General features: G+C 70.4%; 48 protein-coding genes and 1 rRNA gene (1 of these 49 running past the window's edge). 32 read left to right on the top strand and 17 right to left on the bottom strand.

What is annotated here, in order from left to right; all coding sequences use genetic code 11:
- The 8 genes in view from NRP21_RS12555 to NRP21_RS12520 are tightly spaced (at most 26 nt apart) and all read left to right on the top strand, a layout consistent with a single transcriptional unit that may run on beyond the window.
- Nucleotides 1–1209, top strand: the 3' portion of a protein-coding gene (locus tag NRP21_RS12555; protein WP_257716546.1) for an NAD(P)/FAD-dependent oxidoreductase. The gene continues 129 nt to the left of window position 1, outside the view; 1209 of the gene's 1338 nt are visible here — the last part of the coding sequence; its start codon lies beyond the left edge, outside the window; the stop codon is at nt 1207–1209.
- Nucleotides 1209–2345 (top strand): M24 family metallopeptidase, encoded by a 1137-nt coding sequence (locus NRP21_RS12550; protein ID WP_257716545.1) that lies wholly within the window; start codon nt 1209–1211, stop codon nt 2343–2345. The genes NRP21_RS12555 and NRP21_RS12550 overlap by 1 nt, the downstream gene beginning before the upstream one ends.
- Nucleotides 2346–2356: 11 nt before the next feature.
- A complete protein-coding gene (locus NRP21_RS12545) occupies nt 2357–2734 on the top strand; it encodes a RidA family protein (RefSeq protein WP_257716544.1) in 378 nt (125 codons plus the stop codon).
- Nucleotides 2734–3978 carry an NAD(P)/FAD-dependent oxidoreductase gene (locus tag NRP21_RS12540; RefSeq protein ID WP_257716543.1) on the top strand — a complete coding sequence of 415 codons (1245 nt, stop codon included), beginning with the start codon at nt 2734–2736 and terminating at the stop codon, nt 3976–3978. Before NRP21_RS12545 ends, NRP21_RS12540 begins: the two co-directional genes overlap by 1 nt.
- Nucleotides 3979–4004: 26 nt before the next feature.
- Nucleotides 4005–5057: an ABC transporter substrate-binding protein gene (locus NRP21_RS12535; protein WP_257716542.1), complete on the top strand. Its 1053-nt coding sequence runs from the start codon at nt 4005–4007 to the stop codon at nt 5055–5057.
- Nucleotides 5054–6115 carry an ABC transporter ATP-binding protein gene (locus NRP21_RS12530; RefSeq protein ID WP_257716541.1) on the top strand — a complete coding sequence of 354 codons (1062 nt, stop codon included), beginning with the start codon at nt 5054–5056 and terminating at the stop codon, nt 6113–6115. The genes NRP21_RS12535 and NRP21_RS12530 overlap by 4 nt, the downstream gene beginning before the upstream one ends.
- A gap of 4 nt (nt 6116–6119) precedes the next feature.
- A complete protein-coding gene (locus NRP21_RS12525) occupies nt 6120–6956 on the top strand; it encodes an ABC transporter permease (protein ID WP_257716540.1) in 837 nt (278 codons plus the stop codon).
- Nucleotides 6953–7759, top strand: coding sequence for an ABC transporter permease (locus NRP21_RS12520; RefSeq protein WP_257716539.1), 807 nt, complete (start codon nt 6953–6955; stop codon nt 7757–7759). The genes NRP21_RS12525 and NRP21_RS12520 overlap by 4 nt, the downstream gene beginning before the upstream one ends.
- Here the strand turns inward: NRP21_RS12520 and NRP21_RS12515 are convergent.
- Genes NRP21_RS12515 through NRP21_RS12495 form a run of 5 tightly spaced genes read right to left on the bottom strand, consistent with a single transcriptional unit; the run spans nt 7745 to nt 13401 of the window.
- Complete coding sequence (locus NRP21_RS12515) at nt 7745–9493, bottom strand: hypothetical protein (RefSeq protein ID WP_257716538.1); 1749 nt, start codon at nt 9491–9493, stop codon at nt 7745–7747. The two genes, NRP21_RS12520 and NRP21_RS12515, sit on opposite strands and share 15 nt — an antisense overlap.
- 41 nt (nt 9494–9534) lie before the next feature.
- Entirely contained in the window at nt 9535–10632 is a 1098-nt protein-coding gene (locus tag NRP21_RS12510) for a CgeB family protein (RefSeq protein WP_257716537.1), read from the bottom strand.
- A complete protein-coding gene (locus tag NRP21_RS12505) occupies nt 10629–11717 on the bottom strand; it encodes a CgeB family protein (RefSeq protein ID WP_257716536.1) in 1089 nt (362 codons plus the stop codon). The genes NRP21_RS12510 and NRP21_RS12505 overlap by 4 nt, the downstream gene beginning before the upstream one ends.
- Entirely contained in the window at nt 11714–12313 is a 600-nt protein-coding gene (locus NRP21_RS12500) for a histidine phosphatase family protein (protein ID WP_257716535.1), read from the bottom strand. The genes NRP21_RS12505 and NRP21_RS12500 overlap by 4 nt, the downstream gene beginning before the upstream one ends.
- A gap of 8 nt (nt 12314–12321) precedes the next feature.
- Nucleotides 12322–13401, bottom strand: a complete 1080-nt coding sequence (locus tag NRP21_RS12495) for an inositol-3-phosphate synthase (RefSeq protein WP_257716534.1) — start codon at nt 13399–13401, stop codon at nt 12322–12324.
- 333 nt (nt 13402–13734) lie between these two features.
- Between NRP21_RS12495 and NRP21_RS12490 the strand changes: the two genes are divergently transcribed.
- The 8 genes from NRP21_RS12490 (at nt 13735) to NRP21_RS12455 (ending at nt 21885) form a co-directional block, all read left to right on the top strand.
- Complete coding sequence (locus NRP21_RS12490; RefSeq protein ID WP_257716533.1) at nt 13735–14847, top strand: NAD-dependent epimerase/dehydratase family protein; 1113 nt, start codon at nt 13735–13737, stop codon at nt 14845–14847.
- Entirely contained in the window at nt 14844–15926 is a 1083-nt protein-coding gene (locus tag NRP21_RS12485) for an SDR family NAD(P)-dependent oxidoreductase (RefSeq protein WP_257716532.1), read from the top strand. The genes NRP21_RS12490 and NRP21_RS12485 overlap by 4 nt, the downstream gene beginning before the upstream one ends.
- Nucleotides 15927–15931: 5 nt before the next feature.
- Nucleotides 15932–17035: a glycosyltransferase family 4 protein gene (locus NRP21_RS12480; protein WP_257716723.1), complete on the top strand. Its 1104-nt coding sequence runs from the start codon at nt 15932–15934 to the stop codon at nt 17033–17035.
- Nucleotides 17032–18162 (top strand): CgeB family protein, encoded by a 1131-nt coding sequence (locus NRP21_RS12475; protein ID WP_257716531.1) that lies wholly within the window; start codon nt 17032–17034, stop codon nt 18160–18162. The genes NRP21_RS12480 and NRP21_RS12475 overlap by 4 nt, the downstream gene beginning before the upstream one ends.
- A complete protein-coding gene (locus NRP21_RS12470) occupies nt 18159–18929 on the top strand; it encodes a TIGR04290 family methyltransferase (RefSeq protein WP_257716530.1) in 771 nt (256 codons plus the stop codon). Before NRP21_RS12475 ends, NRP21_RS12470 begins: the two co-directional genes overlap by 4 nt.
- Nucleotides 18926–19834 (top strand): glycosyl hydrolase, encoded by a 909-nt coding sequence (locus NRP21_RS12465; RefSeq protein WP_257716529.1) that lies wholly within the window; start codon nt 18926–18928, stop codon nt 19832–19834. Before NRP21_RS12470 ends, NRP21_RS12465 begins: the two co-directional genes overlap by 4 nt.
- 99 nt (nt 19835–19933) lie before the next feature.
- Nucleotides 19934–20902, top strand: coding sequence for an MDR/zinc-dependent alcohol dehydrogenase-like family protein (locus NRP21_RS12460; protein ID WP_257716528.1), 969 nt, complete (start codon nt 19934–19936; stop codon nt 20900–20902).
- Nucleotides 20899–21885 (top strand): Gfo/Idh/MocA family protein, encoded by a 987-nt coding sequence (locus NRP21_RS12455; protein WP_257716527.1) that lies wholly within the window; start codon nt 20899–20901, stop codon nt 21883–21885. Before NRP21_RS12460 ends, NRP21_RS12455 begins: the two co-directional genes overlap by 4 nt.
- Nucleotides 21886–21984: 99 nt before the next feature.
- On the opposite strand, the gene NRP21_RS12450 is transcribed toward NRP21_RS12455, so the two are convergent.
- The 4 genes from NRP21_RS12450 to NRP21_RS12435 form a co-directional block, all read right to left on the bottom strand.
- Nucleotides 21985–23115, bottom strand: coding sequence for an extracellular catalytic domain type 1 short-chain-length polyhydroxyalkanoate depolymerase (locus tag NRP21_RS12450; protein ID WP_257716526.1), 1131 nt, complete (start codon nt 23113–23115; stop codon nt 21985–21987).
- Between the two features lie 120 nt (nt 23116–23235).
- On the bottom strand, nt 23236–23427 hold the full coding sequence (locus NRP21_RS12445; protein ID WP_257716525.1) for a hypothetical protein: 192 nt from the start codon (nt 23425–23427) through the stop codon (nt 23236–23238).
- A gap of 182 nt (nt 23428–23609) precedes the next feature.
- Nucleotides 23610–24098 (bottom strand): nucleoside deaminase, encoded by a 489-nt coding sequence (locus NRP21_RS12440; RefSeq protein ID WP_257716524.1) that lies wholly within the window; start codon nt 24096–24098, stop codon nt 23610–23612.
- Nucleotides 24099–24136: 38 nt separating this feature from the next.
- The gene (locus NRP21_RS12435; protein WP_257716523.1) at nt 24137–24952 is read right to left on the bottom strand and encodes an IclR family transcriptional regulator; all 816 of its coding nucleotides are present in this window, start codon (nt 24950–24952) and stop codon (nt 24137–24139) included.
- A gap of 177 nt (nt 24953–25129) precedes the next feature.
- On the opposite strand from NRP21_RS12435, the gene NRP21_RS12430 reads away from it, so the two are divergent.
- From NRP21_RS12430 to NRP21_RS12405, 6 genes are all read left to right on the top strand, one after another.
- Nucleotides 25130–26779, top strand: a complete 1650-nt coding sequence (locus NRP21_RS12430; protein WP_257716522.1) for an AMP-binding protein — start codon at nt 25130–25132, stop codon at nt 26777–26779.
- A complete protein-coding gene (locus NRP21_RS12425; RefSeq protein ID WP_257716521.1) occupies nt 26776–27954 on the top strand; it encodes an acetyl-CoA C-acyltransferase in 1179 nt (392 codons plus the stop codon). Before NRP21_RS12430 ends, NRP21_RS12425 begins: the two co-directional genes overlap by 4 nt.
- 11 nt (nt 27955–27965) lie before the next feature.
- Complete coding sequence (locus NRP21_RS12420) at nt 27966–29168, top strand: acyl-CoA dehydrogenase family protein (RefSeq protein ID WP_257716520.1); 1203 nt, start codon at nt 27966–27968, stop codon at nt 29166–29168.
- A gap of 12 nt (nt 29169–29180) precedes the next feature.
- The gene (locus NRP21_RS12415; RefSeq protein WP_257716519.1) at nt 29181–30311 is read left to right on the top strand and encodes an acyl-CoA dehydrogenase family protein; all 1131 of its coding nucleotides are present in this window, start codon (nt 29181–29183) and stop codon (nt 30309–30311) included.
- A gap of 64 nt (nt 30312–30375) precedes the next feature.
- Nucleotides 30376–31359, top strand: a complete 984-nt coding sequence (locus NRP21_RS12410) for a tripartite tricarboxylate transporter substrate binding protein (protein WP_257716518.1) — start codon at nt 30376–30378, stop codon at nt 31357–31359.
- 98 nt (nt 31360–31457) lie between these two features.
- Nucleotides 31458–32966: an argininosuccinate lyase gene (locus NRP21_RS12405; protein ID WP_257716517.1), complete on the top strand. Its 1509-nt coding sequence runs from the start codon at nt 31458–31460 to the stop codon at nt 32964–32966.
- 33 nt (nt 32967–32999) lie between these two features.
- Here NRP21_RS12405 and NRP21_RS12400 read toward each other — a convergent pair whose 3' ends face one another.
- Nucleotides 33000–33992 (bottom strand): Bug family tripartite tricarboxylate transporter substrate binding protein, encoded by a 993-nt coding sequence (locus tag NRP21_RS12400; protein ID WP_257716516.1) that lies wholly within the window; start codon nt 33990–33992, stop codon nt 33000–33002.
- Nucleotides 33993–34202: 210 nt separating this feature from the next.
- On the opposite strand from NRP21_RS12400, the gene NRP21_RS12395 reads away from it, so the two are divergent.
- Genes NRP21_RS12395 through NRP21_RS12380 form a run of 4 tightly spaced genes read left to right on the top strand, consistent with a single transcriptional unit; the run spans nt 34203 to nt 37235 of the window.
- Nucleotides 34203–34712 carry a VOC family protein gene (locus NRP21_RS12395; protein WP_257716515.1) on the top strand — a complete coding sequence of 170 codons (510 nt, stop codon included), beginning with the start codon at nt 34203–34205 and terminating at the stop codon, nt 34710–34712.
- 11 nt (nt 34713–34723) lie between these two features.
- The gene (locus NRP21_RS12390) at nt 34724–35686 is read left to right on the top strand and encodes an ABC transporter substrate-binding protein (RefSeq protein ID WP_257716514.1); all 963 of its coding nucleotides are present in this window, start codon (nt 34724–34726) and stop codon (nt 35684–35686) included.
- 11 nt (nt 35687–35697) lie between these two features.
- Nucleotides 35698–36486, top strand: coding sequence for an ABC transporter ATP-binding protein (locus tag NRP21_RS12385; protein WP_257716513.1), 789 nt, complete (start codon nt 35698–35700; stop codon nt 36484–36486).
- The gene (locus NRP21_RS12380; RefSeq protein WP_257716512.1) at nt 36486–37235 is read left to right on the top strand and encodes an ABC transporter permease; all 750 of its coding nucleotides are present in this window, start codon (nt 36486–36488) and stop codon (nt 37233–37235) included. The genes NRP21_RS12385 and NRP21_RS12380 overlap by 1 nt, the downstream gene beginning before the upstream one ends.
- 20 nt (nt 37236–37255) lie before the next feature.
- Here the strand turns inward: NRP21_RS12380 and NRP21_RS12375 are convergent, their stop codons facing one another.
- From NRP21_RS12375 to NRP21_RS12365, 3 genes are all read right to left on the bottom strand, one after another.
- Complete coding sequence (locus NRP21_RS12375) at nt 37256–38353, bottom strand: hypothetical protein (RefSeq protein ID WP_257716511.1); 1098 nt, start codon at nt 38351–38353, stop codon at nt 37256–37258.
- A 111-nt stretch (nt 38354–38464) separates the two neighbouring features.
- A complete protein-coding gene (gene secA / locus NRP21_RS12370; RefSeq protein ID WP_257716510.1) occupies nt 38465–41197 on the bottom strand; it encodes a preprotein translocase subunit SecA in 2733 nt (910 codons plus the stop codon).
- Nucleotides 41198–41352: 155 nt separating this feature from the next.
- A complete protein-coding gene (locus NRP21_RS12365) occupies nt 41353–41895 on the bottom strand; it encodes an NAD(P)H-dependent oxidoreductase (protein WP_257716509.1) in 543 nt (180 codons plus the stop codon).
- Between the two features lie 182 nt (nt 41896–42077).
- Here NRP21_RS12365 and NRP21_RS12360 point away from each other — a divergent pair, with 182 nt between their 5' ends.
- Nucleotides 42078–43124, top strand: coding sequence for a peptidylprolyl isomerase (locus NRP21_RS12360; protein WP_257716508.1), 1047 nt, complete (start codon nt 42078–42080; stop codon nt 43122–43124).
- Between the two features lie 13 nt (nt 43125–43137).
- Complete coding sequence (argJ, locus tag NRP21_RS12355; RefSeq protein ID WP_257716507.1) at nt 43138–44373, top strand: bifunctional glutamate N-acetyltransferase/amino-acid acetyltransferase ArgJ; 1236 nt, start codon at nt 43138–43140, stop codon at nt 44371–44373.
- Nucleotides 44374–44936: 563 nt separating this feature from the next.
- Here the strand turns inward: argJ and NRP21_RS12350 are convergent.
- The 4 genes from NRP21_RS12350 to NRP21_RS12335 all read right to left on the bottom strand — a co-directional run bounded on the left by NRP21_RS12350 (nt 44937) and on the right by NRP21_RS12335 (nt 51499).
- Nucleotides 44937–45182, bottom strand: a complete 246-nt coding sequence (locus NRP21_RS12350; RefSeq protein WP_257716506.1) for a hypothetical protein — start codon at nt 45180–45182, stop codon at nt 44937–44939.
- A gap of 234 nt (nt 45183–45416) precedes the next feature.
- The gene (locus NRP21_RS12345; RefSeq protein WP_308219890.1) at nt 45417–46949 is read right to left on the bottom strand and encodes an efflux transporter outer membrane subunit; all 1533 of its coding nucleotides are present in this window, start codon (nt 46947–46949) and stop codon (nt 45417–45419) included.
- Between the two features lie 17 nt (nt 46950–46966).
- A complete protein-coding gene (locus NRP21_RS12340) occupies nt 46967–50146 on the bottom strand; it encodes an efflux RND transporter permease subunit (protein WP_257716505.1) in 3180 nt (1059 codons plus the stop codon).
- A 9-nt stretch (nt 50147–50155) separates the two neighbouring features.
- Nucleotides 50156–51499: an efflux RND transporter periplasmic adaptor subunit gene (locus NRP21_RS12335; protein ID WP_308219889.1), complete on the bottom strand. Its 1344-nt coding sequence runs from the start codon at nt 51497–51499 to the stop codon at nt 50156–50158.
- Between the two features lie 137 nt (nt 51500–51636).
- On the opposite strand from NRP21_RS12335, the gene NRP21_RS12330 reads away from it, so the two are divergent.
- The 4 genes from NRP21_RS12330 to NRP21_RS12315 all read left to right on the top strand — a co-directional run.
- Nucleotides 51637–52266, top strand: a complete 630-nt coding sequence (locus NRP21_RS12330) for a TetR/AcrR family transcriptional regulator (protein ID WP_257716504.1) — start codon at nt 51637–51639, stop codon at nt 52264–52266.
- Between the two features lie 96 nt (nt 52267–52362).
- Complete coding sequence (locus tag NRP21_RS12325; RefSeq protein WP_257716503.1) at nt 52363–53478, top strand: tripartite tricarboxylate transporter substrate binding protein; 1116 nt, start codon at nt 52363–52365, stop codon at nt 53476–53478.
- A 120-nt stretch (nt 53479–53598) separates the two neighbouring features.
- Entirely contained in the window at nt 53599–56004 is a 2406-nt protein-coding gene (locus NRP21_RS12320; RefSeq protein ID WP_257716502.1) for a helicase-related protein, read from the top strand.
- A gap of 550 nt (nt 56005–56554) precedes the next feature.
- Nucleotides 56555–56678, top strand: a 16S ribosomal RNA gene (locus tag NRP21_RS12315); the annotation flags it as partial.

The raw sequence follows: 56678 nt of genomic DNA, 5'->3' as shown, positions 1-56678 counted from the left end.
GCCGGGCTCTCCGCCGCGATCGAGCTGGGGCGGAACGGGGTGAAGGCCCTGGTGATTGATCGCGAGGCGATCGGCTGGGGTGCCTCCTCCCGCAACGGAGGCGCGCTGAGCGGGGCGGGGAGCCTCGGCAAGGTGCGCTCCGACCTCGCGGAGGCCTTCGGCAAGGAATACGTCTCCGAGCTGATGGAGGAGGGCGAGAGGGCCTTCGAGGACTTCGAATCCTTCGTCGCGCGCGAGGGGCTGGACTGCGACTACGTGCGCAGCGGCCGTTTCGTCGGCGCCCATGCGCCCAAGGCGCTGGAGACGCTGAAGCGGCGAATCGAACTCATCAACAGCGCGGGCACCGAGGAAGCCTTCTTCGTGCCGCGGGAGCGCGTGGCGGAGGAGGTGGCGACGGACCGCTTCTTCGGCGGGATGATGCTGCGCCGCGCGGGATCGCTGCACCCCGCGAAATACGTGCGCGCCCTGGCCGGCGCCGCGGCGCGCCACGGCGCGACGCTGGCGGGCGGGGTGGAGATGCGGGGCTACGCGCGCGATGCGGGCGGTGGCTTCGTGGTGGAGACGAGCCGCGGCCGCATCCGCGCCCGCAGGCTGATGATCGCGACGAACGGCTACACCGGCGGCGCCGCGCCCTGGTTCCGCCGCCGGCTGATCCCGGTGGCGAGCTACATGATCGCGACGGAGGAGATCGGGGAGGAGCGCGTCCGCAAGGCCTTGCCGACGCTGCGCGTCTATGGCGACACGAAGAAGGTGCTCTACTACTTCCGGCCCTCGCCGGATCATAAGCGCATCCTGTTCGGCGGCCGCGCCAGCTTCGTGAACGCCGACACGCGCGCTTCCGGCGCCACGCTGCACCGCTTCCTGGTGGACCTGATCCCGGACCTGGCGGATGTGCGAATCACGCATTCCTGGAAGGGAAACGTGGCCTTTGCCTTCGACATGATGCCGCATCTGGGCGAGCACGAGGGCGTGCACTACGCCATGGCCTGCAACGGCAGCGGCGTGGTGACGATGACGCATCTCGGCACCGCCGTAGCCGCTTCGATGCTGGGCGGGGCGAACAAGCCCTCCGCCTTTGCGCGCCTCGCCTTCCCGACGAAGCCGCTCTACACCGGGCATCCCTGGTTCCTGCCCTTCGTCGGCCTCTCCTACCAGCTGCGGGACCGGCTGGACGGCTGGCGCGTGGCGCCGCGCAAGGATGCTGCCTGATGGGCGCGCATCCCTACTTCACGGCCGAGGAGTTCGCCGCCCGCGTGGAGCGGGTGAAGGCGAGGCTGCGCGCGGCGGGGGTCGATGCCGCGCTGTTCGACGAGATCGAGGCGATGACCTGGGTCTCGGGCTTCGGGAGTTCGGCCAACCGCTGGCGCTGCGTGCTGCTGCCGGTGGAGGCAGATCCCTTCTTCCTGATCCGCGCGCTGGATGCTGGCGTATGCGAGCAGCGGACCTGGATTGCGGACATCCCGACCTACCGCGATTGGGAGGACCCGATCCCGGTCCTGGCGGATGCGCTGCGCGCGCGGGGGCTGGAGACGGCGACGATCGGGCTGGACTTCGAGAGCTACGGCACCTCCATCGCGCGGCTCGAGGCGATGCGGAAGGCGCTACCGAAGGCCCGCTTCGTGGATATCGGCGCGGTGGTGGCGGAGCTTCGCCTCATCAAGTCGCCCGCCGAGATCGAGCTGCTGCGGCGCGCGGCCGCCATCGCGGACGAGGCGACGCGCCGCGCGGCCGCCGTATGCGTGCCCGGCGGAACGCAGCGCGACGCGGCGCGAGTGGCGCAATCCACCTTCGTGGAGATGGGCGGCGATCCCTACCGCCCCGGGCCGATCACGGCGGGGCGGGGCTGGGACTTCCTGCACGGGCACCTGGGCGACGACCTGCTGGTGCAGGGCGACGTGGTCCACATCGAGTTGACGCCGCGCATCTACGGCTACTCCTCCCGCATCATGCGCTGCGTGGTGCTGGGCGAACCGGAGCCGGACCGGCTGCGGGCGACGGAGATCCTGCGGGAGCTGCAGGACGCGCAGATCACCGCGATGAAGCCGGGCGCGGTGGCGGAGGAGGTGGACGCCATCCTGCGGGAGGGCGTGATCCGTTCCGGGCTGCGGAGCAGCTACGACAACATCACCGCCTATACGCTGGGCCTCTACGGCGATGCCGGGCCGCGCACGAGCGACTTCACCCGCATCTTCCATCCCGGCGCGAAGTGGGTTCTGGAAGCGGGCATGGTGATGCATGTGTATGCGTCCGCGGGTGGGGCGGCGCTCAGCGAATCGGTTCTGGTCACGGAGACCGGACCGGAGCTGCTGACGCACCTGCCGCGCACGCTGCTGGTCAACCGCTGAGGGGAACGCGCATGTTCGAGGCCGTCGAGACGGGCATTATCAAGTCCAAGGGGCCGATCAGCGGCACGGTGAAGAAGGGCGGCACCATCATCACCGCGCAGATCCCGAAGGATCCGCAGACCGGCGCCATCGTAGAGGGCGACATCGCCACCCAGACCCGGCGCACGCTGGAGAACCTGCGGATGGCGGTGGAAGCCGCGGGCGGCACGATGGCGGACGTGATGCTCTGCCAGATCTACCTGATCGAGCCCTCCGACGCCGCCGGGATGAACGCGGTGTACCGCGAGTTCTTCGCCGAGCCCTATCCCTGCCGCGCGACGGTGGTGGTGAAGGAGCTGCTGGCGCCGGGCATGCGGATCGAGCTGATCGCGACGGCGCAGCTCGGCTGATGGCGGGCGGGCGGGTCATCGTTCTCGGCGCGGGCGTCGCCGGGCTCTCCACGGCGCTGCCCCTGCGGCGCGCGGGGCGGGACGTGACGGTGATCGACCCGCTGGGGCCCGCGGGCGGCGCCTCCTTCGGCAATGCCGGGCTGATCAGCGCGGAGACGGTGGTGCCGATCGCGCTGCCGGGGATGCTGCGGAAGGTGCCGTCCTGGCTCGGCGATCCGCTGGGGCCGCTGGCGGTGCGCCCGGCCTATCTGCCGAAGGCGGCGCCCTGGCTGGCGCGCTGGATCAGGGCGGGGAGGATGGACCGTGTCCTCGCCGTGTCGGACGCCATGCGCGCGCTGCACGCACCGGCCTTTGATGATTGGCGCGGCTTGCTGGGGGCCGAGCTCTATTCCGAGCTGTTCCGCCGCAACGGCCAGGTGCAGATCTGGGACGAGGCGGAGGAGACGCCGGGCGCCGCGCTGGAGCGCGGGCTGCGGGAGCGTCACGGCATCAAGGCTGAGGTGCTGGGCGCGGATGATCTGCGCCAGTTCTTCCCCGGCATTGCGCGCCAAGTCTCGCGCGGGCTGCTGGTGCCGGGGAATGGGCAGACGATCAGCCCGCCGCAGGCCGTGCGCCGCCTGGGCGAGCTGTTCCTGGAGGCGGGCGGCACCATCCTGCCGCAGCGCGCCATGAAGCTGATCCCGCAGGAGGGCGGGGGCTGGCTGGTGATGACGAACACGGACAACCACCGCGCGGAGCATGTGGTGGTGGCGGGCGGTGCCTGGTCGCGCCTGCTGCTCGACCCGCTGGGCATCCGCGTGCCGCTGGAGACGGAGCGGGGCTACCACCTGATGCTGCCGGACCCCAGCTTCGCGCCGAAGCTGCCCATCCTCTACAAATCCGGAAATTTCGGCGTGACGCCGATGGCGGAAGGGCTGCGCGTTGCCGGCACGGTGGAGATTGCCGGGCTGGACGCGGCGCCGGACGAGCGGCGGGCGCAGCGGCTGATGACGCAGCTGCGCGGGCTGTTCCCGGACATCCAGGCGGGCGAGCCGAAGCTCTGGATGGGGTTCCGCCCTTCCACGCCGGACAGCTTGCCGGTACTGGGTCCCGTGCCGGGCCGCCCTGGCCTGCATCTCTGCTTCGGCCACGGCCATTTCGGGATGACGGGCGGCCCGCCGAGCGGAAGGCTGGTAGCCGGCACGATTCTTGGAGACACGGCGCCCATCGACATGGCTCCCTATTCCATCTCTCGCTTCCACTGACACAAGCCATTCGAAAGGGGCGACGCATGACAGACCTGATCCGCCTGAACAGGCGCCTGCTTCTGGGAACCGCCCTGGCGGCACCCTTCGTTGCCCGCCCCGCTCTGGCGGCGGGCGAGGTGATCGTCCGCACGCCGGGCGGCACCTATGACGACGTGATGCGGAAGTACGTGTACGAGCCCTTCACGAGGGAAACCGGCATCACCGTGCGCCCCGTGGCGGCCACCAGCGCGAAGCTGCTGGCCATGTTCCGCGCGGGGAACGTGGAGCTGGACCTGATCGACACGGGCGCCGGCCAGTTGCTGACGCTGGACCGCATGGGCGCGCTGGCGCCGATCGCCTACGACAAGTGGCGCTGGACGAAGCCGGAGGACATCTCGCCGGAGCTGAAATCCGCGAACCGGGTCTCGAACTTCGTCTATTGCACCGTGCTGGGATACAGCAAGGAAGCCTTCCCGAACGGCGCACCGGATAGCTGGGCGCAGTTCTGGGATGCCGGCAAGTTCCCCGGGCCGCGCATGCTGGGCGACATGGCCTCCGGCTCCGCGCATCTGGAGTTCGCGCTGCTGGCGGATGGTGTGCCTAAGGACAAGCTCTACCCGCTGGACGTGGAGCGCGCGCTGCGGGTGATGGACCGCATCCGCCCGCAGATCCGCCGCTTCTGGGACACGGGCGCGCTCTCCGCCCAGATGCTGTCCGACAAGGAAGTGGTCGCCGGGTCCATCTGGAACGGCCGCCTGCAGGTGCTGATCGATCGTGGGGCCCCGCTGGCCTATACCTGGAACGAGCACATGATCCAGGTGCAGGCGATGGGCATCTTCAAGGACGCCCGCAACGTGGCGGGTGCGCAGCTCCTGGCCGACTACATGCTCCAGGCCGAGGTGCAGGCGAAGTACGCGCGGGACCTGATCTACGGCCCGACGAACACGAAGTCCTTCCCGCTGATGACCGAAGAGGAGAGGGCGCGCGCCCCGGGCGGCCCGCGCTCCACCCAGACCGGCTTCTACCAGAACAACGAGTGGTGGGAGGACAACCGGGACCGGGTGAACCGCCAGTGGTCGCGCTGGGTCCAGAAGTGACGGCGGGTTCCGTCGCCCTCGAGGGCGTGACGAAGCGGTACGGTTCGGAGACGGTGGTGGCGGACGTGTCCGTCACCATCGCTCCGGGCGAGTTCTTCACCCTGCTCGGCCCTTCCGGCTCCGGCAAGACGACCACGCTCTCCATGCTGGCGGGCTTCGTCGTGCCGGATGAGGGGCGCGTGATGCTGAGCGGGCAGGACATGACCAGGGTGCCGCCGCGTGGGCGAGGGCTGGGCATGGTGTTCCAGAACTATGCCATCTTCCCGCACCTGAACGTGGCGGAGAACGTGGCCTTCCCGCTGACGGTGAAGCGCGCGCCGAAGGCCGAGATCGCCCGCCGCGTGGCGGATGCGATGGCGATGGTGAAGCTGGAGGGGTTCGAGGGGCGCTACGCCCGGCAGCTCTCCGGCGGGCAGCAGCAGCGCGTGGCGCTGGCGCGCGCCATCGTGGCGCACCCGCCCGTGGTGCTGATGGATGAGCCGCTGGGCGCGCTGGATAAGAACCTGCGCTACCACATGCAGGTGGAGATCAAGGAGATTTCCCGCCGGCTGGGCATGACGGTGATCTACGTCACCCATGACCAGGAGGAGGCGCTGACCATGTCCGACCGGATCGCGATCATGAATCGCGGCCGGATCGCGCAGATGGGGCCGCCGCGGGAGGTGTACGAGAAGCCGGATTCCAGCTTCGTCGCCGCCTTCCTGGGCGAGGCGAATCTGCTGAAGGCGCGGCGCGACGGCAATGCGGTGGCGGGGCCGGGCGGGACGCGGATTGATGCGGGCGCGGGCGCGCTGGGCGCCTCGGACGGTCTGCTCTTCGTTCGGCCGGAGAAGGTGAGCATCGCGGCGGGCGGGGCGGACGGCGCGCCGAACACCCTGCCGGGCCAGGTGCGCCACGCATCCTTCCTCGGCAACATCGTGCGCTATCAGGTGGAGGTGGCGGAGGGCGCGACCGTGCTCTGCGACACCGCCAACGGCGCGGGCGCGGCGCTGCACGCGCCGGGCGATCCCGTGCGCCTCTCCTGGCGCGCCGAGGATAGCCGGCTGCTGGCGGCCTGACGCGATGCCCGTCCGCATCCCCACCGCCTGGCTGCTTCTGGCGCCCGCGCTGCTCCTGCTGGCGGGGCTGTTCCTCTTCCCGATTGGCTGGTTCCTGCACGCCTCCATCTCGGAACTCGGCACGTGGTCCGAGATCCTGACGGAAGCGGAGGACGTGCTGCTTTCCGGCGCCATCAGCCGCTCCCTCGTCACCACCGGCTGGATCGGGGTGGTGGTGACGCTGCTGGTGCTGGTGATCGGCTACCCCATGTCCTACGCGCTGTCCCGCGCCAGGGGCTGGGTGTTCACGGCCATCCTGCTCTGCATCGTGCTGCCCTACTTCACCAGCACCATCGTCCGCACCTATGCCTGGATGGTGCTGCTGGGGCGGAACGGGCTGATCAACCAGATCCTGCTCGGGCTGGGGCTGGTGGGGGAGCCGGTGAACCTCCTCTACAACCGCACGGGGGTCATCATTGGCATGACCTACGTGCTGCTGCCCTACATGGTGCTGACGCTATTCGCCGCGATGAAGGCGGTGGACCCGCGGCTGATGCAGGCGGCAGAGGGGATGGGCGCATCCCCCGCGCAGGTGTTCCGCAAGGTCTTCATGCCGCTGACGCTGCACGGGGTGGTGGCGGGCGTACTGATCACTTTCATCCTGGCCATCGGCTTCTTCGTGACGCCGGCCCTGATGGGCGGGCCGAGCGACGTGATGATCGCCATGCTGATCGAGCGGGAGGTGGAGATCACCCAGAACTGGCCATCCGCCGCGCTGATGACGATCGTGCTGCTGGTGGTCACGCTGGCGCTCTACGCCGTGTACAGCCGCTTTGCCGAACCCGGGGAGGCGGTGCGATGAACGGGCCGGTGATCCGCGCCACCTTGCTGAAGGTGCTGGTGGTGCTGCTTTGCGCGGGGATGCTCGCGCCGATCGTCATCGTCGCCATCGCCTCCTTCTCCGGCGATGGCTACCTGAAGTTCCCGCCGGAGAGCCTCTCCGTCCGTTGGTATGAGCGCTTCCTGGGCGATCCGCGCTGGCGGCAGGCCATCGTCAACTCGCTGATGATCGGCGCGATGGCCTCCTTTCTCTCCACCCTGCTGGGATTCCTCGCGGCCTACGCGATGGTGCGGGCGCAGTTCCCCTTCAAGCGTGTGGTGGCGGCGCTGCTGCTGACGCCGGTGATCGTGCCGCACGTGATCACGGCGGTGGCGGTGTACTTCCTCTCCGCCCGGATGGGGCTGGTGGGAGTGCGCCCCTGGATCGCGGTGGCACATTCCGTGGTGGCGCTGCCGGTGGTGCTGGTGATCCTGCAATCCGCGCTGCGCACGGTGGACCCGGTGCTGGAGCGAGCGGCGATGGTCTTCGGCTGCACGCGCTGGGGCGTGTTCCGGCGCGTGGTGCTGCCGCTGGCGCTGCCGGGGGTGATCTCGGCCGCTCTCTTCGCCTTTCTCACCTCCTTCGACGAGCTGGTGATCTCCATCTTCCTCGCGGGCTTCCGCTCGGAGACGCTGCCCGTGCGGATCTGGAACAGCCTGCTGCTGGAGGTGGAGCCGACCATCGCCGCCGTCTCTACCCTGCTGATCGTTGTCACGACCGTCGCGCTGGGGATCGATGCGCTGCTTCGCAAGCTGCGGGGCGGGAGCGGGCTACCCGCGCGGTAGGGCCCGCTCCAGCCCTGCCGCGTAGCGGCGGGTGGCGGCGCGGGCGCGCTCGGCCTCGGGCGGGTTCCAGCCCAGCGCGTCCGCGGCCATGGTGTAGTAGCCGAGCTGGAAGGCGAGGTAGCAGGGGGTCAGGAAGGCCAGCAGGGCGGGGTTCACGGCCCGCCCGGCCTCGCGGCCTACCGCTTCGGCCAACGCGTCCCGTTCGGTGTTGGTGAGGTCCAGCTCCACGGCGGCGCCGGCCACGTCCCAGGCGATGTCCTGGGCGCCGATCAGGTCGTGCGCCGCCGCGTGGTCCACGGCATCCGCCTTCAGCAGCCGCCCGCTCGGCAACACCAGCCATTCCCAGGCGTGCGGGCGGTTGTCGGTCCAGACACGACGCATCGCGGCCTCCAGGGCCGGGATCTGCGGGGCCCAGCTGTCCAGGCGGGCGGCCGCAGCCTCATCCAGGGCCTCCAGCGTGTTCTGGCGGGCCATGGCCAGAAGGTCCCCGGCCCCCGCGCCCGCTTCGGCGGGCATGGTCCGGGCGCGGAAGCCGAGATAGCGGCCGAGATGGGCCAGCAGGGCGGGGCGGTCCGCCGTGGCGGGGTTCAGGGGCCCCGCATCATCCATCCACCGCTCGGCCAGGAAGCCGTGGAGCAGGCCGGCGGGCTCCGGCGTGAAGCCTGCGGCGTGGAGATGACGGGCGCGGGCCGCGGCGGCTTCGCCGTGGCGGCCCAGGCCCGCGAACTTCAGCATCCAGGCGCCGCCGCGGGCGCGGAACAGGAACTTGCGCCGCTCCATGAAGGGGTGGAGGGGCGGCCATTCGGCTTTGGAGGGGAAGCGCCGGGCGCGCCAGGCGCCGCCGGAGATCTCCTCCATCGGGACCTCTGCGGGGCCGAGAAGGGCGGATGCCCAGCTTTCCAGCCGATGCTCGGGGCGTTCGGCGGTGAGCAGAAGGCACTCGAGGGATGCGGGGTGGCGCGCCATCCGGTCCCAGCGCGCCCGCGCGGCCTCGCCCGCCTCGGGCCCGGGCGCGCCGCCATGGCCGGGGAGGAGGTGGATGCGGGGAAGGGGGACGCCGCCGCCCTGCAGGAAGTCCATCGCGGCGCCGAAGCTGCTGCCGGAGAGGCCCGGACCCTCGTCCACGATGGCGAAGGCGGCGGGATTGGCCAGCAGGGCAGCGGCGAGTTCCGGCGCCAGGGCCAGTTCCCGCCGGAAGGGGTGCCCCACCGGCCGGACCGTGACCGGCGCCCCCGTACCGCGCGCGGCGGCCACCATCGCGGCCAGGGTGGTGCCGATGGAGCGCAGGCCGATCACGCGCGGCGCAGGGGGCAGGGCGGCGGCGGCCAAGCCAAAGGCCTCGGGGTAGAGGGCGTAATAGGCGAAGCCTTCCGCGCTGCGGGGCTCGACAGTGGCCGGCATGGGCCGGGTGGAGAGCGCGGTGAGCTCAGCTTCAGGCACCGGGCCGGCTTGTGTGAAGCCGGACTGCCAGGAGAGCCAGGCGCTGTGAGCGACGGCCATCAGTAGGGCCATGGCGGCGTCGTCAGTCGGAGAGGGGGCGTCGAAGCCACGCTCGGCGAAGGTGGCGTCGGCCAGGGCCTGGGCGAGTTCCCCCGCCTCGATCAGCGCGCCGACGAGGGCGGCGTGGCGGGCCAGCCCGGGCGGTTCCGCCGAAAGACCCCGCAGCAGATCTGCCAGGATTGCCAGCTTCGCGCGCGGGTCCTCGCGCCGGGGCCCGTCGCCGTAGACGATCATGCGGAGACGATCATGCGGAAACGGTCATGGGGCGCCTCGCCTCAGGACGCGACGCGCTCCTCCGCGTGCCGGGCGATCGCCTCCCGCAGGTGCCCTTCCAGCTCCGCCGCACGGTGTGCCGCCGTGTGCTCGTCCAGCACGCGGGCGCGCAGGGCCTGGCCCATGGCGCGGCGGCGCTCCTCCGGCATGTCGCGAAGGGCGCGCAGCACCTCGTCCGGCCCCTCGGCCAGCAGGATCTCCGTGCCGGGCTGTAGCAGGGTGTCGATGCCGTCCCAGGTGTCGGAGACGATGGGCACGCCGCAGGCACCGGTCTCGAACAGGCGCACGCTGGGGCTGTAGCCCGCGCGGATCATGTCGGCGCGGGTGACGTTCAGCGTGAAGCGGCTGCTGGCGTAGAAGGCCGGGTGGTCGGCGGGCGGGACGTGCTCGATCCGCTCGACGTTGGCGGGCCAGCCGATATCGGCGGGGTATTGCGGGCCGGCGACGGCGAAGCGCATCTCCGGCGCGCGGCGGGCGGGCTCGATCAGCAGCCGTTCGAGCGTGGGCTGCCGGTCCGGGCTGTAGGTACCGAGATAGCTCAGGTCCCAGCGCGGAGGCATGTCCAGCGGCTGGTAGGCGGCATCGTCCACGGAGCAGTAGAGCTGGCGCGCAGCAGGGGAACCGTACTGCCGCTCGATCCGCTGCAGCGTGGGGCCGCCGGTGAAGGAGAGGTAGACGTCGTAGCCTGGGATCAGGGCAGGGGAGAGGTACTCCTCGTCGCCCCGCTCCAGCTTCGCCAGGGTCACCGGCGTGTCGATGTCGTAGAAGGCGGTGGCGCCGCGGGCGGTGGCCTGCACCATGCGCCCGACCGCCACGCCCTCCGGCACGTAGGATCCGACGATCACCGCATCCGCGCCCGCGATCGTCGGGCGCCAGGATTCCAGCGCGGCGAGATCGGGGTAGAGGGCGAGGCTGCAGAAATCCGGCTCCGGCATGTCGCGGTGCTGCGCGTACCAGGGCACGTCGCGCTCCAGGAACAGGATGTCGTGCCCGCGCGCGGCAAAGGCGCGGAGAAGGGCGCGGAAGGTGGTGGCGTGGCCATTGCCCCAGGAGGAGGAGAGGCTGAGGCCCAGCACCACCAGGCGCAGCGGGGCGCTCACGCCGCGCTCCGCTTCTGCGCGGCGGTGTCGCGCAGAAGCGCGTCCACCTCGGCGCCGCGGCGGGTGTAGGTGTGCTCCGCCAGGATGCGGGCCCGCGCCGCCTCGCCGATCGCCTTCGCGCGCTCCGGAGTCAGGCTGCGGACGTGCTCGGCGACGTCGGCGCCATCGCGCGCCACCAGCACCTCCTCGCCCTCCTTCAGGAAGAGCTCCAGGCCCACCCAAGTATCGGTGATGAGGCAGGCGCCTGCGCCGGCGGCCTCGAAGACGCGGGTGGCGGGGGAGTAGCCGACCTGCGCCATGCTGTCCCGCGCCACATTCAACACGGAGAGGGAGGAGGTGTTGAAGGCGTTGTGATCGCGCGTGCCGACATGCCCGATCTGCCGCACGTTCCCCGGCATGGGCTTGTCGTGCCAGCCATTGCCGCCGAGCAGGAACTTGCGGTCCGGCAGGCGCGCGGCGGCGTCCAGGAAGAACTGCTCCACCCGCGCCTCGCGGTCCGGCAGGCGGTTGGCGAGGAAGTTCAGATCGCCCGCGAAGCGCGGATCGGCGGGGACGGGGTGGTGCGTCTCCGGGTCCAGCGCGTTGTAGATGGGAATGCAGCGCCGGGCGCCGAGGCCCTCATAGGAGGCGATGACGGGCGGGCCGCCGCCATAGGTGAGGACATAGTCCAGCCCGGGCAGGGCGCGGCGCAGGGCGTGGTCCGGGGCAGGGGTGATCTCGGCCAGCGTCGCGGGCGCGTCCACGTCCCAGAAGATGCGGATGGCGTCCGGCCGGGCGGCCTTCATCACGCCGCCGATCAGCTCGTCGTCAAACACGCCGACGCCGCTGGCCTTCACCACCACGTCGGCGCGCGCGGCCTCCGCCATCACCTCGCGCAGCGCGGCCTCGGTGGCGTCGTAGACGCGCACCTCCGCCCAGTCCGGTGGCTCGATGTCGCGGTTCTTCTGTCGGTCGAAGGCGTCCGGCTCGTAGAAGGTGATCTGATGGCCGCGCGCGGCGAGGTCGCGCAGCATGCCCCGGTAATAGGTGGCGGCCCCGTTCCAGTAGGAGGAGAGGAGGCTCGATCCGTAGAAGGCGATCCTCATGCGGGCACCACCTCGTTCATGCTCAACACCTTTCCGTCCCCCTCCCACAGCGCCAGAGCGCTGATGGAGGCGGGCGCGATCTCGAATCGATGGATCTCGTCCAGGCTCAGGCGCAGGAAGTGCGCGAGCACGGCCTTGATGACGTCGGCATGGCTGACTACGGCGATCCGGCCTTCCGGGTTCGCCGCGCGAAGGCGTTCGGCGCCGGCCACGGCCCGTGCCTGCGCCGCGGCCATGGTTTCGCCGCCCGGCGTGCCCGCCGTGGCGCGATGCGTGTTCCAGCGTACCCAGTCCGGGTCGCCGTTCAGGGCTTCGAAGCTGCGGCCGGTCCAGGTGCCGAAGTCGATCTCTGTGAAGGCCTCGTCCGTGCGGACCCCGAGGCCGAGCTGCGAGGCGACCGGCGCCGCCGTCTCCTGCGCGCGCTCCATGGGGCTGGAATGGACTGCCTCGATGCGGGCGCGTGCCAGGTGGCCGGCCAGCGCGGCCGCCTGGGCGCGCCCTGTCTCGCCCAGGGTCACGCCCGGCATCCGGCCGCACAGCGTGCTTCCCACGCGGTCATGCGCCGCGTGGCGCAGCAGGAAGAGCGTGGCGGCCACGCCCGCACCTAGCTCTCGCCGGCCACGAAGCGCAGCACGCGGGCCCGCGCCTCGCCGTCGTCGAATTGCTGCGGGGGCGACTTCATGAAGTAGGAGGAGGGGCCGATCAGCGCGCCGCCCATGCCGCGGTCCAGCCCGATCCGGGCGCAGCGCACGGCATCGATCACCACGCCGGCGGAGTTGGGGGAGTCCCAAACCTCCAGCTTCAGCTCCACGTTCAGCGGCATGCCACCGAAGCCCGTGCCTTCCAGCCGGATCTGCGCCCACTTGCGGTCGGTCAGCCAGGGCACGTGGTCGCTGGGGCCGACATGCACGTTCTCGGCTGGCAGGGGCACGTCGAATTGGCTCGTCACGGCCTGGGTCTTGGAAATCTTCTTCGATTCCAGCCGCTCGCGCTCCAGCATGTTAAGGAAATCGGCGTTGCCGCCGAAGTTGAGCTGGTAGGTGCGGTCCAGCCGCACGCCGCGTTCCTTGAACAGGTTGGCCAGCACGCGGTGGACGATGGTGGCGCCCACCTGGCTCTTGATATCGTCGCCGATGATCGGAAGGTTCTTGGCCTCGAAGCGGCGCTGCCATTCCGGGTTGGAGGCGACGAAGACGGGAATGCAATTGACGAAAGCGCAACCGGCCTTCAGCGCCTGTTCCGCGTAGAACTCCGTCGCCTTCTGCGAGCCGACGGGCAGGTAGGAGACGAGCACCTCGGCCCCCGCCTCCTCCAGCGCCGCCGCCACGTCCGATACGGGCTCGTCCGACTCCGTGATCTCGGAGCCCAGGTAGCGGCCGATGCCGTCCAGCGTCGGGCCGCGCCGCACCGTCACGCCCGTGCGCGGCACCTCGGCGAAGATCTGCGTGTTGTTCGGCTCGGCCAGGATCGCGTCGGCAACGTCGCGCCCGACCTTCCTCGCGTTCACGTCGAAAGCGGCCGCGATCTCGATGTCGCGCACGTGATAGCCGCCCAGCTCCACGTTCATCAGCCCGGGCACGGGCTCGTTCGAGGCGGCATCGCGGTAGTAGGATAGGCCCTGCACGAAGGAGGAGGCGCAGTTGCCCACCCCGACGACGGCCACGCGGACGGGGCGGCGGCTCATGGCGCGCGGTGCCCCGGGGCATTGCCCGGGCGATGGCGGGTGCAACCAGACTGGCAGATCAAAATCCTAAAACTCCCCGCCTCCAGGTAGCCCCCTGGGAGGGCTGCGCGAAGGATCAACTTAGCTGGGGCCCGGATCACGGATCAATGGCACCCTCCCTGGGCGCGGGATCACTGACGCGTTACAAGGAAATGTGATCGCTTTCCTGGCCTTCTACTTACATGATGAAGGGGGTAAGGATTCCGGAGCGCCGCGACGGAGTCCGGATCGCGGATACGGAAGCACTCCTGCCCGTTCCGCGCCGCGCGTGGCATCTGGCCGGAGGATGAGGGCTTGGCGGAATCGATCCTGATCACCGGTGGTGCGGGCTTTATCGGCCGGTACGTATCGCGCGCGCTGCTGGACCGCGGCGATCATGTGCGCGTCCTCGATAGCTTCATCGAGCAGGTCCACGCCGACCGCGGCGCGGACGGGCTGGATTCAGAGGTGGAGGTGGTGCGCGGCGACGTGCGCGATCCCGAGGCGGTCGCGCGCGCGCTGAAGGGCGTGGACAAGGTGGTCCACCTCGCGGCCGAAGTCGGCGTCGGGCAGAGCATGTACGCGATCGACCGCTACGTCTCGGTCAACGACCATGGCACGGCGGTGCTGTTCCAGGCGCTGATCGACAATCCGGTGAAGCGCTTCGTCGTCGCCTCCTCCATGTCCGTCTACGGCGAGGGGCTGTACCGCGACGCCGACGGCAAGCTGGTGGAGGACGCGGTGCGCCGCCCGCGCAGCGGCCCGGACGCGCCCTGGGACCCCACCGACGAGAAGGGCCGGCCCATGTCGCCGGTGCCGACGCCGGAGTGGAAGCGGACGAACCTCGCCTCCGTCTACGCCATCAGCAAGTACGTGCAGGAGCGGCTGACGCTGACCGTGGCCCCCACCTATGGGATGGAGGGCGTCGCGCTGCGGCTGTGGAATGTGTACGGGGCGGGGCAGGCGCTCTCCAACCCTTATACCGGGGTGCTGGCCATCTTCGCCGCGCGGCTGCAGAACGACCAGCCGCCCATGATCTTCGAGGACGGGATGCAGCGCCGCGACTTCGTGCACGTGGAGGATGTGGCCAACGCCTTCCTCCTCGCGCTCGATCGGCCGGAGGCGGCGGGCGGGGTGTACAACATCGGCAGCGGCGTGGACCGCACGGTGCAGGACGTGGCGGCGGACCTGGCGCGCGCCATGGGCAAGAACATCGCGCCGGAGATCGCGGGCAAGACCCGCGCCGGCGATATCCGGCACAACATCCCCGACATCACCAAGGCCCGGCAGGAGCTGGGCTACGAGACGAAGCACCTGGATTTCACCGCCGACCTCGTTGAGCTCGCCGAGTGGGTGGCCCGCCAGCAGGCGCAGGACCGGGTGAGCCAGGCGCGGAACGAGCTGGAGTTGAGGGGGCTGGTGGCGTGAGCGGGGCGGCGGCTCCGTCCTCTCCGGCCATCAGCGGCGCGCGGCCGGTTCTCGTCACCGGCGGCGCGGGCTTCATCGGGTCCAACCTCGCGGACCGGCTGGCCTCCGAAGGCCATGATGTCCTGGTCTATGACGCGCTCTCCCGCCCCGGCGTGGAGACGAACCTGGCCTGGCTGAAGGAGCGCCATCCCCGGCGCATCTCCTCCGTGGCGGCGGATGTGCGGGATCCGGCGGCGCTGGCTGAGGCGGCGGGGCAGGCCTCGGCCGTGTTCCACATGGCCGCGCAGGTGGCGGTGACGACCAGCCTTGTCGATCCGCGCGAGGATTTCGAGATCAACCTCGGCGGCACCTTCTCCCTGCTCGACGCGCTGCGCCGGCGCGGCGGCGGCGTGCCGCTGGTCTTCGCCAGCACAAACAAGGTCTATGGCGACCTCGCCGACCTGGAATTCGTGCTGGAGGACGAGGCCTACGTCCCCGCCAATCCCGCCATCCGCGCCAGTGGCATCGGTGAGGAGCGCCCGCTGGACTTCCACACGCCCTATGGCTGTTCCAAGGGCGCGGCGGACCAGTACGTGCTGGACTTCGGCCGTTCCTTCGGCGTGCCCACGGCGGTTCTGCGCATGAGCTGCATCTACGGCCAGCGCCAAATGGGCACGGAGGACCAGGGCTGGGTTGCGCACTTCCTGCTGCGCGCGCTGCGGGGCGAGCCGATCAGCATCTACGGCGACGGCTACCAGGTGCGCGACGTGATGGATGTGGGCGATGCGGTGAACGCCTACCTGGCGGCGTGGCGGAACATCGGAGCCGTCTCCGGCCGCGCCTTTAACCTTGGCGGCGGGCCGGCCAATGCGGTCAGCCTGCGCCAGCTCCTCGCTCATATCGGGGACCTGACCAACCGCAAGGTGGAGACGCACTACTCCGACTGGCGCGCGGGCGACCAGCGCTACTACGTCTCCGACACCACCCGGGCCGCGCGCGAGCTGGGCCTGCGCCCGGCCCGGCCCTGGCGGGAAGGCGTGGCCGCCCTGGCGCAGTGGCTCCGGCAGGAGCGCGTGGCGCCGGAGCCCGCCAGCGCGTGACCGCGATGCCGAAGGGCACGCGGCTGCTGATGACGGCGGATGCCGCGGGTGGTGTCTGGACCTACGCGCTCGATCTGGCCGAAGGGTTGGCGGTACAGGGCGTTGAGGTGGTGCTAGCCGTGCTCGGTCCCGCCCCCCCGCCGGTGCAGGCAGCCCGAGCAGCTGCGATCCCGGGCGTGCAGCTGCGGATCACCGGCCTTCCCCTGGACTGGCTGGCCGCCACACCGCGCGAGGTGCTGGACGCCGGCGAAGCTATCGCGACCCTGGCGCGGGAGGAGGGGGTGGACCTGATCCACCTCAACAGCCCCGCCCACGCGGCCGGAGCGGCATTCCCGGTGCCGGTCGTCGCGGTTTCCCACTCCTGTGTCGCCACTTGGTGGGATGCGGTGCGAGGAGGGGAACTGCCCGAGGATTTTGCCTGGCGCACGGATCTGGTGCGGCAAGGCCTGCTGAACGCCTCCGCCCTCGTCGTGCCTAGCCGCGCCTTCGCCGAGGACACGGCGCGCCACTACGGCCTGCCGCAACTGCCCATCGCCGTTCACAACGGCCGCCGAGACGCGCCGCCTGTGCGGCCCGCGCCGGACGCGCCGCCCCTGTTTGCCCTCACGGCCGGGCGCCTCTGGGACGAGGGGAAGAACGTCGCCACGCTGGACCGGGCCGCCGCCCGGCTTGGCCTGCCCGTGCTGGCGGCCGGCGGCTTCTCGGGCCCGAACGGCGCACGGGTGGAGGCACCCCATCTCCGCGCCCTCGGTCAACTGGGTGGGGCGGAGCTGGCGGGGCTGCTGGCCTGCCAGCCGATCTACGTCTCCCTCGCCCTCTACGAGCCATTTGGCCTTGCCGTGACGGAAGCGGCGCAGGCGGGCTGCGCCCTCCTCCTCTCAGACATCCCGAGCTTCCGGGAATTGTGGGACGGCGCCGCCCTCTTCGTCCCCGCGCGTGACCACGGCGCTGCGGCGGAAGGGATCGCGCGACTGGCGGGGGATGCCGCGGAACGTGCCCGCCTCGGCGGCGCCGCGCGCGATCGTGCGGCGCGCTACACGGTCGAGGCGATGGTGCAGGCCATGCTCGAGGTGTATCGGGGCGTCCTGACGCAGGGGAACGCCGCGTGAAGCTTGTCTACCTCACCCACTCGCTCGCCTCCTGCTGGAATCACGGCAACGCGCATTTCCTGCGTGGCGTGCTGAGGGAGTTGGCGCTGCGCGGCCATGAGGTGCTGGCGCTGGAACCCCAGGGCGCCTGGAGCCTGGAGAACCTGCTGCGCGACCATGGGGAGGCGGGGCTTGAAGCCTATCGCACGCACTACCCCGAGTTGAGCGCGCAGGTCTTCGCCTCGAACGAGGAGGCGGAGGAGGCCGTTGCGGACGCCGACGTGGTGATCGTCCACGAATGGAACGAGCCCGCCCTTGTCGCCGCCATTGGGCGCCTTCGCCGCAACGGGGCGCGCTTCACGCTGCTGTTCCACGACACGCATCACCGCGCCGTCTCCGATCCGCAGGCCATCCGCACCTTCGACCTGGACGGCTACGACGGCGTGCTGGCCTTCGGGGAGACCTTGTCCGAGGTGTATCGCGGCTGGGGCTGGGGCGGGCGCGTCTTCACCTGGCACGAGGCGGCGGATACGCGCCTCTTCCACCCGCCGGCGCAGGAAGGGCCGCGGAAGGGCCTGGTGTGGATCGGCAACTGGGGCGATGGCGAGCGCAGCGCGGAGCTGGAGAGCTTTCTCTTCCGCCCCGCGCAGCAGGTGGGGATGCCGCTGGAAATCTTCGGCGTGCGCTACCCGGAGGAGGCCCTGACGACGCTGGCGCGCTACGGCGTGGACTACCGGGGCTGGCTGCCGAACGCCCGCGCGCCGGAAATTTTCGCGCGGCATCTCGCCACCGTGCACGTGCCGCGCCGCTTCTACGTGCAGGTGCTGCCGGGAATCCCCACCATCCGCGTTTTCGAGGCGCTTGCCTGCGGCATCCCGCTCGTCTCCGCGCCCTGGCAGGATTCCGAGAACCTGTTCCGCCCGGGGCAGGATTTCCTGACGGCGCGGGATGAGGAGGAGATGATGCACCACCTCTCCTCCCTTCGCGACGATCCCGCGCTTCGCGAATCGCTGGTGAGCAGCGGGCTGGAGACGATCCGCGCCCGCCACAGCTGCGCGCATCGTGTGGACGAGCTGCTGGGCATCCTCGCGCAACTCGGGGCGGCGCCGGGGCGTCTCGGCCCCATGGTCACGGGGGATGCGGCGTGAGCGCTGCGGTGAAGATGACGCAGGATGAGATCCGGCGCCGCGTGGAGGCGCTGGGCGAGTGGTTCCACGACATGGACCTGGGCGGCGTGCGGACCGCGCCGAACCATTTCCTCTGGGGCTATCCCGAGAACAAGTTCAAGCACTTCGCCCATGTCGTCCCGCAGGACCTGACGGGGAAGTCGGTGCTGGATATCGGCTGCAACGCCGGGTTCTACAGCCTGGAGATGAAACGCCGGGGTGCTACTCGCGTGCTGGGGATCGACAGCGACGACCGCTATCTGGACCAGGCGCGCCTGGCCTCCGAGGTGACGGGGCTTGAGGCGGAGTTTCGCAACCTCTCCGTTTATGAGGTGGGCGCGCTGGGCGAGCGCTTCGACCTCGTGATCTTCATGGGCGTGCTCTACCACTTGCGGCACCCGCTGCTGGCGCTGGACCTGATCCACGAGCACGTCGCAAAGGACCTGCTGCTGTTCCAATCCATGCAGCGGGGCGCCACGGATGCGATGGCGCCGGCGGACGACTACCCGTTCACCGAGACGGCGCATTTCGACGACCCGGCCTATCCGAAGCTGCACTTCATCGAGAAGCGCTACTCCAACGACCCGACCAACTGGTGGGCGCCGAACGCGGCGGCGGCGGAGGCGATGCTGCGCTCCGCCGGCTTCGCGATCCTCGAGCACCCGGAGCAGGAGGTCTATCTCTGCCGCCGCGTCGAAGCCCCCTGGGGCGCCGGGGCGGCCTATCCGGTGAAGGGACCGCGCGCATGATCGAAGCCGCGATGATCTGGAACGAGCCGAACAACAAGTCCCACTGGGACCCGGAGGTCGATCCGGGCTGGGAGAAGTTCGGCCACATGGTGAAGCTGGCCGGGCGCGCCATCAAGGAGGCGAACCCCGCCATTCCCCGCGTGCTCGGTGGCATTTCTCCCATCGATCCCACCTTCATCCAGAACATGGCCCAGCGCGGGGCGATGGACGAGATCGACGTGGTGGCCGTGCACGGCTTCCCGCTCGACTGGAATCTCTGGAAGATCGACGAGTGGCCCGCCAAGATCGACGAGATCCGCGCGGTGACGGACAAGCCGATCTGGGTGAGTGAGGTCGGCATCTCCACTTTCGGGGCGGAGGAGGTGCAGGTCTTCGGGCTGAACCGCACGGCGGAGCTGCTGATCGGCAAGGCGCCGCGCATCCACTGGTACAGCCTCTACGACCTGCCGCAGGCCTGGGGCGCCACCACCCGCCACCGGGAGGCGGAAGGCTCCTCCTACTACCGCCACTTCTACATGGGCCTGCTGCGCGAGGACGGGTCGCCCAAGCCCTCCATCGAGCACTTCCCGAAGCACGCCCCTGCCATGGGCCTGTGCCAGTGGTTCCACTACGAGGACCCCCGGCTGGACGACGCGGTGGCGTGGATGAAGCGCCTCGGCGTCACATATCTCCGCACCGGCCTCTCCTGGGCGGACAGCTTCCGGCCAAACGCGCTGGACTGGTTCGACCGGCAGATGGAGGCGCTGGCGGATTTCGACGTGACCGTGACCTTCTGCTTCACGCCGGAGCATCGCGGCATCGCCCCGCACCATACCAGCGCGCCGCAGGTGCCGGAGGAGTTCGCGGAGTTCTGCGCCTCCATGATCCGGCGCTACGCCCCGGCCAAGGCGAGCGTCGCGGCCTGAGAAAAGGCCGGGGGAAAAGGAATTCTCCCCCGGACCCCCTCATCTTTTTCTTCGAGGCTGCCGCGGGCGGGTTGCCCGGGCGCGCCAGGATCCATCCCGATGAGCGAGACGATGCGCGCTGCGGTCCTTACCGGACCCGGTCAGGTCGAGGTGCAGCAGGTTGCGCGACCCGAGCCCGGCCCCGGGCAGGTGCGGTTGCGGCTGGAGGGCTGCGGCGTCTGCGCCTCCAACCTCACCCCCTGGTCCGGCCCGGACTGGATGAAGTTCCCCACCGAGCCCGGCGACCTCGGCCACGAGGCCTGGGGCACGGTGGACGCGGTGGGGGAGGGGGTGCAGGGCCTCACCATCGGCCAGCGCGTCGCGGCGCTGACCTATCGCGGCTATGCGGAGTACGACATCGCCGATGCGGCGAACGTGGTGCCGCTGCCGGAGGGACTGTCCGGCCAGCCCTTCCCGGGCGAGCCGCTGGGCTGCGCCATGAACATCTTCCGCCGCAGCGGGATCGAGGCGGGGCAGACGGTAGCCATCATCGGCATCGGCTTCCTCGGCGCCATCCTGACGCGGCTGGCCACCAACGCGGGCGCCCGCGTCATCGCGATCTCCCGCCGCCCCTTCTCGTTGGACCTCGCGCGCGACATGGGCGCGGCCGAGACGATCCCGATGGAGGACCACAACGGCATCATCGCCCGCGTGAAGGAGCTGACGGGCGGCACCTTCTGCGACGTGGTGATCGAGGCGGTGGGCAAGCAATGGCCGCTCGATCTGGCGGCGGAGCTCTGCAAGGAGCGCGGGCGGCTGGTCGTGGCGGGCTACCACCAGGACGGGCCGCGGCAGGTGAACATGTGGCTGTGGAACTGGCGCGGCCTGGACGTGATCAACGCGCATGAGCGCGACCCGAATATCTATGTGCAGGGCATCCGGGACGCGGTGGCGGCAATCGAGGCCGGGGTCTTCGACCCCACCCCGCTCTTCACCCACGATTACCCGCTGGAGCGCCTGGACGCCGCGCTGAACGACACCCGCGACCGGCCGGACGGATTCCTCAAGGCCGTGGTGCGCTTCGCATGAATAAGCCACGTCTCGGCTTCCTCGGCGTCGGCTGGATCGGCCGGCACCGGATGGCCTCCATTCTCGAGACCGGCGCGGTGGAGGCGGTGGCCATCGCCGATCCCTCGCCGGAGATGGCGGCGGAGGCGGGGAAGCTGGCGCCCGGAGCCAAGCTGGTTTCCGGGCTCGATGAGATGCTCGCCCTGGGGCTGGACGGGGTGGTGATCGCCTCCCCGAGCGCCCTGCACGCGGCGCAGACAATTCAGGCCTTGCGGGCGGGCGCGGCGGTGTTCTGCCAGAAGCCGCTGGGGCGCACGGTGGATGAGGTGCGCGCGGCGGTGGAGGCCGCGCGCACCGCGAACAAGCTTCTCGGCGTCGATCTCTCCTACCGCTTCACGGAGGGCGTACGCCGGATCAGGGAAGCGGTGTCGGGCGGGGAGCTCGGGCGGATCTACGCGGCCGATCTCGTCTTCCACAACGCCTATGGCCCGGACAAGCCATGGTTCCGCGACCCGAAGCTCTCGGGCGGCGGCTGCGTCATGGATCTCGGTGTCCATCTCGTGGACCTAGCGCTCTGGTTGCTGGACTTCCCGAAGGTCACGAGCGTGTCCGGCAACCTCTTTGCGGGCGGCGAGCCGCTGGCGGGCCGCACGGACCGGGTGGAGGACTACGCTGTCGCGACCATCGGGCTGGAGGGGGGCACGGTGCTGCGCCTCGCCTGCTCCTGGAACCTGCATGCGGGCCAGGATGCGGTGATCGCCGCCGAGTTCCACGGCAGCGGCGGCGGCGTCGCCCTCCGCAACGTCAACGGTTCCTTCTACGACTTCACCGCCGAGCGCTTCCGCGGCACGGCGCGGGAGACGTTGGCAACGCCGCCCGACGAGTGGGGCGGCCGCGCCGCGGCCGACTGGGCGCGGCGCCTGGCAGCGGGAGAGGGATTCGATCCCGCCGCCGAGGGCCTTGTTGCGGTGGCCGGAGTGCTGGACGGAATCTACGGGCGCTAGAGCATTTTCGGTTCACAGGCGTTCACCGAAAGCGCTCTAGCCTGTTCTTTAATAAGCAGATCCACGCTTTCGCGCGATGCCGCGCTACAGCGATCTGCTCTAAAGCAGCCCCGCCGCCTTCAGCGCCCGTGTTATGGTGGCACCAGGATCCATGGCGCCTGGCATGGCACCGGGCATCGAAGCCATGGCGGCCATGGCCGGGGCAGGGCGGGCGGGACCGGGTGCGGGGCGCGGCCCCGGCGCGGCGGACATCGCCCGCTCTTCCGCCAGGCCCCAGAATTCTAGGGCGCCATGGGTGGACGACACCCCGGCATCCAAGAGGTACGCACCGGCCTCGCCGCACTGTCCCTCGCCATCGCCAGGAGAAAGCGGCACGCCATGCGCCAGGCCGGCGATCCGGTGGCATTCCACGCGGGTGGTCCCGTCCGGCCCGAGCCAGCGGCGCCGCACATGGCCGCCGCTCATCTGCTCCACCGCCGGCGCATCCGCCAGGCCGTGCAGGTAGAGCCACTGCTTCACGCTTTCCTCGGCATTGTCGGGGTGCACGGTGGTGTCCGCATCGCCGTGCCAGACGGAGACGCGCGGCCACGGCCCGCGATGGCCGCTGACACTCCGCACCGATCCACCGCGGGAGGCCGCCGAGAGGGTTTGCGGGCGCGCCATGGCGCGCAGCGCCTCTGGTACGCCTAGCGCGCTGCCCTGGGGCAGGCCGGCGATGATCGCCCCGCCCGCGAAGACCTCGGGGTAGGCAGCCAGCATCACCGCCGTCATCGCGCCACCGGCCGAAAGCCCGGTGATGAAGACGCGGCGGGGATCGAGCCCGTGTGCCCGCACGAGGTGCTCGATCCCCTGCCGGATGGAGAGCGCCTCACCGCTGTCGCGCGCGATGTCGCCGGGCTCAAACCAGTTGAAGCAGAGATGGGAATTGTTGGCGCGCTGCTGCTCCGGAAACAGCAGGGCGAAGCCCAGGCGGTCCGCCATGGTGGACCAGCCGCAGCCGCGATCGTAGCCGGCGGCGTTCTGGGTGCAGCCGTGCAGGGCCACCACGAGCGGCGCCCCCGGTGGCAGGCCTTCCGGCACATGGGCCAGCATGCGTAGCCCGCCGGGGTTGGAGCCGAAGCCGGACACCTCCTGAAGGGCGCTGTCATCGGCTGGCCGGGCCGCGGAGGTGGCCCGCCGGCGCCCGTTCTGCCATCGAATGAGGGTCTCAAGATCCAGGCGGTTGTTCATGGCGGCCTTACCTCTCCGGACCGCCCAGCCCTCATAAGCCGGCTGCTATGCTGCGGTGCAGCATGAGAGATGGGGCGAGGAGGCGCCAATAAAAGGCCGTTCCTTGGAACGGCCAGAGGTTCAGCGGCGGGACTTGCCGCGCGCGATCTCACGCTCGATCGCACTCCGCTCGGGAGAGGAGCCGAGCTTGCGAGCGATTTCCCGCACGATGGCCTGGGAAACGCGGTGGCGCTTGGCGAGGTAGGCGATGGTCTCCTCCAGTGCCTCGGTCTCCGCCGGTGTGGGAGCGGAGTTGGTCTTGCTCTGCGACATGATGATGTCTCGCGGTCTGGCGCAGCCCCGCAGGGCTGTGGGGATGCCGCCCGCACGGTGGCGCGGGCGTATCAAGCTTCGAGAAGAGCCGAGCGGAAGCCTCCGCGCTCGAAACGGGCGCGAGGAGCAGGCGGAGGCTAACGAGGTTGACGACGTCCAGATGGTGCGCCGGGGCGCCTAAGTCAATCCGCCGTGCGGCCCCATACACCTTCGTGCAGGGCCGCTCCCTCCTCCTCCAGCAAGGGGCCGATCACCACCACGGCCCGTTGCCCGGCGGCGAACACTGTGCGGCAGGGCAGGTCGAGGGTCGGGTTTTCCGGGTGCTCCCCCGTGATTGTCTTCAGCCGCGCCTCGGAGAGCCCATAGACCACGCGCCCGACCCCGGCCCAGTAGGCGGCGCCGGCACACATCGCGCAGGGCTCGGCAGAGCTGTAGAGGGTGCAGCGCCGCAGCTCGGAAGGGCGGAAAGCCTTGCTGGCGCGGGTCATCAGCACGCGCTCCGCGTGGCCGGTCATGTCGCGTTCGGGATGGAACGCGTTCTCCTGCTCCATCAATACGCGCCCGTCCGCGTCCACCAGCGTGGCACCGAAGGGGTGGTTCCCGCCGGCATGGGCGCGGCGCGCCACGGCGTATGCGCCGCGCAGCAGGGCTTCGTGGTCGGGTTCGGGCATGCGGGCCTCCTGTGCAGCGCGGGGGCGCCGGGCCCGGCTCAATCGGGCCGGCTGCTGCCCCCGCCGGAGAGGGATTCCACGCGCCGTGCCACGGCGGCGACGCGCGGGCCGATCTCTGCCACCAGCCGCTCCGGCGGCAGCATGAAGGCCGGCGCGCCGCAGTTCATGGCCAGGATCGTGCCGTCCGGCAGGGGGATGGCGGCGCCGGCCGCGTGGACGCGCCCGTTCCAGTGGCCGGGGGAGAGGGCGAAGCCCTGCGCTGCGTGCATCGCCGCCGCCTCGTGCAGCCCGTCCCGGGTGCGGGGCCATTCCGCCCCGAGGCGCGGCTCCAGCGCCGCCTCGATCTCCGCGCGCTCGGCCGCCCCCGCCGCGGCGTAGTAGGCGCGGCCCATGGCGGTGACGGCGATGGGGATGCGCGAGCCTACTTCCAGCTGCAGCGCCACCGCCGTTCGGGGGGAGATGTGCTCCACGTAGAGCATGGAGAGGCCGTGCCGGTGTCCGAGGGAGACGGAGGCGTCCGTCTCCTCCGCCAGCCTTCGCATCAGGGGCGCGGCCAGGCGGCGGATGGTCATGTTGGCCAGGGCCAGGTGCCCCAGCGGCACGGCGCCGAGGCCGAGCTGGTACTTCCCGTAGCGCGGCAGGTAGGTGAGGTATCCCAGCCGCGTGAGGGTATGGGTAAGGCGCGAGACCGTGGCGCGGGGGAGCCCCGTGCGCTCCGCCAATTCCTGGTTGCCGAGGATGGGGTCCTCCGCCCGGAAGGCGTGGAGGATGTCGAAGCCGCGAGCGATGGCGGCCACGAACTGCCGGTCTTCTGCCGGGTCCTCCGCTGCTTCCACCGCACGGCGTTTCCGCATCACCGTTTCCTCATCCCCCGCCGCTTGACCGTGCGGCGGGGCTTCCGATACCTAATCATCAAGTCGGCAGAAGATATTTCCGCAATGCGGAAATAGATACAGCAAAAGCCGGGAAGGGAAACGCGCGATGCGGTCGCTGCGGTTGGCGTTCGGCAGGATGGGTCGGGGGAACGCGGCGTGATTGGCGCCCGCCCCTGGAAGGCCGCCTACCCGCCGGGCACGCGCTGGGACGCGCCGCTGGAGATCGGCACGCTCGGGTCCTTGCTGGACGGGATGGCGGCCCGCTGGGCGGAGAGGCCGGCGCTGGAGTATCGCGGCCATCGCATCACCTATGCCGTGCTGAAGGCTTCGGTGGACCGGCTGGCAGCAGGGCTCCTGGCTCTCGGGATCGCGCCCGGCCAGGCTGTGGGGCTGCTGCTGCCCAATACGCCCTGGCACCCGGTCTGTTTCCTGGCGCTGACGCGGATCGGGGCGCGGGTGGTGCACCTTAGCCCGCTCGACGCGCGCCGGGTGCTGCACCACAAGCTGACGGATAGCGGCGCGAAGGTGGTGATCGGCACGGACCTGCCGAACCTGCTGGCGCCGGCCGTGGAACTGCTGGAATCCGGCGTCGTGGACCGGCTTCTGCTAGGAGAGGACGCCACCTGGGGCGGAGAGGCGGGGCCGGGCGATCCACGCGCCATCCCGCTCTCCTCCGTCACGGCCGACCTGCCCGCCACTTGGCCCGCCGTCTCCCCGGACGACGTGGCGCTGCTACAGTACACGGGCGGCACGACCGGCATGCCCAAGGGCGCGATGCTGACCCATGGCAACCTGACAGCCGCCGTCTCCATCTACCGCAACTGGCACGACGCGGACCTGGTGGTGCCCGGCGAGGAGCGCGTGCTGGCGGTGCTGCCGCTGTTCCACATCTACGCGCTCACCTCCGTGCTGCTGCGCCACCTGGCAGATGGCAACGAGGTGCTGCTGCGCCCGCGCTTCGATGCGGAGGCGGTGCTGCGCGACATCGAGACGCTGCGCGTAACCAGCCTCTCCGGCGTGCCGACGATCTGGATCGCGCTGCTGAACCATCCGGGCGCCGCGACCTTCGACCTCTCCTCCCTCCGTGCCTGCGTCTCCGGCGGCGCGCCGCTGCCCTTCGACGTGGCGGCGCGGGTGGAGGGGCTGCTGGGGCGCCCGCTGCGGATCGGCTGGGGCATGACGGAAACCGCCCCCGCCGGCACGCGCGTGCCCGCCGCCATAACGCCACGCCCCGGCATCATCGGGGTGCCGCTGCCGGGCGTGGATATGCGGATCGTGGCGCTGGAGGACCCCTCCCGCGAATTGCCGCCCGGCGAGGCCGGTGAGATGGCGATCCGGGGCCCGAACGTCTTCACCGGCTACTGGAACAAGCCGGAGGAAACGAAAGCCGCCTTCGTGGATGGCTGGTTCCTCACCGGCGACATCGGCCGGATGGAGGAGAACGGCGTCTTCTTCCTCATGGACCGGCGGAAGAACATGATCATCTCCGGCGGGTTCAACGTGTACCCCGCCGCCGTGGAGGGCGCGATCTACGAGCACCCGGACGTGACGGAGTGCATCGTGATCGGCATCCCCGACGCCTATCGCGGCCAGTCCGCCAAGGCCTTCGTCACCCTGCGCCCCGGCGCGCCCGAGCTGACCCTGGACGCGCTGAAGGCCTTCCTGCGCGATCGCGTGGGGCGGCACGAGATGCCGGTGGCGCTGGAACTGCGAGAGAGCCTTCCCCGAACCCCCGCCGGCAAGCTGATGGCCAGCGCCCTCGTTGACGAGGAGCGCGCACGGCAGAACCAGGAAAGCAACGCATGACCGACGCCGTCATCGTCTCCACCGCGCGCACGCCGATCGGCAAGGCGCATCGCGGCGCCTTCAACAACACCCACGGCGCGGAGATGGCATCCCACGCCATGGTCGCCGCCATGGACCGCATCGGGCTGGAGCGCGAGGCGGTGGAGGAGGTGATCCTCGGCTGCGGCTACCCGGAGGGCGCGACGGGCGGCAACATCGCCCGCCACTCCGCCATCCGCTCCGGCATCCCCGTCTCCTCCTCCGGCCAGACGGTCAGCCGCTTCTGCGCCTCTGGCCTGGAGGCCATCGCCTCGGCCGCCAAGCGCATCATCGTGGACAAGGTGCCGGTGGCGCTGGCGGGCGGGGTGGAATCCATCTCCCTGGTCCAGCCCACGGTGAACCGGAACCACTACCGGAACGCCTGGCTGGAGGCGAACAAGCCCAGCATCTACGACGCGATGATCGACACGGCCGACCTGGTGGCGGAGCGCTACGGCATCTCCCGCCAGGCGCAGGACGAGTTCTCGCTGGAGAGCCAGCGCCGCACCGCCGCCGCCCAGCAGGCCCGCCGCTTCGACGACGAGATCGTGCCGATGACCGCCACCATGAAGGTGACGGACAAGGCCACGGGCGAGGTACGGGAGGAGACGATCACCCTCACCAAGGATGAGGGGAACCGGCCCGACACCTCCCTGGAAGGGCTGCTGAAGCTGAAGCCGGTGAAGGAAGGCAAGTTCGTTACCGCCGGCAATGCCAGTCAGCTCTCGGACGGCGCCAGCGCCTCCGTGCTGATGTCCGCCGAGGAGGCGGCGCGCCGCGGCCTCGCCCCGCTCGCGATCTTCCGCGGCTACGCCACCGCCGGCTGCGAGCCGGAGGAGATGGGCATCGGCCCCGTCTTCGCCGTGCCGCGCCTGCTGGCCCGCCACGGGCTGACGGTGGACGACGTCGACCTGTGGGAGCTGAACGAGGCCTTCGCCTCCCAATCCATCTACTGCCGGGACAAGCTGGGCATCGACCCGGCGAAGGTGAACGTGAACGGCGGTGCCATCTCCGTCGGCCATCCCTTCGGGATGAGCGGTGCGCGGCTGGTGGGCCACGCCGTGTTGGAAGGGCGCCGGCGCGGGGCCAAGTATGCGGTGGTGACCATGTGCGTCGCGGGCGGCCAGGGTGCCGCCGGCCTCATTGAGATCGCGTAAGGAGAGCCGGAATGGACCTGCGCTTCACCCCCGAGGAGATCGCCTTCCGCGACGATCTCCGCCGCTTCTTCCGCGAGAAGGTGCCCGCCGAGATCCGCAAGAAGGTCGCGGAAGGGCGGCACCTGGACAAGGAGGATATCGTCACCTCCCAGCGCATCCTGAACGCCGCCGGGCTGGCCACGCCGAACTGGCCGGTGGCCTGGGGCGGGAAGGACTGGACGCCCGTCCAGCGCTACATTTTCACGGAGGAGCTGCAGCGCGCCGCCGTGCCGCTGCCGCTGCAGTTCAACGTCTTCATGGTCGGCCCCGTTATCGCCACCTTCGGCAGCGAGGAGCAGAAGCGGAAGTTCCTGCCGGCCACCGCGAATGTCGATATCTGGTGGTGCCAGGGCTTCTCCGAGCCGGGCGCTGGCTCCGACCTCGCATCCCTCCGCACCACGGCGGAGAAGCGGGACGGGAAGTACGTCGTCTCCGGCCAGAAGGCCTGGACCACGCTGGGGCAGCACGCGGACTGGATCTTCTGCCTGGTACGCACGGACAAGAGCGCGAAGAAGCAGAAGGGCATTTCCTTCCTGCTGATCGACATGAAGTCCCCCGGCATCACCGTGCGCCCAGTGATCACCATCGACGGCGCGCATGAGGTGAACGAGGTCTTCTTCGACGACGTGGAGGTTCCCGAAGAGAACCTGGTGGGCGAGGAGAACAAGGGCTGGGACTACGCCAAGTTCCTGCTGGCGAATGAGCGTACGGGCATCGCGCGCATCGGCCTCTCCAAGCAGCGGCTAGCCCGCGCCAAGCGCCTGGCGCGCGAGACGGAGGCCGGCGGCGGCACCCTGTGGGACGACACGGATTTCCGCCGCCGCGTGGCGGAACTCGAGGTGGGGCTGAAGGCACTGGAGATCACCCAGATGCGCGTGGTCGCCAACCAGACCAAGCGCGACGCGGACAAGCCGGACCCTGCCTCCTCCATCCTGAAGATCAAGGGATCGGAGCTGCAGCAGCTGACGACGGAACTGCTGCTCGAGGTCGCCGGCCCCTACGCCATCCCCGCGCCGGACCACGAGCAGCCGGAGGGCTGGAACGAGCCCGCAGTCTCGCCGGAATGGGCGGACGCGGCGGCGCCGCTCTACTTCAACTACCGCAAGGTCTCGATCTACGGCGGCTCCAACGAGATCCAGCGCAACATCATCGCCAAAGCCTTCCTGGGTCTCTGAGGGGAACACGACGTGGACTTCGACCTGACCGAGGAACAGCGCCTCCTCAAGGAGAGCATCGACCGCTTCGCCGCGGACAACGCGCGCGATCCGGCCGCGCATGGCACGGCGCCGGACATCTGGCCGCAGTTGGCGGAGCTGGGCGTGCTGGCGCTGCCCTTCTCGGAGGAGGATGGCGGCATCGGCGGCGGCCCCGTCGAGACGATGATCGTGATGGAGGCACTCGGACGCGGCCTCATCACCGCGCCATACCTGCCGAGCGTGGTGCTGGGTGGCGGCTTCCTGCGGCTGGGCGGCAATGCCGCGCAGAAGGCAGAGTTCATCCCGCAGGTCGCGGAAGGCTCCCTCAAGATGGCTTTCGCGCAACTTGAGAAGGGGTCCCGCTACGACCTCTACGACGTCTCCACCACCGCGAAGCGAGATGGCGGCGACTTCGTGCTGGATGGCCGCAAGGGCGTGGTGCTGGGCGGCGATGATGCGGGCCTGCTGGTGGTCACCGCCCGCACCGCCGGAAGCCGGCGCGACCATGATGGCATCACCCTCTTCCTCGTCGATGCCGAGGCGCCGGGCGTCAGCCGCCGCGGCAGCGCCGCGCAGGACGGCACGCGCGTGGCCGAGATCGCGTTCGACGGCGTGCGGGTTCCTGCCGGTCGCGTGCTGGGCGAGGTGGATGGCGGGTTGCCGCTGGCCGGGCACGTGGTGGACGTGGCACTCGCCGCCCTCTGCGCCGACAGCCTCGGCGCCATGGAGGAGCTGCAGCGCGTGACGGTGGACTACCTGAAGACGCGCCAGCAGTTCGGCGTGCCCATCGCCTCCTTCCAGGCCCTGCAGCACCGTGCAGCGGACATGCTGGTGGCGGTGGAGCAGGCGCGTTCCATGGCGGTGTATGCGGCGATGATGGCGGAGGAGACGGATATCCTCACGCGCCGCCCGGCCATTGCGGCCGCCAAGGCGCAGGTGAACCGTTCCGGCCGCCAAGTGGGGCAGGAGGCCGTGCAGCTCCATGGCGGCATCGCCATGACCTGGGAGTACAAGGCAGGCCACTACTTCAAGCGCCTGACCACCAACGACGTGATCTTCGGCGATACGGACCACCACCTCCGCGCCGTGATGCAGGAAGGCGGGCTGGTGGAGGAGGTCTGAGGACCCCTCCAACCCCCATCAGAACGACAGGCCGAACGGCTGGATAGACGGAGAGAACGGATCCATGACCATCACCCCCATCCCGCGCCGCGGCGCCCTGATGCTCGGCCTCGGCGCGGGTGCGGCGGCGCTGGCGCGGCCCGCCCTCGCGCAGGGCCGCTTCCCCGACAAGCCCATCCGCATGGTTGTGCCCTGGTCCCCGGGCGGCGCCAGCGACATCCTCATGCGCGCGCTGTCCGAGCAGGCCTCCAAGCGCCTGGGACAGCCGGTGATCCCCGAGAACCGCTCCGGCGCGGGCGGCATCCTCGGCGCGCAGCTCGTCTCCACCTCGCGGCCGGACGGCTACGTCCTCACCCAGACACCCATCTCCATCTTCCGCTACCCGCAGATGGTCGCGCGCCCGCCCTTCGATCCGATGAAGGACCTGACCTACATCGCGCAGATCACGGGCTACCTCTTCGGCGTTGCCGTGCGCGCGGATGCGCCGTGGAAGGACTTCAAGGAGCTGCTGGCCTACGCCAAGGCCAATCCCGGCAAGATCAACTACGGCACGCCCGGCTCGGGCACCTCGCTGCACATCACCATGGAGCAGATCGCGGCGCAGCAGGGGATCGAGTGGACGCAGGTGCCCTTCCGTGGCGCCTCCGAGAACATGCAGTCCCTGCTGGCCGGCAACACCCAGGTCTGCGCGGAGACGAGCGCCTGGGGAGAGCTGGTTCAGTCCGGCCAGTTCCGCCTGCTCTGCGTCTGGAGCGGTGAGCGCGCTAAGCGCTTCCCGGACGCGCCGACGCTGAAGGAGCTGGGCATCGACATCGTCTCCACCTCTCCCTACGGCGTCGCCGGCCCGGCGGGGATGGACCCGGCCGTGGTGCAGGCTCTGGAGACCGCGCTGCGCGAGGGGGCGCAGGACCCCGTGCACACGGCGTTGCTGGAGAAGTACGACATGGCGCCGGCCTTCCTCGGCAGCGCCGACTACACGGCGGCCGCGCGCAAGCAGTACGAGGAGGACGGCGCAATGATCCGCCGCCTCGGTCTGAAGGCGAGCTGAAACGCGCGTAACCCCTCGCGCGCCGTGGCCCGCGAGGGGGTTTGCCAGCCAGGATTTTCGGGAGCAGCCTCCCGGGCAAATCGACCCGGGAGGGGATCATGCCCGTCGCGAAATTCTGTGCCGGAGCGCTGCTGATGTGCGCCGTCGCCTTACCCGCCCTGGCGCAGCAAGCGCCCCGGCGGGACGACTTCTACTGGTTGGGCGAGATCAACAAGGCCAGCGCCGTCATCAACTCGGAGGAGGGGCTGCTCGACCCCGCCGTCGCGCCGCGCATCGCCGCGGGGCTGGACCAGGTGCTGCGTGCCGGGGACCAGCCCGGCGGCAAGCGCCCCAATCTCGTCATCACCTTCGAGCCGCTGCTGATCGACGCGGCGGGCGTCGAGGCGACGCTGCTGCATGCCGGGCGCTCCAGCCAGGACATGCTCTCCACCGTCCGCGCCGCCATGATCCGTGACGACCTGCTGCGTCTGGCGGAGCAGCTGCGCAAGACCACGGCCACCATGACCCGACTGGCCGAGCGCCATGCGGGGACGGTCGTGCCGAATTACACGAACGGCGTGGCCGCCCAGCCGAACAGCTACGGCCATTACCTGCTGGGCCATGTCGCGGGGCTGGAGCGCGACGCGCAGCGCCTGCGCGAGGCCTTCGCACGGGTGGACCGATCGCCCATGGGCACCACCGTGCTGAACGGCACGAGCTGGCCGCTGAACCGCGACCGCATGGCGCGCTACCTCGGCTTCCCCGCGACGGTGGACAATGCCTATGACGCCGCGCAGATCACCGCGGCCGAGATGCCGGTGGAGGTCGGTGCGCTGGCGACGAGCATCGCCATCCATGCCGGCGCCTTCGTCGAGGACGTGATGACGCAGTACGCGCAGTCCCGCCCCTGGATCCTGCTGCAGGAGGGCGGGGGCAACACCTATGTCTCCTCCGCCATGCCGCAGAAGCGCAACCCCGGCCTGCTGAACGACACGCGGGCCGAGGCCTCCCGCGTCGTTACGTCAGGCATCGGCCGCGCCATCCAGGCCCACAACATCCCGCCGGGGATGAGCGACCCGAAGAGCCCGCGCGACAACGCCGCCGTCGTGGCCGGCGCGATTCGCGTGCTGGAGAACTGGGACCGGATCCTGAACGCCATGGTCATCAGCCCGGAGCGCGCGCTGGAGGAGCTGAACAGCGACTGGACGGCATCCCAGGAAGTGGCGGACGTGCTGATGCGCAAGTACCGGCTGCCCTTCCGCGTCGGCCACCACTTCGCCTCCGAGATCGTGGACTACGCCAAGGAACACGACATCCGCCCCACCGACTTCCCCTACGCCGAGGCGCGGCGGATCTACGCGGAGACGCTGCGGGAGATGAAGGTGGAGGGCGGCGAGCTGCCGATGAGCGAGGAGGAGTTCCGCGCCACGCTTGATCCCGTGGCGATCATCCGCAACCGCGCCACCGCCGGAGGCCCGCAGCCCGCCGAGATGACGCGGATGGTGGCGGAGGCGAACCGGACGCTGGGACAGCAGGAGGAGTGGATCAAGGCGCAGCGCGGCCGGATCGACGGCGCGCTGGCTTCCCTGGACGGCGACTTCGGCCGCCTCCTGGCCCGCGCGAAGTAGGCCGGAAGGGGCGCCGCCCCCTCCGGCGGCGCCTCAGTCCACCTTCGCGCCGGAACGGCGCACGATCTCGGCCCAGCGCCCGATGTCCCGCTCATGCACGCGGCGGAAATTGGCGGGGCTGGGGTCGGACGGGGGGGAGATGCCCTGGTTGTCCGCCAGCCAGGTCACGAAGTCGGGCTGGGAGATGATCTTCGCCACCTCCTGCGCCATCCGGGCCTGGATTGGCTCGGGCAGGTTCGGCGGCGCCAGCAGCCCGTACCAGGTGGTGCTCTCGAAGCCCGGCAGCCCGCAGGCCTCGTCGGCCGTGGGCACGTTCGGCAGGGGCGGCAGGCGGTTGCGGGTGCTGACGGCGAGGCCGCGCACCTGGCCCTGCTGGATCGGCCCGATGCTCGGCCCGCTCTGGTTGAAGAAAAAGGCCGTCTCCCCGGCCAGCAGAGAGACCATGGCCGGCCCCTGGCCGCGATAGGGCACGTGCAGCGTGTCGATCCCCGCCGCCAGCGAGAACTGCACGCCCGCGAGATGCGTGGAGGCGCCGTTGCCCGTGGAGGCATAGGCCAGCGACCCCGGCTTCGCCTTCGCCGCCGCGATCAGGTCCCGGCAGGTGTTGATGTTCGGGGAGTGCTGGGTACTGACGAGCAGCACGTTCGGCACGTCGCCCAGCAGGGCGATGTGCGTCACGTCCTTCAGCGGATCGAAGGGCAGGTGGCTGTAGAGCGATGCGTTGATCGCGTGCGTGCCGGCCGTGGCGAGCAGGAAGGTGTAGCCATCCGGCCGCGCGCGGGCGACGTACTCGCTGGCGATGTTGCCGCCCGCGCCCGTGCGGTTGTCCACCACCACGGGCACGCCCAGCGCGTGGGAGAGGGGCTCGGCCAGCTTGCGGGCGTAGATGTCCACGCCGGAGCCGTTGGGGAAGCCACCCATGATGGTGATGGGGCGGTTGGGCCAGGGCGCCTCCTGCGCCGTGGCGGCCACCGGGATGGCCAAGGCGGCCAGGGCGGCCATTCGCAGGACGGTTCTGCGGAGCATTCGGAACCTCTCGGCGCGCTGGATTGCGAATCCGTCATAGGCGATCCGGGCCTGCCCTGGTAGCGGGCCCCTTCGCCCGCCCTGCCCAGGATCGCGCCAGGAGCGCCCTGTCCTGACCATGAAAGCGGCGCCTTGCCCCCGTGTGAGGCGGAGCAGGGCGTGGCACGTGGATTGCCCTGATGCGCTGGCACAACGGATGCCGTCCACGAGATGAATGAGCCCCGGAATACGCCCCTTGTCGCCGGCCTGTTCCATGTCGCCGTGAAGACGAGCGACCTCAGCGCCACCCTGGCCTTCTACAAGGGCGTCCTGGGGCTGGCGGAGGTGAAGCGCCCGGATTTCGGCTATCCCGGCGCCTGGCTGGCCGTGCCCCTCCCGGGCGGGCAGGCGCTGATGCATGTCTATGCTGGTGGCCCGGCCCTCGGCCCATCCGGCACCGCACCGGTCGGCACGGCGGCGATCGACCACGTCTCCCTGGCCTGCCGCGGCTACCACGCCTTCATCATCCGTTTCCGCGGGGCGGGGTTGGAATGGCGGGAGTTCCTCGTCCCCGGGACCACCCTCTGGCAGCTCTTCGTCTACGACCCCTCCGGCGTGCAGCTCGAGCTCACCTTCGAGGGCAGCGCCGAGCCGGGCCCCCCGCCGGACATGTCGGACCACCGCCGCTACGTCGCCGGCACCTCCTTCTTCGACCCCGCCACCTACCCGAAGCTGCATTGAGGACCACACGCATGAACCGCCGCTCCCTCCTCGGCGCCGCGCTCGCCACGCCCTTTCTCGCGCGGGGCGCAATGGCGGCGGATACGGTCCGGGTCGCCGTCTTCAACGTCTCCTCGGCGCTACCCTTCTACGTGGCGCGGGAGCGAGGCTTCTTCGCGGAGGCCGGCATCGCGGCGGAGGCCGTGCCCCTGCAGGCCGCGCCGCTCATCGTGCAGGCCATGGTGGCGGGTGATGTGGAGGCGGCCTCCAACCTCGTCACGCTGGAGGGCGCGAACATCAACTCGCGCCGCGCCAACACGGCGGTCTACATCCAGCTCGGCGGACAGAACGACCAGTACAGGATGGAGCAGTTCATCGTCCGCCCGGGCTTCGGCGCCGCCAGCATCAAGGAGCTGAAGGGCGCGAAGATCGTCTCGGCTCCCGGCCCGGCCAACATGGCCGCCGCCCGCGCCGTGCTGGCCGCGAACGGGCTGCAGGAGGGGCGGGACTACACGCTGACGGAGCAGCAGATGGGCGTGCATGTCGGCGCGCTCGCCGCCGGCACCTTCGACGCTGCCTACACGCTGGAACCCCAGGCCACGATCGCGGAGCGCCAGGGCGCCGCGCGCCGCCTGGAAGCCGGGGTGATCGCCCGATACCTCATCGGCCGCCCGGACGCACAGGCCTTCGCCGCGGGCGGTGCGCTGACCGGCAAGTTCCTGCAGGAGAAGCCAGAGGTGGCGCAGCGCTTCGCCGCCGCCTGGGCCAAGGCCTGCGCGACGATCCGGAGCGACGCCACCGTGCGCGAGCTGCTGGTGCCTTTCATGAACACCTCGGCCGAGCTGGCCCCCACCGTGCCGCTGGTGAACTTCGCGATGGTGAAGGACCTGACGCCTCAGGAAGTGGCGGACTTCCAGACCTTCGTGGACATCGCCGTGCGGCAGGGCGTGGTGCGGAGCGCCATCGACGTGAAGACTTTCCTGCGCGCCCTCTGAGACAATCGCGGGTGAACGCCATCTCCCCACGCGAGGCCGCGGTTTCCGTCCGCGGTCTCTCCAAGGCCTATCGCGGCCAGCCCGTCCATGCCGGGCTGGACCTCGATCTCCGCCGCGGCGACATCCTCTCGGTCTTCGGGCCGAACGGCTGCGGCAAGTCCACCCTCATCAACATGATGGCGGGGCTGCTGGAGGCCGATTCCGGTAGCGTGCTCTTCGATGGCCGCACGGTGCGGGAGGCGCGGATCGGCTACGTCTTCCAGAACTACCGGGAGGCGCTGCTGCCCTGGCGCCGCGCCGCCGACAACATCCGCTATCCGCTGCGCCTGATGGGTCAGCCCCGCGCGCAGGTGGAGCGGCGGCTGGAGCAGCTTGTCGCGGCCTTCCAGGTGCGCTTCGACCTTCAGCGCTACCCTTATGAACTCTCCGGCGGCCAGCAGCAGCTCGTCTCCGTTATGCGTGCCCTGGCCGTGGAGCCGGAGGTGCTGTTCCTGGACGAGCCCTTCTCCGCCCTGGACTACGAGACGACGCTCTCCCTGCGCGAGTTGCTGGGGCGCGTGCTGAAGGAGAATCGCATCACCGCCATGCTCGTCTCCCACGACCTCGAGGAATCCATCGCCCTCTCGGACCGCGTCCTGATGCTCACCCGGCGCCCCGCGCGCATCGTGGACGACGTGCCCGTGCCGCTGCCCTGGCCGCGTGACGCCGCGACCCTCTCCTCGCCGGAGTTCGTGGCCATCAAGAAGCGCTGCCTGGACGTTTTCACCGCCTCCGTCCGCGCCCGTCCGGAGGCAGCGTGATGCGCGGCCTCGTTCCTCCCATTCTCGGGGCGATCGGCTTCGTCCTGGTCTGGCAGGCGGCGGTGATGCTGCGCGTTGCGGATCCGGTGCTGCTGCCATCGCCGGCCGAGACGGCCCGCGATACCTGGGCTTCCCTCATGAACGGCCCGCTGGCGCATGATGTCGGCCGTACAGTGTGGCGGACCCTGCTCTCCTTCGTTATCGCCTCCGCCGTCGGCGTGCCGCTCGGGGTGGCGCTGGGCGCGCGGGAAAGGCTCTACCGTGCCGTGGAGTTCGTGGTGGACTTCTTCCGATCCACCCCGGCCTCGGCCCTGTTTCCGCTCTTCCTCGTCCTCTTCGGCACGGGCGAGGCGACGAAGATCGCGGTGGCGGCCTTCGGCGCCGCGCTGGTGATCCTGTTCAACGCCGCCTATGGCGTGATGAACGCCCGCCGCACCCGCGTTCTGGCTGCCAGGGTCATGGGCGCCGGCCCAGCCCGCATCCTGTGGGACGTGCTGGTGTGGGAAGCCTTGCCGCAGATCCTCGTGGGCATGCGCCAGGGCGTCTCGCTGGCCCTGGTGATCGTGGTGGTGGCGGAGATGTTCATCGGCTCCACCGATGGCATCGGCCAGCGCGTCATCAACGCGCAGATGCTGTTCGAGAGCGGGCTGATGTACGGCGCCATCTTTGTCGCGGGCGCCCTGGGTTACGCGCTGAACCTGCTCTTCCTGCTTGCGGAGAAGCGCTTCGTCCACTGGGCCGGGAAGTAAAAGGTTCCCAGCCTGGCGCCTCAGAACCCGCCGTGCTGGGCCAGGTGCCGGGCGAGGGTCGGCACCCGGTCCGCCATGATGATCCGCTGCAGGGGGCTCCGCACCTCGCCCACCTCGATCTGCATGGAGTCGTCGATCATCGGCGGGGTGACGCGCAGCTCGATCAAGCCCAGGCGCAGCAGTGCGATGTAGCACTGGCGGGACGCCCGCAGCACGTTCTGCAGGTCGCCCAGCACCCAGACGTTCTCCATCAGGTTCTGGGCCTGCACGATGGGCTTCACCGCCTCCACGCCGCGGACCAGCGCCGCCCGGGCCTGATCGGGCCGGCTGAGCAGATGGGCGATCAGCCCCTCAGCGAAGGCGCAGATGACGAGGTTCAGGGCCGAGACCTTCGCGTAGTGCACGAGGTGCGTGTGCCGCGTGGCCAGCTCGAAGAAGAGAAGCGCCTGGGGATAGGATTCGTCGTAGAGCGAGAGGTGCGCGGCCACCGTGGCCAGCGAGACGGTCCAGCGCACATGGCGCCAGTCCACCCGTCTGTCCTCCGTCTCCGCGGCGCGGACGAGGGCGGCACCCTCCTCCACCACGGGCCTGGCCTGGCCGAGCAGCCAGGTCACCCGCGTCACCTCCTGCGGGTCCAGCGAATCGGCGGGCTTCTCCAGGTAGCGATGGCTCAGGATGGTGAGGGCGGCGCCACGGAGCACGAACTCCGCCTCCGGGTGGCGCAGGTAGAAGCCGTGCGCGGCCAACTCCAGCAGGTACTGGGACCGGAAGCGGGAGTGGTGAAGCTGAACCTTGTCCAGGAACTCCGCGGGCGTGACCCGCAGGGCCTCGAAGAAGAGGCCGCTCAGCACCCAGTCGGCCTCGCCGGAGATGTCGCGGCCCGCCTCGTCCTGCAGGCCGACGACATAGTCTTCCCGGCCCTGAAGGCCGGTCACGTCGAGAACCGCCCTCACCGTGTTCCCATCCTGGAGGGGCATGAGAACCAGCTCGCGCGCGCCCAGGCGAAGGGAGAGATTCCGCCCCGACCATTCTGCCGGGGAGCGAACGGAGATGACGAGCGAGAGCGGGCCCTTCCGGTCCTCCGGTGTGGCGTGAATCTCGATCTGCTGACTGATCATGGCGGCCCGAAGTGTCTCGTGCCGTCATGCCCGGAGACGTCAGCGACGTCAAACAAATGAAGCAATTTCATGGTGACGCGGCAGGTTGCCGCGTCACCATCGCGCGATCGCTCAGCCCCGGCCGTGGCAGTGCTTGTACTTTCGTCCCGAGCCGCAGGGGCACGGGGCGTTCCGGGGGGTGCGGTCCCAGGTGGCGGGATCGGCGGGGTCCACGCCCTCCGCCGCGGGCGCCGCCACCGGGGCGGCCGCGCCGTACTCGCCCGCGCCCTGGTCGTAGCCCAGCAGCGGGTCGCCGGAATCCGGCGCGGGGTGGCGCAGGTCGGTGAAGCTCACCGGCTCAGGGGAGGGCAGGGGGGCCTCCGGGGTGAGGTTCACCTGCATCAGCCAGCGCGTCGTCTCCTCGCGCATCTCGCCGAGCATGGCATTGAACAGGTTGAAGGCCTCGGACTTGTACTCGTTCAGCGGGTCGCGCTGGCCATAGGCCCGCAGCCCGATGCCCTGGCGCAGGTGGTCGAGCGAGAGGAGATGGTCCTTCCACACCTTGTCGAAGACCATCAGCAGCAGGGACTTCTCCACCTCCCGCATCCGGTCGGGGCCGATATTGGCGGCGCGGGCCGCGTAGGAGGTGTCGGCGGCTTCCAGCAGGCGCTCGCGGATCCCGCTCTCGTCGATTCCTTCCTCGCGGCCCCACTCCACGATCGGCAGGTCCAGGCCGAGGACATCCAGCACGCGGGACTGCAGCCCCTCCGTATCCCACTGCTCGGCATAGGCGTTCTCGGGGATGGCGGCGGCCACCATGTCCTCGATCACCTCGCGGCGCATCTCCGCCACCGTCTCCGCCACGTCCTGCGCGTGCATGAAGGACTTGCGCTGGGCGTAGACCTCCTTGCGCTGGTCGTTCATCACGTCGTCGTACTTCAGCAGGTTCTTGCGCGTGTCGAAGTTCCGCGCCTCGACCTTCTTCTGCGCCTTCTCCAGGGCCTTGTTGATCCAGGGGTGGATGATTGCCTCCCCCTCCTTCAACCCCAGCTTCTCCAGCATCCCGCCCATGCGGTCGCTGCCGAAGATCCGCATCAGGTCGTCTTCCAGGGAGAGGAAGAAGCGGCTGGCGCCCGGGTCGCCCTGGCGGCCGGAACGGCCGCGCAGCTGGTTGTCGATGCGGCGGCTCTCATGCCGCTCCGTGCCGATGACGAAGAGGCCGCCGGCCTCCTTCACCTTCGCCGCGCTCTCCTCCACCTCGCGGCGGATCTCGGCCAGCCGGGCCTCGAACTCCGGCCCGTCCGGCTCGCCGGGGAAGGTGGCGCGGGCCAGCATCTCGGCATTGCCGCCGAGCTTGATGTCGGTTCCGCGGCCGGCCATGTTCGTCGCGATCGTCACCGCGCCCGGGCGCCCAGCCTGGGAAATGATGCCCGCCTCGGATTCGTGGTAGCGGGCGTTCAGCACCTGATGCGGCACGCCCTTGCGCTTCAGCAGGGCGGAGATCAGCTCGGACTTCTCGATGCTCGTGGTGCCAACCAGGCAGGGCTGGCCTCGCTCCCGCGCCTCCTGCACGAGGTTCGCCACCGCTTCGTACTTCTCCCGGGCGGAGCGGTACACCTCGTCGTCAGAATCCTGGCGGGCGACGGGCAGGTTGGTGGGGATCTCCACCACCTCCAACTTGTAGATCTCCGCGAACTCGTCCGCCTCGGTCGCCGCCGTGCCGGTCATGCCGGAGAGCTTGGGGTAGAGGCGGAAGTAGTTCTGGAAGGTGATGGAGGCGAGGGTCTGGTTCTCCGGCTGGACCTCCACGCCCTCCTTCGCCTCAAGCGCCTGGTGCAGGCCGTCGGAGTAGCGCCGGCCCTCCATCATGCGGCCCGTGAACTCATCGATGATGACGATCTTGCCATCGCGGGAGACGATGTAGTCCACGTCCCGCGAGAAGAGGACATGGGCGCGCAGGCTCTGGTTCACGTGGTGGACCAGGGTGACGTTGTGGAAATCGTAAAGGTCGCCCTCCACGAGCATCCCCGCCTCCGTCAGCCCGGCCGAGACCGCCTCGTTCCCCGCATCGGTGAGGGAGACGGTGCGGTTCTTCTCGTCCTTCTCGAAGTTCTCGGGGACCTGCGCGATCTCCCGCACCACCGCGTTCACGCGGTTGTAGAGGTCCGAGGTGTCGTCGGTGGGGCCGGAGATGATGAGCGGGGTGCGCGCCTCATCCACCAGGATGCTGTCCACCTCGTCCACGATCGCGTAAGCGAAGGGGCGCTGGACCATTTCGGCCAGCGAGTACTTCATGTTGTCGCGCAGGTAGTCGAAGCCGAACTCGTTGTTCGTGCCGTAGGTGATGTCGGCCGCGTAGGCGTCCCGGCGCTGCTGGTCGGTCTTGCCATAGACGATGGTGTCCACCGTCAGCCCCAGCCAGTTGTACAGCCGGCCCATCTCGCCGGCGTCGCGGGTGGCGAGGTAGTCGTTCACCGTCACCAGGTGCACGCCATTGCCAGTCAGGCCGTTCAGGTAGGCGGGCAGGGTGGCCACCAGCGTCTTGCCCTCGCCGGTCTTCATCTCGGCGATCCGGCCCTCGTGCAGGACCATGCCGCCGATCAGCTGCACGTCGAAGTGCCGCATCCCCAGCACGCGCTTGCTGGCCTCCCGGCAGACCGCGAAGGCCTCCGGCAGCAGGCTGTCGAGGCTCTCGCCCTTCGCCAGCCTCTCCCGGAACTCGGGGGTCTTGGCCTGCAGGGCCTCATCCGAGAGGGCGGCCATCTGGGGTTCAAGCGCGTTGATGGCCGGCACCCGCGCCCGGTACGCCTTCAGTGCGCGGTCGTTCGAGGTGCCGAGAATGGCGCGGGCAAGGCGGGCGAACATGGGGGCAAGCGGTCTCCGGGGCCAGGGTCGCCGCCGCCGGACGGCCGCGGCGCGGCCGGCAGGAAGGGGGCGGTGGGCCCCTGGGTTTGAGGGGGAGAGATAGGCAAGGCGGGGGGGCGGGTCAACGAAAGCCCCTGAGAGGAAGGAGGCTGGCCCTATCCCAGGGCGGCGAATTCCCGCAGCCGGGCCGCGTAGGCCTGCCCCGCCTCCGTCAGCCGGCTGTCCTCCGCCCGGCGGGCCTCGTAGATCAGGAAAGGGTCCTGCCAATCGAGCCCGCAGCGGTGGGCTGTGGCGTGCAGGGGCTTCAGCAGCTCCGGCAGGGGGAAGAGGTTGACGCCTTCCGGGCGGTAGGCGCCGGGCTGGTTGCCTGCCGTCGCCGCCACCATCACCGGCCGCCCGGCCAGGAGGTCGCCCTCGGTCTTCGCGTTCACATAGAACATCCGGGTCAGCACCGTGTCCTGCCAGACCTTCAGTAAGGGCGGGGTGGAGTACCACTGGATCGGGAACTGCAGGACGATGCGCCGGGCCGCGATCAGCCTGGCCACCTCGGCGTCGAGGTCGATCCCGCCATCGGGGTAGAGCCCGTCCAGGTGCGCCACCTCCACCCCGGGCAGGGCGGCGGCGGAGTCGGCCAGGGCACGGTTCGCGCGGGAATTCTTGTAATCCGGGTGGCTCAGCAGGATCAGGATCTCGGCCAAGTCTTGTTCCCCCAGGTCTTGTTCCCGATCCCGGGCCAGGCGCGGGCGGCGCGGATGATCCATGGCCGAGGCGGGGCGCCAAATCACATCCTTTCAAGGGAAGCGTGCCACCGGGGCATGCCTGCCTTGTGGGGGAAGGGCGGCTCGGCCATGTTGCTGGCCCTTCCCCCAGGGTGTTTTCCATGCGCCGCCTTCTCCTCGCCACCGCCGCCCTGTCGGCCCTGCTCGTCGGCGCGCCCGCCTTCGCCCAGGCACCGGCCCCTTCCTCGCCGGCCCCTTCCGCGCCGGCTCCAGCCGCCCCTGCACCTTCCGCCGCCCCGGCCGCCGGCCAGGCCGCCACGCCCGCGGGCAATCCGGTGGTGGCCCGCGTCGACGGCCAGGAAATCCGCCTCTCCGACGTGCGGGACGCCGCGCAGGAGCTGCCGGACGAGCTGCGAAACGCCCCGCCGGCGATGCTCTTCCCGCTGATCCTGGATCAGCTGGTGGCCCAGAAGGCCATCGTGGCGAAGGCGCGCGCCGAAGGGCTGCAGAACGACCCGGAGGTGCAGCGCCGCGTCGCCCGCGCCACGGACCAGGAACTCCAGCAGGCCCTGCTGCGGCGGGAGGTGGCCCCGGCCCTGACCGAGGAGGCGCTGCGCGCCCGCTACACCCGCGAATCCGCCAATCGCCAGGGCGAGGAGGAGGTGCATGCCCGCCACATCCTCGTCCCCACCGAGGCGGCGGCGAACGCGGCCCTGGCCGAGGTTCGCAAGCCCGGCGCCGACTTCGCGGAGGTCGCCCGGCGCCTCTCCACCGGGCCCGGCTCCCAGCAGGGCGGCGACCTCGGCTTCTTCAAGAAGTCCGACATGATCCCGGAGTTCGCGGAGGCCGCCTTCGCCCTCCGGCCCGGCCAGATCAGCGAGAAGCCGATCCAGACCCCCTTCGGCTGGCACGTCATCAAGGTTGAGGAGCGGCGCACCGCCCCCGCCGCGAGCTTCGAGGACAGCCAGGACGCCCTTCGCCAGGCCGCCTTCGAGGAGGCGGTGAACGCCGCCGTGGAGCGCATCCGCAACGCGGCCAAGGTGGAGCGCTTCAACCTCGACGGCTCGCCCCAGCGCGCCCCGACCCTGCTGGACGGGGCAACCCCGCCGGCCCCGGGCGGAGCGGGAGCTCCTGCCCCGGGCGGAGCGCAGGCTCCTGCCCCGGGCGGAGCGCAGCCCCCCGCCGCCGCGCCCGCCCAGCGGCGCTGAGAGGGCACCCGGCATGGCGCAGGCGATTCCTGTCTCCCCCCTGAAGGTCGATCTGCCGCCCCTGCCGCCGCTGAAGGGCGTGCGGCTGGGCGTGGCCGCGGCCGGGCTGCGCTACCAGGGCCGCCCGGACTTGATGATGATGGAGTTCGCCCCCGGCACCACCGTCGCGGGCGTCTTCACCAGCAACAAGTGCCCGGGCGCCCCGGTGGACTGGTGCCGCACGGCGCTGAAGGGCGAGGCCGCGCGCGCCCTGGTGGTGAACGCCGGCAACGCCAACGTCTTCACCGGCCGCGCCGGCGTGGTGGCCTGCGAGGCGACGGCGGAGGCCGCGGCCGCGCTGGCGGGGTGCAAGCCCTCCGAGGTGTTCCTGGCCAGCACCGGCGTGATCGGCCAGGTGCTGCCGCACGAGAAGCTCGCCGCCGCCCTGCCCGCGCTGCACGCGGAGTTGAAGGAGGCAGGCTGGGCCGATGCCGCGCGCGGCATCATGACCACCGACACCTTTCCCAAGGCCTGCGCCCGCACGGCCACGATCCACGGCAAGACCGTGACGATCGTCGGCATCGCCAAGGGCAGCGGCATGGTGGCGCCGGATATGGCGACGATGCTCTGCTTCGTGGCCACTGATGCCGCCATTCCCGCCGCCGCCCTGCAATCGCTGCTGCGGAAGGGGGTCGAGGCGAGCTTCAACCGCATCACCGTGGACAGCGACACCTCCACCTCCGACACCGTCCTCCTCTTCGCCACCGGCCAGGCCGGGCACGACAAGGTCTCCGCCCTGCCGGGCAGCGCGCTGGACGACTTCCAGGAGCAGTTGAACGCCCTGCTGCTCGACCTCGCCCTCCAGGTGGTCCGGGACGGGGAGGGAGCGCAGAAGCTGGTGAAGGTGACGGTGAAGTCCGCCCTCTCCGATAGCTCGGCCAAGCGCATCGCCATGGCGATCGCCAATTCCCCCCTGGTGAAGACTGCCATTGCCGGCGAGGACGCGAACTGGGGCCGGATCGTCATGGCCGTGGGCAAGGCTGGCGAGCCCGCCGACCGCGACAAGCTCTCCGTCGCCGTGGGCGGGGTCTGGATGGCCAGGGATGGCGGCGTGGTCGAAGGCTACGACGAGGCCCCGGTGGTCGCCCACATGAAGGGGCGGGAGATCGACATCGAGGTCGATATCGGCCTTGGCAAGAGCGAGGCCACGGTTTGGACCTGCGACCTGACCCACGGCTACATCGACATCAATGGATCGTATCGAAGCTGACGGCGGGGCATCAGCGAGCACAATCGCCTAGGCCTTCTTCGAAACCCTGTTGGCCCTGCCAGACGGCCGCGGAGTTGCCCGGGTTGTGGCCGGGCTAGACGCGGGCGGGGCTACGTCGGCACTCGCTCGGCAAACTAGCCCGGGACCTGCAAGGTTGTTCCTTTGGAACACCGGGGTCCCGGGCCAACTCGCGCCCTACAGGTAAGGGGAAGCAGGCCTTTCAGGGGCCGCATTGCAGGGCAAGCGGGTCCCGCTGATGTCAGTGGGCTGACAGGCGCGGGAGAGGAACGGTCGGCGCGAAGTCCAGGCTCACCTATCAGCCTGGACGCCGAGAAACCCGCTCATGGGCGGTCAAAGAGGTCACCCCGGGGCGCGAAGGGGGACCCCCGGCCGACGTAGTAGCGGTCGAACCGCTCGCGGCCGCTCCTCTCCAGGCCAGGGTCCCTGGGCGTTGGCGAGCAAGCTGTCACGCCAAGGCACCAGAGACAGCATAAGGCGGCGGAAACTGCTGTTCTGAGCATGGCGCGCTCCCTGCCCCGGAGGACGCTGCGCGGGCCCTGGCGCTACGGCGCCGGGGAAGGCATGGCGTCAGGAACTGGCGCCGCCGCCATCCGGCCGGCCTGCCACTGGCGCTGCACCTCCTCGTTCACCTCCTCCGCCGTCTTGCCCGGGCGGACGATCACCTCGGCACCATTCAGCCGGAACCGGTAGGGCAGCCCGTGGCGGTTCGCCTTCTCCACGCACCGGGCGATGATATGGGGCAGGTAGTCGCTCTCGCTGGTCGGGTAGTCCTGGACGTGCTGAGCCATTCTTGACCTCCCTGATTGTCTTGAAAGGGAAGCTTAGGCCGCTGCGGCCCCCGCGGTCATGCCCGGACTGTTGCCGTCTGCGTGATTGCTGTCGCCGGCCATTCGGCCAGGACGACCGCTCCGATGCTGAGGAGCTCTGCCCTGCGGGAAGGACTCGGAACTCCTGGCGAGGAAGGCGCGGCGGCCATGGGCAAGGCGATCCCGTCGTGCCCTCCCTCTGCCGCCGCGTCTGGCTCACCGCCCGGGTTGCGGCCCGGCTCCCTGGGAACCGCTCCGCAACGGCCGCGGTGCCTGCGGCTCCGGCGCCTGGGCGGGTGGAACGGGGGCGGGCGGCGGCGCTGCCGAGTTCGCCAGCCACCCGCCGCCCAGAACCCGGTACAGCGTGACCTGTGCCGAGAGCCGGTCCCGCTGCAGCGCGATCAGCGTCTGCTGCGCGGCATAGAGGTCCCGCTGGGAGACGAGCACCGTCAGGTAGTTGTCCACCCCCGCGCGGAACCGCGCCTCGGAGAGCTGGTAGCTCTGCGCATAAGCATCCGTCAGCGACTGCTGTGCCCGCAGCTGGTCCCCGTAGGTGCCGCGCGCCGCCAGGGAGTCCGCCGTCTCTCGGAAGGCGGTCTGGATCGCCTTCTCGTAGTTGGCGATCTCTACGCGGCTCTGGATCCTCGCGTAGTCCAGGTTCGCCTCGTTGATGCCTCCCGTGAAGATCGGCACGTTGATCTGGGGGGAGAAGGCCCAGATGCCCGAGCCCGGCTGGAACAGCCGGGAGAGCGAGGCGCCCGCCGTGCCGTAGGAGGCGGTGAGGGTGATGCTCGGGAAGAAGGCCGCCCGCGCCGCGCCGATATTGGCGTTGGCCGCGCGCAGCAGCCGCTCCGCCGCCAGCACGTCCGGCCGCCGCAGCAGCACCTCGGAGGACATGCCCGCCGGCAGGTCGCCCACGATGAGCGGGGAGGCCAGGTTCACCTCCTGCGGCAGGTCCGCCGGCACCGGCTGGCCCAGCAGCAGCGCCAGGGCGTTCTCCGCCTGCGCCAGCTGGCGGGTGTAGAGCGCGAGGTTCGCCCGCGCCTGCTCCACCTGCGTCTGCGCCTGGCGCAGCGTCAGCGCCGTGGAGGTGCCGCCCGCGACGGTGGCCTGGGTCAGCCGGTAGGACTGCTCCTGGCTCGCCAGCGTCTGCTTCGTCAGATCCAGCAGCTGCCGGTTTGCCAGCACCGTCAGGTAGGCATCGGCCACGGAGGCGACGAGGCTGATCTGCGTCGCCCGCTGCGTCTCTGCCTGGGCGAAGGCCGTTTCCAGGGCCGCCTCGCTCAGGCTGCGGATGCGCCCGAACAGGTCGATCTCCCAGGAGGTGAAGCCGCCCTGGATGCCGAAGGTGCGGGAGGTGGTCGGGCTGGTCCGCCCGGTCCGCGCCCCGGCGCCAAGGTCGGCCGGGGTCTGGGCGTAGTCCGCGCTGCCCGTGGCCCCGATCTGCGGGAAGATCAGGCCCTGCTGCGCGCGGAACTGCGCCTCGGCCGCCTGCACGTTCAGCGCCGCTACCCGGAGGTCGCGGTTGTTCCGCAGCGCGATGCCGATCAGCCGCTTCAGCGAGGGGTCCAGGAATACGTCCTGCCAGCCCAGCTGGTCCACCGTGCCGACGCCCGGCTGCGCCTCGCCATAGGCGCCACCGCTTGGGAGCGAGACGGGGACCGGCGCGCCCGGGCGCAGGTAGTCGGGGACGAGGGAGCAGCCCGCGAGTGCGAGCGCGCTCACGCCCAGGGATAGAAGGTTACGCATGTCTCTTTCCCTGGTCCTCAGTCGCCCGCCGCCTGGGGCTGGGCATGGCGATCCGTCTGGGCTTCCTGCTCGGCCTGCCGCTCCTTCTCCACGTCGCTCGCCCGCTTGGTGCGGAAGAGCCCGAGCACCAGCACGAAGAAGAGAGGCACGAAGAAGATCGCCAGCACCGTGCCCGTGACCACGCCGCCGATGATGCCGGTGCCGATGGCCACCCGGCCGCCCGCGCCGGCCCCGGTCGCGATCGCCAGCGGCACGACGCCGAGCACGAAGGCGAGCGAGGTCATCAGGATCGGCCGCAGCCGTTCCCGGGCCGCGTGCAGCGCCGACTTCAGCAGGTCCTCGCCCGTCTCGAAGTGCTCCTTGGCGAATTCCACGATGAGGATCGCGTTCTTCGCCGAGAGGCCGACCGTGGTGAGCAGCCCCACCTGGAAGTACACGTCGTTGGAGAGCCCGCGCAGCCAGGTCGCCGCCACCGCACCGAAGACGCCCAGCGGCACCACCAGCAGCACGGAGACCGGGATCGCCCAGCTCTCGTACAGCGCGGCGAGGCAGAGGAAGACCACGATCAGCGAGATGGCGTAGAGCGGTCCGGCCTGGGCGCCGGAGGCGCGCTCCTCGTAGGAGAGGCCGCTCCACTCCACCCCGAAGCCCTGGGGCAGCTCCTTGGCCAGCCGCTCCATCTCCGCCATCGCCGCGCCCGTGCTCTGCCCCGGCGCCGCGTCGCCCTGGATCTCGATCGCGTTGATACCGTTGAACCGCGCGAGGCCCGGCGAGCCGATTTCCCAGGTCGCCTTGGCGAAGGTGTTGAAGGGCACCATCGTACCGGCGCCGTTGCGGACGAACCACTGGGACAGGTCCGTCGGCAGCATGCGGTAGGCGGCCTCGGACTGGAGGTAGACGCGCTTGATGCGCCCGCGGTCCAGGAAGTCACCGGCATAGGTGGAGCCGAAGGCGGCCGAGAGCGTGTTGTTGATATCGCTGACGGAAAGGCCCAGCGCGCTCGCCCGCTCCCAGTCGATCTCCAGCTTGTACTGGGGCTCGTCCGGCTGGCTGTTCGGGCGCACGCCGACGAGGATGGGGCTCCGGGCCGCGGCCGCCAGCAGCTTGTCGCGCGCCGCGTTCAGCTCCTGGGTGCTCTGGCCGCTGCGGGCCAGCAGCTGCATTTCGAAGCCCGTGGCATTGCCCAGCTCGGACACGGCGGGCGGGGAGAAGGCCAGGATCCGCGCGTCCCGGTAGCCCGCGAAACGCTTGATCACGCGGTTGGCGATGGCCTGGGCCGTGTGCTCGCCACCCTCGCGGTCGTCCCAGTGCCGGAGGCGGACGAAGGCCATGCCGGAATTCTGCCCGCGGCCGGCGAAGCTGAAGCCGGTGATGCCGTAGACGGATTCGACGTCGGCCTTCTCGTCGTTCAGCAGGTACTGCGTCACCGCGTCCAGCGCGTTCTGCGTGCGCTCCACCGTCGCGCCCGGCGGGCCCGCGATCTGCACGTAGAACACGCCCTGGTCCTCGTTCGGGAGGAAGGAGGAGGGCAGCCGGATGAAGAGCAGCGCGAGCCCGGCCGCCACCGCCGCCCAGACGATCATGAAGCGCCAGGGCCGGCGGGCCATGATGCCCACGCCGCCGACATAGCCGTTGGTCATGCGGTCGAAGCCGCGGTTGAACCAGCCGAAGACCCCGCGCTTCGGCCCGTGGTTCTTGGGCCGCTTCAGCAGGGTGGCGCAGAGGGCCGGGGTGAAGACGAGCGCCACGATCACCGAGAGGGTCATGGCGGTGATGATGGTCAGCGAGAACTGCCGGTAGATCACGCCCGCCGAGCCCGCGAAGAAGAACATCGGCAGGAACACGGCCGAGAGCACCATGGCGATGCCCACCAGGGCGCCGGAGATCTGGTCCATGGACTTGCGCGTGGCTTCCAGGGGGGAAACCCCCTCGGTCTCCATCACGCGCTCCACGTTCTCCACCACCACGATGGCGTCGTCCACCAGTAGGCCGATGGCGAGCACCATGGCGAACATGGTCAGGGTGTTGATGGAATATCCGGCCAGGGACAACACCGCGAAGGTGCCCAGCAGCACCACGGGGATGGCCAGCGTCGGGATCAGCGTCGCCCGGAAATTCTGCAGGAAGACGTACATGACGACGAAGACGAGGACCATCGCCTCGACCAGCGCCTTCACCACCTCGTGGATGGAGATCTCCACGAAGGGGGTGGTGTCGAAGGGGTAGACCACCTCCAGGTTGGAGGGGAAGGTCGGGCGCAGCCGATCGATCGTCGCGCGCACCGCATTGGCGGTGGAGACGGCGTTGGCGCCGCTGGCCAGCTGCACGCTGATGGCGGCCGAGGCGCGGCCGTTGAACTGCGCGCTGACCGCGAAGCTCTGCGCCCCCAGCTCGATCCGCGCCACGTCGCGCAACCGCACCTGGGACCCGTCCTGGTTCACCCGCAGCAGGATGGCGCCGAACTGCTCCGGCGTGTTCAGGTAGCTCGGCCCGATCAGCGTGGCATTCAGCTGCTGGCCGGGCAGCGCCGGGCGGGCGCCCAGCTCGCCGGAGGCCACCTGCACGTTCTGCGACTGCACGGCCGCCGAGATGTCCGACGGGATCATGTTGAAGGCCGTCAGCTTCGCCGGATCCAGCCAGATCCGCATGGCGTACTGGGAACCGAACAGGTTGTAGTCGCCCACGCCGGTGGTGCGGGTGATCGGGTCCTGCACGTTGCTGGCGATGAAGTCCGCCAGGTCGCTGCTGTTCATCGTCCCGTCCTTGGAGACGAAGCCGATGACCATGAGGTTGGCGCGGCTGGCCTTCGCCACGCGGATGCCCTGCTGGCGCACGGTCTCCGGCAGGCGCGGCTCGGCCAGTGACAGCTTGTTCTGCACCTGGACCTGCGCCGTGTCGGCGTTGGTGCCCTGGGCGAAGGTCAGCTCGATGGTGGCGCTGCCGTCGCGATTGCTGGTGGAGGTGAAGTAGAGCAGCCCGTCCAGCCCCGTCATCTGCTGCTCGATCGGCTGCACCACCGTGTTCTGCACCGTCTCCGCCGAGGCGCCCGAGTAGCTGAGCGAGATGCGGATCGTGGGCGGCGCGATGTTCGGGTACTGCGAGACCGGCAGGGTCCGCAGGCAGATCAGGCCGATCAGCATGATCGCCAGCGCGATGACCCAGGCGAAGACCGGCCGGTCGATAAAGAAGCGTGCCATGATGCGGCCTCAGCCCCTACGGGAGGCCTGCTGGCCCTGCGGCCCCGCCCCCTCCTGCGCCTGGGGCTGGTCGGCGGCCCCCTGCTCCTGTTCCTGGCCGCCGCCTTGGCCACCCCCCTGGCCGCCCCCCTGCGGCTGCTGCCCGGGCGCCGGCTGGCGGGAGCGGCGATCCAGCTCCTCCAGCGTGATCTCCTCGACCTGCGGCTTGGCGCCGGGCTGCACGTTCTGCCCGCCCTGGACGATCACCTTGTCGTCCTGTTGCAGCCCGGCATTCACCACCCAGCGCGTTCCGAGGGCCTGGCCGGCATCCAGCACGCGCTCCTGCACCGCGCCGTCCGCCCCCACCACCTTCGCCACGGCCTGGCCGCGGTAGTTCCGCGTCACCGCCTGCTGCGGCACCAGAAGGGCGTCGGATACGCCCTCGGCGAGGCGGGCGCGGACGAACATGCCGGGCATCAGCACGCCGTCCGGGTTGGGGAACGCCGCGCGCAGCGTAACCGCGCCCGTGGTCGGCTCCACTGTTACCTCGGACACCTGGAGCTGGCCGGGGCGGGCGTACTCGGTCCCGTCCTCCATCAGCAGCCGCACCTCGGCCGCCGTGTCGCTGGCCCGGCGCAGCCGCCCGGATTCCATGTCCCGCCGCAGACGCAGCAGGGTGGAGGCGGGCTGGGTCACGTCCACGTAGATCGGGTCCAGCCGCGTCACCGTCATCAGGGAGGTGGTCTGGTCCGCCGTCACCAGCGCGCCCACCGTGGTCGTGGCGCGCCCGGTCCGCCCCTCGATGGGGGAGGTGATGTTGGTGTAGCCCAGGTTGATCCGCGCGGTCTGGACCGAGGCCTGGGCAGAGGCGACATCCGCCTCCGCCTGCTTCTGGGTGGCCACGGCGTTGTCGTAGTCCAGCCGGCTGACCGCGTTCTGCTGCACCAGCGGGCGATAGCGCGTCACCGTCACGCGCGCCTGGCCCAGGGTCGCCTGGGCCTTGTCCAGCGCGGCCTCCGCGCTCGCCAGCGCTGCCCGGTAGGGCGCCGGGTCGATCTGGAAGAGCGGCTCGCCGGCCTTCACCTGCTGCCCCTCGCGGAACTTCCGCTCGCGGATCACCCCGCCCACCTGCGGGCGGATCTCCGCCACCTCGTAGGCCGTGGTCCGGCCGGGCAGGGTGGTGTGAAGCGTCACTGCCTCTGGCCGCAGGCTCACCACGGAAACGGTCGGGGGCGGTCCCTGCTCTTTCCCCTCGGCATTCGCCTTCTCCTCGCAGCCGGCCGTGACCAAGGCCGCAACCAGGGCCAGGCCGCTCAGCAGGGCATGCCGCCGGGCCGGCCAGGGCCGGCGCGCCTCTTCAGGGGAACTCGTCATTTGGGGGCCTCGCCATCCCTTGCGTAACAGAAGGAAACTTCGTAGTTTCCGTTGCGTGGAAACTCGTCCGTTTCCCCTCTGTCGTCAAGGACACTTGTTGCAGTGCAACAGCCGACAGGTGAAATGGAGTTAACGTGATGACCAGCGAGGTGGCCCTGGCCCCACCCTGCGCGGAGGAGCGCGGCGATCCCAGGGCCCGGATCATGGCGGCGGCGGAGGCTGCCTTCGTCGCCCAGGGCTTCCGCCTGACCACGATGGACATTGTGGCCCGCGGCGCCGGGTGCTCGAAGAAGACGCTCTATAAGCTCTTCAAGTCGAAGGAGGAGCTGTTCCAGGAACTCCTGGCGCGTTCCCGCCGGGAGTTCGAGCGCCTGCCCGTGGCTGTGGGCGCGGCGCCCGAGGAGGCGCTGGAGGCGTTCCTCCTCGGCCTCGCGGCCGTCATCCTGCGGGACAGCCACATCGCCCTCATGCGAATTGCGGTTGCTGAGGCCGGGCAGCTGCCGCGTCCCCTCTGCGGCCCTGCCGGCGAGCCGGAGATCGCCCGGCTGACCCTGGACGACTACCTCGCCGGGCTCTGCCGGACCGGTGACTACGACATGCCCGACCCTACCGAGGCGGCCCGCATGCTTATCGGCATGGCGCTCGGCGCTTTCCACCACGAGCTGTTGGCCGGGCTTGAGGCCCGGGTGCCCGAGGATGCCCTGACCCGCCGTATCCAGGCCTCCGTCCGCATCTTCCTCCGGGGCTGCCGCACCGGGCCCGCCTGAGGCGCGGCAGTCGCGCTGGCTTCGCTGGCGAGGGCGTTTGTCGGGATTTTCCGGGCATGCTCAACTTCTGGGTGTCCGAGGTGCCGGAGAGCGGGGATGCCGATCGGGGCGGAGCGCCAGGAAGCGGTGGGCGAGGCGATCGGGCAGGTCCGGGCGCTGATCGGGGATCGCGCGCTGGACCGGGCGACGCCCGGCCGGGTGTTGGGGGTGGTGAAGGGCCTCGTGGAGGGCGGACAAGGAACGGGGTGGGGCAGGCGGCATCTGATGGGGCTCGGCGCCGCCGCGGCCATCTCTGCCCTCGCGCGCCCCGCGCTCGCCGCCTGGCCGGACCGCCCGGTTCGGCTCGTCGTGCCCCTGGCGGCCGGGGGCAGCGTGGACCTGCTCACGCGGCAGGTGGCGGAGCGGCTGCAGCCGCGCCTCGGCGCGCCTGTCGTGGTGGAGAACCGGGGCGGGGCCGCGGGCAACATCGGGATCGACCTCGTCGCCCGCGCGGCGCCGGACGGCTACACCGTGCTGGTCGCCTCCGACGCGCTGACGGTGAACCCGGCGCTCCAGCCCGTTCCCTGGGACGCCCAGCGCAGCTTCGTGCCCTCCGTTCTCCTGTGCCGCGCGCCGCAGGTGCTTCTGGCGCACCCCTCCCTCGGGGTCAGGGACCTGGACGGGCTGCTGGCCGAGGCGGAGAGGCGGGACGGGCGGCTCAACATCGCTTCCCCCGGCAATGCCAGCAGCGGGCACCTTGCCGGGGCGCTGATGCAGGTGATGACGCGGCGGCGCTGGACCCATGTGCCCTATCGCGGTGGCGGTCCCGCCGTTTCGGACGCGCTGGCCGGGCATGTGGACGCGGTCTGGGTCACCGCCGCGCCTGTCGTGCCGCATATCCGCAGCGGCGCCCTGGTCCCGCTGGCTGTCAGCACGCGAGAGCGGGCCCGCGCCCTGCCGGACGTGCCGACGATGGCGGAGCTCGGCTACCCGGATTTCGAGGTGACGAACTGGGAAGGCGTGCTCTTCCCCGCGGGCACCCCCGCGGAGGTGGTGGCGGGGATGAACGCCGCCTGCAATGCCGTGCTGGAGGAGCCCGCCCTGCGCGCCCGGCTAGAGGATGCGGGATTCGAGACGGTGGGTGGCCCACCGGAGGTGCTGGCGGCGCTGATCGAGGGCAACTTGCGCCGTTGGGCCGGGCTGATCCGAGAGACGGGCATCCGCGCCGACTAAGCCGGCGGATTCTGCCACCCCTGGGCTTCCGGGACCATCTGGTGGAGAACCGCGGCTCGCGGCCGTGCGTTCAGCCCATGATCCGGGCCGCACGGACCGGCTTGTTCCGCAGGAGACCAGATGGAGCCTCGCCAGCCGCCCGGTAGCGCCGCATCGCCCGACCCGGCAGGGGATCCCGCCCAGGGCTCCGGGGAAACCGGGACCCGCATGCCGGTCGAGGCGCGGCGCAAGGCCTGGCGCGAGCGGCTGGCGACACTTGCCCGCCAGGCCCGCGCCCTCCCGGCGCGCCCGGACGATATCGACGTTGCGGTCGGCAGTGTCGGCGACCGTGAGCCGACGGATGCCGCCCTGCTCGCGGCGCTGCGCGAGGCCGTGCTGGCGCGGCTGACCGGCTACGGTACGCCCGAGAGCGCGCTGGATGCGGCGTTGGAGGACCTGCCCGGCACCTCCGGCGAGATCGCGCTGGAAGTTGTCAGCCAGTGCGCGTCCCTCGTGGCCGAGGCCTTCTCAATGCCGGGGTTGCAGGCCGACGCCTTCGCCTTCCGTGCGACGGACGCCGAACGCCGCCGCCGGGGGGAGAGGCGTGCCGCGGCGCGGGCTGCCCGCGAGACCCGCGAGGCCGAGGAGCGGCGGCTGAAGGAGTGGGAGAGCTCACTCGTCGGCGCAGACGCGGTTCCGTCGCTGCTCGGCTGCACGCGGCACGAGGCGGATCGCTGGATCCGCGCCGGCATCGTCCCGGTGGCGCGGCGGGTGACCGTCCGCCGGGGCGGGCGGACGTTCCAGGAGCCGGAATTCGACCCCGCGGCCCTGGAAGCGCTGCGGGGCGAGGTCCAGGGCTGGCGGGATGCGGAGCAGGGCCGCCGCCCGCTGCAGGACGAGACCCATCAGCCGGCGCGGCGGATCAGCAACGCCGCCGTGGCGCGGATCGCCGGGCTGGACCGCTACGCCGCCCATTTCGCGACGGCCCGCTCCCTGAACCGGCGGATCGTCGCCTGCCTCGGCCCGACCAATTCGGGGAAGACCTATTTCGGCCTGAGCAGGCTGGCCGAGGCCGAGAGCGGGATCGCGCTCGGCCCGCTCCGGCTGCTCGCGCACGAGTATCGGGAGGCGCTGGAGGGGCGCGGTATCCCGACCACCCTTTCGACCGGGGAGGAGCGGATCCTGGTCCCGGGCAGCCGCCACACGGCGGCGACCGTGGAGATGTGCCCCTTCCGGAACCCGGTCGATGTCGCCGTGATCGACGAGGTGCAGATGCTCGCTGATCCCGAGCGCGGGGCGGCCTGGACCGCCGCGATCATGGGTGTTCCGGCGCGGCAGGTGATCCTTCTCGGCGCCCCCGACGCCGCGCCGATGCTCCAGCGCATCGCCGCGCTCTGCGGCGACCCGATCGAGGAGGTGCGGCTGGAGCGGATGGGGCCGCTGGCCGCTGCCCCGGCCCCGGTGCCGCTCGCCGAGATTGGCCGGGGCGACGCCGTGATCGCCTTCTCGCGCCGCGAGGTCTTCGCGCTCCGGGCCGAGCTGCTGCGGCGCGGGCGGAGCGTGGCGGTGGTCTACGGCGCGCTGGGCCCGACCGTGCGGCGCGCCGAGGCCAGGCGCTTCCGCGACGGCGAGGCGGAGGTGCTGGTCGCCACCGATGCGATCGGCATGGGGTTGAACATCGGCCCCCTGCGCCGGGTCGTGTTCTCCGCCCTCAACAAGTACGACGGGAAGGAGGACCGGCCGCTCACGGTCCAGGAGATCAAGCAGATCGGCGGCAGGGCCGGCCGCTTCGGCGGGGAGCACGCGGAGGGCACGGTCGCCGTGCTGGCGGGGGGCGGCGACCCCCGGCAGATCGCCCGAGCCCTGAAGGCGGCCCCTGAGGCCCCGGAGGACCTGCGCCCGCCCGTGGCGCCCGATGCGGAGATCGTGGCGGCCGTGGCGGCGGAGATGGGCACGGACAGCCTGTTCGGCACGCTTCGGCGTATCGAACGGGCGGTGCTGCGGCGGGACGACCCCAACTACCGGCTCGGTGATCTCTCGACGCAGCTGGCCATCGCCGCAGCCATGGACGGCGTGAGGGAACTCTCCCTGCTGGATCGCTGGACTTACGCCATGTGCCCGGTGGATGAGCGAGACAGCGGGATCGAGCGCCTGACGGATTGGGCGGTCGAGCACGCCTTGGGTGGAACCGTGGCACCTCCGAAGGCCGGGCGCCTGCCCCCTGCCGATCGGGCGGGCCAGGATGCGCTGCAGCTCGCCGAACGCGTGCACCGCCGGCTTGTTGCCTGGCGCTGGATGGCCCTGCGCTTTCCGGAAACATACCGGGATGCTGAAGGAGCCCTGGCCGAGAGCCGGAGACTAAACGAGTGGATCGAGGCGGTGCTGTCCGCCAGCCCTTCCGGGCGTGCGCGTGCAGTGTCCGGAGGAGGGGAGATGCCCGGGCGGCGGCGTGGGCAGCGTAGGGGAGGGGGCGGGGGTCCCTCATCCCAGGGTGCCCCACGGCGCCGCGGGACCGCAGCAGGGCGGGACGGTCGGCCTCCACAATAAGTTCATCAAGGCTGTTGACGAGGTGCCCGAGGGCGGCTATTTCCCCGCCACGCCAGCACGGCAGACACTTTCCGCATCGAGGCCCGGGTGACCCGGTCTTGATGTTGGCCCCCGACGGGTCCATATGGAATGCCTGACGCAAGGCGTGGTGCTCTTGAGGGCTTCTTCGAAAGAAGGGCTTGAAATGGGCATCGCCCGGTTCTAAAGCGGGCGTCTCGCAGGGATGATGGTTGGCCATGCTGCTTCGGTGGCGTTGGTGATCGATTTTCTGCTGATCCTGATCTTTCGGGATTTCCGGCCCCGTAGAAATACGGGGTAAGGTCTGTCGGCTTGATGTTGCGCCAGCGATGGCGCGGCGGGGCAGATGGAGATTGTTCCTTCAAAACTGCATCTGGTTTTTTGGAAGTTATGGACGCGTTGATGTGTCCTGCTTGCTGGGGTGGCCGATTATGGTTGTCTTGGTAGGTTGGGGTGTATTGAGCGTCGAGAATGGTGAGCGGAGCTTGTGTTTTCTGGCTCCATCGAAGCTAGGTTTAGGCCTGGCCTGGATGAACTTGAGAGTTTGATCCTGGCTCAGAGCGAACGCTGGCGGCATGCTTAACACATGCAAGTCGCACGGGCAGCAATGTCAGTGGCGGACGGGTGAGTAACGCGTAGGAACATGTCCTGAGGTG

Origin of the sequence: Roseomonas populi (genome assembly GCF_024594815.1) — a bacterium.
Classification (GTDB): Bacteria; Pseudomonadota; Alphaproteobacteria; order Acetobacterales; family Acetobacteraceae; genus Roseomonas; species Roseomonas populi.
Note: the sequence above shows the minus strand (reverse complement) of the source record. Positions and strands in the feature narration are given on the sequence as shown.

Excerpts from the sequence above, each read along its gene's own strand:
- NRP21_RS12325 (WP_257716503.1), top strand. The coding sequence starts at position 52,363 with ATGCCGATCGGGGCGGAGCGCCAGGAAGCGGTGGGCGAGGCGATCGGG.
- NRP21_RS12535 (WP_257716542.1), top strand. The coding sequence starts at position 4,005 with ATGACAGACCTGATCCGCCTGAACAGGCGCCTGCTTCTGGGAACCGCC.
- NRP21_RS12375 (WP_257716511.1), bottom strand. The coding sequence starts at position 38,353 with ATGATCAGTCAGCAGATCGAGATTCACGCCACACCGGAGGACCGGAAG.
- secA (WP_257716510.1), bottom strand. The coding sequence starts at position 41,197 with ATGTTCGCCCGCCTTGCCCGCGCCATTCTCGGCACCTCGAACGACCGC.
- NRP21_RS12380 (WP_257716512.1), top strand. The coding sequence starts at position 36,486 with ATGCGCGGCCTCGTTCCTCCCATTCTCGGGGCGATCGGCTTCGTCCTG.
- NRP21_RS12525 (WP_257716540.1), top strand. The coding sequence starts at position 6,120 with ATGCCCGTCCGCATCCCCACCGCCTGGCTGCTTCTGGCGCCCGCGCTG.
- NRP21_RS12400 (WP_257716516.1), bottom strand. The coding sequence starts at position 33,992 with ATGCTCCGCAGAACCGTCCTGCGAATGGCCGCCCTGGCCGCCTTGGCC.
- NRP21_RS12540 (WP_257716543.1), top strand. The coding sequence starts at position 2,734 with ATGGCGGGCGGGCGGGTCATCGTTCTCGGCGCGGGCGTCGCCGGGCTC.
- NRP21_RS12330 (WP_257716504.1), top strand. The coding sequence starts at position 51,637 with ATGACCAGCGAGGTGGCCCTGGCCCCACCCTGCGCGGAGGAGCGCGGC.
- NRP21_RS12480 (WP_257716723.1), top strand. The coding sequence starts at position 15,932 with ATGCCGAAGGGCACGCGGCTGCTGATGACGGCGGATGCCGCGGGTGGT.
- NRP21_RS12340 (WP_257716505.1), bottom strand. The coding sequence starts at position 50,146 with ATGGCACGCTTCTTTATCGACCGGCCGGTCTTCGCCTGGGTCATCGCG.
- NRP21_RS12550 (WP_257716545.1), top strand. The coding sequence starts at position 1,209 with ATGGGCGCGCATCCCTACTTCACGGCCGAGGAGTTCGCCGCCCGCGTG.
- NRP21_RS12545 (WP_257716544.1), top strand. The coding sequence starts at position 2,357 with ATGTTCGAGGCCGTCGAGACGGGCATTATCAAGTCCAAGGGGCCGATC.
- NRP21_RS12455 (WP_257716527.1), top strand. The coding sequence starts at position 20,899 with ATGAATAAGCCACGTCTCGGCTTCCTCGGCGTCGGCTGGATCGGCCGG.
- NRP21_RS12320 (WP_257716502.1), top strand. The coding sequence starts at position 53,599 with ATGGAGCCTCGCCAGCCGCCCGGTAGCGCCGCATCGCCCGACCCGGCA.
- NRP21_RS12520 (WP_257716539.1), top strand. The coding sequence starts at position 6,953 with ATGAACGGGCCGGTGATCCGCGCCACCTTGCTGAAGGTGCTGGTGGTG.
- argJ (WP_257716507.1), top strand. The coding sequence starts at position 43,138 with ATGGCGCAGGCGATTCCTGTCTCCCCCCTGAAGGTCGATCTGCCGCCC.
- NRP21_RS12465 (WP_257716529.1), top strand. The coding sequence starts at position 18,926 with ATGATCGAAGCCGCGATGATCTGGAACGAGCCGAACAACAAGTCCCAC.
- NRP21_RS12450 (WP_257716526.1), bottom strand. The coding sequence starts at position 23,115 with ATGAACAACCGCCTGGATCTTGAGACCCTCATTCGATGGCAGAACGGG.
- NRP21_RS12425 (WP_257716521.1), top strand. The coding sequence starts at position 26,776 with ATGACCGACGCCGTCATCGTCTCCACCGCGCGCACGCCGATCGGCAAG.
- NRP21_RS12410 (WP_257716518.1), top strand. The coding sequence starts at position 30,376 with ATGACCATCACCCCCATCCCGCGCCGCGGCGCCCTGATGCTCGGCCTC.
- NRP21_RS12435 (WP_257716523.1), bottom strand. The coding sequence starts at position 24,952 with ATGCGGAAACGCCGTGCGGTGGAAGCAGCGGAGGACCCGGCAGAAGAC.
- NRP21_RS12335 (WP_308219889.1), bottom strand. The coding sequence starts at position 51,499 with ATGACGAGTTCCCCTGAAGAGGCGCGCCGGCCCTGGCCGGCCCGGCGG.
- NRP21_RS12460 (WP_257716528.1), top strand. The coding sequence starts at position 19,934 with ATGAGCGAGACGATGCGCGCTGCGGTCCTTACCGGACCCGGTCAGGTC.
- NRP21_RS12420 (WP_257716520.1), top strand. The coding sequence starts at position 27,966 with ATGGACCTGCGCTTCACCCCCGAGGAGATCGCCTTCCGCGACGATCTC.
- NRP21_RS12495 (WP_257716534.1), bottom strand. The coding sequence starts at position 13,401 with ATGAGCCGCCGCCCCGTCCGCGTGGCCGTCGTCGGGGTGGGCAACTGC.
- NRP21_RS12505 (WP_257716536.1), bottom strand. The coding sequence starts at position 11,717 with ATGAGGATCGCCTTCTACGGATCGAGCCTCCTCTCCTCCTACTGGAAC.
- NRP21_RS12405 (WP_257716517.1), top strand. The coding sequence starts at position 31,458 with ATGCCCGTCGCGAAATTCTGTGCCGGAGCGCTGCTGATGTGCGCCGTC.
- NRP21_RS12395 (WP_257716515.1), top strand. The coding sequence starts at position 34,203 with ATGAATGAGCCCCGGAATACGCCCCTTGTCGCCGGCCTGTTCCATGTC.
- NRP21_RS12360 (WP_257716508.1), top strand. The coding sequence starts at position 42,078 with ATGCGCCGCCTTCTCCTCGCCACCGCCGCCCTGTCGGCCCTGCTCGTC.
- NRP21_RS12345 (WP_308219890.1), bottom strand. The coding sequence starts at position 46,949 with ATGCGTAACCTTCTATCCCTGGGCGTGAGCGCGCTCGCACTCGCGGGC.
- NRP21_RS12445 (WP_257716525.1), bottom strand. The coding sequence starts at position 23,427 with ATGTCGCAGAGCAAGACCAACTCCGCTCCCACACCGGCGGAGACCGAG.
- NRP21_RS12515 (WP_257716538.1), bottom strand. The coding sequence starts at position 9,493 with ATGATCGTCTACGGCGACGGGCCCCGGCGCGAGGACCCGCGCGCGAAG.
- NRP21_RS12350 (WP_257716506.1), bottom strand. The coding sequence starts at position 45,182 with ATGGCTCAGCACGTCCAGGACTACCCGACCAGCGAGAGCGACTACCTG.
- NRP21_RS12390 (WP_257716514.1), top strand. The coding sequence starts at position 34,724 with ATGAACCGCCGCTCCCTCCTCGGCGCCGCGCTCGCCACGCCCTTTCTC.
- NRP21_RS12440 (WP_257716524.1), bottom strand. The coding sequence starts at position 24,098 with ATGCCCGAACCCGACCACGAAGCCCTGCTGCGCGGCGCATACGCCGTG.